The organism is Ruegeria sp. L12, assembly GCF_056531745.1.
Map to the genome: position 1 here is coordinate 169,259 of NZ_JBQFMH010000007.1, position 55,264 is coordinate 224,522.

At 61.3% G+C, this 55,264-nt stretch carries 60 protein-coding genes and 1 tRNA gene (2 of these 61 cut by a window edge); 27 read left to right on the plus strand and 34 right to left on the minus strand.

The genetic code is table 11. The annotated features are described in order from the left end of the window. Both ACR0K9_RS12985 and bcoG read right to left on the minus strand, forming a co-directional pair. A protein-coding gene (locus ACR0K9_RS12985) for a carnitine 3-dehydrogenase (RefSeq protein ID WP_480823763.1) crosses the window boundary here: on the minus strand, window positions 1-696 show its beginning. It extends 768 nt beyond the left edge of the window; 696 of the gene's 1,464 nt are visible here — the first part of the coding sequence; the start codon lies at window positions 694-696; its stop codon lies beyond the left edge, outside the window. 70 nt (window positions 697-766) lie between these two features. Beyond that, window positions 767-1,684 (minus strand): 3-dehydrocarnitine:acetyl-CoA trimethylamine transferase BcoG, encoded by a 918-nt coding sequence (gene bcoG / locus ACR0K9_RS12990; RefSeq protein ID WP_480532034.1) that lies wholly within the window; start codon window positions 1,682-1,684, stop codon window positions 767-769. 131 nt (window positions 1,685-1,815) lie between these two features. Between bcoG and ACR0K9_RS12995 the strand changes: the two genes are divergently transcribed. Beyond that, entirely contained in the window at window positions 1,816-2,802 is a 987-nt protein-coding gene (locus ACR0K9_RS12995; protein WP_480532032.1) for a GlxA family transcriptional regulator, read from the plus strand. A 76-nt stretch (window positions 2,803-2,878) separates the two neighbouring features. Here the strand turns inward: ACR0K9_RS12995 and ACR0K9_RS13000 are convergent, their stop codons facing one another. The 3 genes from ACR0K9_RS13000 to ACR0K9_RS13010 are packed head-to-tail and all read right to left on the minus strand — an operon-like array spanning window position 2,879 to window position 5,895. After that, window positions 2,879-3,925: an aldo/keto reductase gene (locus ACR0K9_RS13000; RefSeq protein ID WP_480823765.1), complete on the minus strand. Its 1,047-nt coding sequence runs from the start codon at window positions 3,923-3,925 to the stop codon at window positions 2,879-2,881. A 28-nt stretch (window positions 3,926-3,953) separates the two neighbouring features. Next, entirely contained in the window at window positions 3,954-4,412 is a 459-nt protein-coding gene (locus ACR0K9_RS13005; RefSeq protein ID WP_480823766.1) for a DNA polymerase III subunit chi, read from the minus strand. Window positions 4,413-4,416: 4 nt separating this feature from the next. Further along, the gene (locus ACR0K9_RS13010) at window positions 4,417-5,895 is read right to left on the minus strand and encodes a leucyl aminopeptidase (RefSeq protein ID WP_480823768.1); all 1,479 of its coding nucleotides are present in this window, start codon (window positions 5,893-5,895) and stop codon (window positions 4,417-4,419) included. Window positions 5,896-6,114: 219 nt separating this feature from the next. Here ACR0K9_RS13010 and lptG point away from each other — a divergent pair, with 219 nt between their 5' ends. From lptG to rsmA, 5 genes are all read left to right on the plus strand, one after another. Further along, entirely contained in the window at window positions 6,115-7,215 is a 1,101-nt protein-coding gene (gene lptG, locus ACR0K9_RS13015) for an LPS export ABC transporter permease LptG (RefSeq protein WP_480823770.1), read from the plus strand. Further along, a complete protein-coding gene (locus tag ACR0K9_RS13020; protein WP_480532022.1) occupies window positions 7,215-9,374 on the plus strand; it encodes an LPS-assembly protein LptD in 2,160 nt (719 codons plus the stop codon). Before lptG ends, ACR0K9_RS13020 begins: the two co-directional genes overlap by 1 nt. Further along, complete coding sequence (locus ACR0K9_RS13025) at window positions 9,365-10,609, plus strand: peptidylprolyl isomerase (RefSeq protein WP_480823772.1); 1,245 nt, start codon at window positions 9,365-9,367, stop codon at window positions 10,607-10,609. Before ACR0K9_RS13020 ends, ACR0K9_RS13025 begins: the two co-directional genes overlap by 10 nt. Continuing rightward, window positions 10,606-11,571, plus strand: a complete 966-nt coding sequence (pdxA, locus tag ACR0K9_RS13030; RefSeq protein WP_480823774.1) for a 4-hydroxythreonine-4-phosphate dehydrogenase PdxA — start codon at window positions 10,606-10,608, stop codon at window positions 11,569-11,571. Before ACR0K9_RS13025 ends, pdxA begins: the two co-directional genes overlap by 4 nt. Before the next feature lie 81 nt (window positions 11,572-11,652). Continuing rightward, window positions 11,653-12,495 (plus strand): 16S rRNA (adenine(1518)-N(6)/adenine(1519)-N(6))-dimethyltransferase RsmA, encoded by an 843-nt coding sequence (rsmA, locus tag ACR0K9_RS13035; protein ID WP_480823776.1) that lies wholly within the window; start codon window positions 11,653-11,655, stop codon window positions 12,493-12,495. 58 nt (window positions 12,496-12,553) lie between these two features. On the opposite strand, the gene ACR0K9_RS13040 is transcribed toward rsmA, so the two are convergent. From ACR0K9_RS13040 to prfA, 3 genes are all read right to left on the minus strand, one after another. Then, the gene (locus ACR0K9_RS13040) at window positions 12,554-13,126 is read right to left on the minus strand and encodes a DUF4167 domain-containing protein (protein ID WP_480532014.1); all 573 of its coding nucleotides are present in this window, start codon (window positions 13,124-13,126) and stop codon (window positions 12,554-12,556) included. 241 nt (window positions 13,127-13,367) lie between these two features. Next, window positions 13,368-14,213 carry a peptide chain release factor N(5)-glutamine methyltransferase gene (gene prmC, locus ACR0K9_RS13045; RefSeq protein ID WP_480823778.1) on the minus strand — a complete coding sequence of 282 codons (846 nt, stop codon included), beginning with the start codon at window positions 14,211-14,213 and terminating at the stop codon, window positions 13,368-13,370. Next, window positions 14,210-15,265, minus strand: a complete 1,056-nt coding sequence (gene prfA / locus ACR0K9_RS13050; protein ID WP_480532354.1) for a peptide chain release factor 1 — start codon at window positions 15,263-15,265, stop codon at window positions 14,210-14,212. The genes prmC and prfA overlap by 4 nt, the downstream gene beginning before the upstream one ends. A 62-nt stretch (window positions 15,266-15,327) precedes the next feature. Here prfA and ACR0K9_RS13055 point away from each other — a divergent pair, with 62 nt between their 5' ends. Then, the gene (locus tag ACR0K9_RS13055; protein WP_480823779.1) at window positions 15,328-15,630 is read left to right on the plus strand and encodes a hypothetical protein; all 303 of its coding nucleotides are present in this window, start codon (window positions 15,328-15,330) and stop codon (window positions 15,628-15,630) included. Here ACR0K9_RS13055 and ACR0K9_RS13060 read toward each other — a convergent pair. From ACR0K9_RS13060 to ACR0K9_RS13075, 4 genes are read right to left on the minus strand one after another with little or no spacing between them, the layout of a single operon-like run. Beyond that, entirely contained in the window at window positions 15,556-15,957 is a 402-nt protein-coding gene (locus tag ACR0K9_RS13060; protein ID WP_480823781.1) for a DUF1499 domain-containing protein, read from the minus strand. The genes ACR0K9_RS13055 and ACR0K9_RS13060 overlap by 75 nt on opposite strands. Before the next feature lie 55 nt (window positions 15,958-16,012). Then, the gene (gene speB / locus ACR0K9_RS13065; RefSeq protein ID WP_480823783.1) at window positions 16,013-16,960 is read right to left on the minus strand and encodes an agmatinase; all 948 of its coding nucleotides are present in this window, start codon (window positions 16,958-16,960) and stop codon (window positions 16,013-16,015) included. 59 nt (window positions 16,961-17,019) lie between these two features. After that, on the minus strand, window positions 17,020-17,988 hold the full coding sequence (speB, locus tag ACR0K9_RS13070) for an agmatinase (protein WP_480532004.1): 969 nt from the start codon (window positions 17,986-17,988) through the stop codon (window positions 17,020-17,022). 12 nt (window positions 17,989-18,000) lie between these two features. Beyond that, window positions 18,001-19,164 (minus strand): M20 aminoacylase family protein, encoded by a 1,164-nt coding sequence (locus ACR0K9_RS13075; protein WP_480823785.1) that lies wholly within the window; start codon window positions 19,162-19,164, stop codon window positions 18,001-18,003. 66 nt (window positions 19,165-19,230) lie between these two features. Here ACR0K9_RS13075 and mazG point away from each other — a divergent pair, with 66 nt between their 5' ends. From mazG to ACR0K9_RS13090, 3 genes are all read left to right on the plus strand, one after another. Next, entirely contained in the window at window positions 19,231-20,088 is an 858-nt protein-coding gene (gene mazG / locus ACR0K9_RS13080; RefSeq protein WP_480823864.1) for a nucleoside triphosphate pyrophosphohydrolase, read from the plus strand. Between the two features lie 66 nt (window positions 20,089-20,154). Further along, window positions 20,155-21,093, plus strand: coding sequence for a nucleoside hydrolase (locus ACR0K9_RS13085; protein ID WP_480823786.1), 939 nt, complete (start codon window positions 20,155-20,157; stop codon window positions 21,091-21,093). Continuing rightward, the gene (locus ACR0K9_RS13090) at window positions 21,090-21,539 is read left to right on the plus strand and encodes a GNAT family N-acetyltransferase (protein WP_480531998.1); all 450 of its coding nucleotides are present in this window, start codon (window positions 21,090-21,092) and stop codon (window positions 21,537-21,539) included. Before ACR0K9_RS13085 ends, ACR0K9_RS13090 begins: the two co-directional genes overlap by 4 nt. Here ACR0K9_RS13090 and ACR0K9_RS13095 read toward each other — a convergent pair. Both ACR0K9_RS13095 and ACR0K9_RS13100 read right to left on the minus strand, forming a co-directional pair. After that, on the minus strand, window positions 21,536-21,703 hold the full coding sequence (locus tag ACR0K9_RS13095; protein ID WP_480531996.1) for a hypothetical protein: 168 nt from the start codon (window positions 21,701-21,703) through the stop codon (window positions 21,536-21,538). The genes ACR0K9_RS13090 and ACR0K9_RS13095 overlap by 4 nt on opposite strands. Window positions 21,704-21,805: 102 nt before the next feature. Continuing rightward, a complete protein-coding gene (locus ACR0K9_RS13100) occupies window positions 21,806-22,123 on the minus strand; it encodes a hypothetical protein (protein ID WP_480823788.1) in 318 nt (105 codons plus the stop codon). A 190-nt stretch (window positions 22,124-22,313) separates the two neighbouring features. Between ACR0K9_RS13100 and ACR0K9_RS13105 the strand changes: the two genes are divergently transcribed. Further along, window positions 22,314-22,592, plus strand: coding sequence for a hypothetical protein (locus tag ACR0K9_RS13105; protein WP_480823790.1), 279 nt, complete (start codon window positions 22,314-22,316; stop codon window positions 22,590-22,592). A 50-nt stretch (window positions 22,593-22,642) separates the two neighbouring features. Here the strand turns inward: ACR0K9_RS13105 and eno are convergent, their stop codons facing one another. The 4 genes from eno to ACR0K9_RS13125 all read right to left on the minus strand — a co-directional run bounded on the left by eno (window position 22,643) and on the right by ACR0K9_RS13125 (window position 26,251). Continuing rightward, a complete protein-coding gene (gene eno, locus ACR0K9_RS13110) occupies window positions 22,643-23,917 on the minus strand; it encodes a phosphopyruvate hydratase (RefSeq protein WP_480823792.1) in 1,275 nt (424 codons plus the stop codon). Between the two features lie 137 nt (window positions 23,918-24,054). Further along, window positions 24,055-24,933, minus strand: coding sequence for a DMT family transporter (locus ACR0K9_RS13115; RefSeq protein ID WP_480823794.1), 879 nt, complete (start codon window positions 24,931-24,933; stop codon window positions 24,055-24,057). Window positions 24,934-25,067: 134 nt separating this feature from the next. Next, window positions 25,068-25,481: a Fur family transcriptional regulator gene (locus ACR0K9_RS13120; protein ID WP_480531986.1), complete on the minus strand. Its 414-nt coding sequence runs from the start codon at window positions 25,479-25,481 to the stop codon at window positions 25,068-25,070. 71 nt (window positions 25,482-25,552) lie between these two features. Next, on the minus strand, window positions 25,553-26,251 hold the full coding sequence (locus ACR0K9_RS13125; RefSeq protein ID WP_480823796.1) for an endonuclease/exonuclease/phosphatase family protein: 699 nt from the start codon (window positions 26,249-26,251) through the stop codon (window positions 25,553-25,555). 188 nt (window positions 26,252-26,439) lie between these two features. Between ACR0K9_RS13125 and ACR0K9_RS13130 the strand changes: the two genes are divergently transcribed. Beyond that, window positions 26,440-27,327: a DMT family transporter gene (locus tag ACR0K9_RS13130; RefSeq protein WP_480823798.1), complete on the plus strand. Its 888-nt coding sequence runs from the start codon at window positions 26,440-26,442 to the stop codon at window positions 27,325-27,327. 9 nt (window positions 27,328-27,336) lie between these two features. Here ACR0K9_RS13130 and ACR0K9_RS13135 read toward each other — a convergent pair whose 3' ends face one another. Further along, the gene (locus ACR0K9_RS13135) at window positions 27,337-28,755 is read right to left on the minus strand and encodes a protein adenylyltransferase SelO (RefSeq protein WP_480823800.1); all 1,419 of its coding nucleotides are present in this window, start codon (window positions 28,753-28,755) and stop codon (window positions 27,337-27,339) included. Between the two features lie 87 nt (window positions 28,756-28,842). On the opposite strand from ACR0K9_RS13135, the gene ACR0K9_RS13140 reads away from it, so the two are divergent. Beyond that, a complete protein-coding gene (locus ACR0K9_RS13140; RefSeq protein WP_480823802.1) occupies window positions 28,843-29,262 on the plus strand; it encodes a cupin domain-containing protein in 420 nt (139 codons plus the stop codon). Window positions 29,263-29,266: 4 nt separating this feature from the next. After that, window positions 29,267-30,157 (plus strand): fatty acid desaturase, encoded by an 891-nt coding sequence (locus ACR0K9_RS13145; protein ID WP_480823804.1) that lies wholly within the window; start codon window positions 29,267-29,269, stop codon window positions 30,155-30,157. Between the two features lie 63 nt (window positions 30,158-30,220). Here the strand turns inward: ACR0K9_RS13145 and ACR0K9_RS13150 are convergent, their stop codons facing one another. Next, window positions 30,221-31,348, minus strand: a complete 1,128-nt coding sequence (locus ACR0K9_RS13150; protein ID WP_480823806.1) for an anhydro-N-acetylmuramic acid kinase — start codon at window positions 31,346-31,348, stop codon at window positions 30,221-30,223. A gap of 247 nt (window positions 31,349-31,595) precedes the next feature. Between ACR0K9_RS13150 and tyrS the strand changes: the two genes are divergently transcribed. Then, window positions 31,596-32,846, plus strand: coding sequence for a tyrosine--tRNA ligase (gene tyrS / locus ACR0K9_RS13155; protein ID WP_480823808.1), 1,251 nt, complete (start codon window positions 31,596-31,598; stop codon window positions 32,844-32,846). A 95-nt stretch (window positions 32,847-32,941) separates the two neighbouring features. On the opposite strand, the gene ACR0K9_RS13160 is transcribed toward tyrS, so the two are convergent. Then, entirely contained in the window at window positions 32,942-33,727 is a 786-nt protein-coding gene (locus ACR0K9_RS13160) for a hypothetical protein (RefSeq protein WP_480823809.1), read from the minus strand. 169 nt (window positions 33,728-33,896) lie between these two features. Between ACR0K9_RS13160 and ACR0K9_RS13165 the strand changes: the two genes are divergently transcribed. After that, complete coding sequence (locus tag ACR0K9_RS13165) at window positions 33,897-34,652, plus strand: 3-hydroxyacyl-CoA dehydrogenase (protein ID WP_480823811.1); 756 nt, start codon at window positions 33,897-33,899, stop codon at window positions 34,650-34,652. 28 nt (window positions 34,653-34,680) lie between these two features. Continuing rightward, window positions 34,681-35,220 carry a sugar O-acetyltransferase gene (locus ACR0K9_RS13170; protein ID WP_480823813.1) on the plus strand — a complete coding sequence of 180 codons (540 nt, stop codon included), beginning with the start codon at window positions 34,681-34,683 and terminating at the stop codon, window positions 35,218-35,220. Window positions 35,221-35,286: 66 nt separating this feature from the next. Here the strand turns inward: ACR0K9_RS13170 and ACR0K9_RS13175 are convergent, their stop codons facing one another. From ACR0K9_RS13175 to ACR0K9_RS13185, 3 genes are all read right to left on the minus strand, one after another. Beyond that, complete coding sequence (locus tag ACR0K9_RS13175) at window positions 35,287-37,095, minus strand: ABC-F family ATP-binding cassette domain-containing protein (protein WP_480823815.1); 1,809 nt, start codon at window positions 37,093-37,095, stop codon at window positions 35,287-35,289. A 68-nt stretch (window positions 37,096-37,163) separates the two neighbouring features. Continuing rightward, a complete protein-coding gene (locus ACR0K9_RS13180; RefSeq protein WP_480823817.1) occupies window positions 37,164-37,898 on the minus strand; it encodes a GNAT family N-acetyltransferase in 735 nt (244 codons plus the stop codon). Between the two features lie 98 nt (window positions 37,899-37,996). Next, a complete protein-coding gene (locus ACR0K9_RS13185; protein WP_480531960.1) occupies window positions 37,997-38,473 on the minus strand; it encodes an outer membrane protein assembly factor BamE in 477 nt (158 codons plus the stop codon). 85 nt (window positions 38,474-38,558) lie between these two features. On the opposite strand from ACR0K9_RS13185, the gene ACR0K9_RS13190 reads away from it, so the two are divergent. The 8 genes from ACR0K9_RS13190 (at window position 38,559) to ACR0K9_RS13225 (ending at window position 43,882) form a co-directional block, all read left to right on the plus strand. Next, window positions 38,559-39,095: a YceD family protein gene (locus ACR0K9_RS13190; RefSeq protein ID WP_480823819.1), complete on the plus strand. Its 537-nt coding sequence runs from the start codon at window positions 38,559-38,561 to the stop codon at window positions 39,093-39,095. Between the two features lie 205 nt (window positions 39,096-39,300). Then, window positions 39,301-39,507, plus strand: coding sequence for a 50S ribosomal protein L32 (gene rpmF, locus ACR0K9_RS13195; RefSeq protein ID WP_008756996.1), 207 nt, complete (start codon window positions 39,301-39,303; stop codon window positions 39,505-39,507). 24 nt (window positions 39,508-39,531) lie between these two features. Then, a complete protein-coding gene (gene plsX, locus ACR0K9_RS13200) occupies window positions 39,532-40,617 on the plus strand; it encodes a phosphate acyltransferase PlsX (RefSeq protein ID WP_480531956.1) in 1,086 nt (361 codons plus the stop codon). A gap of 24 nt (window positions 40,618-40,641) precedes the next feature. Then, window positions 40,642-41,613 carry a beta-ketoacyl-ACP synthase III gene (locus ACR0K9_RS13205; RefSeq protein WP_480531954.1) on the plus strand — a complete coding sequence of 324 codons (972 nt, stop codon included), beginning with the start codon at window positions 40,642-40,644 and terminating at the stop codon, window positions 41,611-41,613. 96 nt (window positions 41,614-41,709) lie between these two features. After that, on the plus strand, window positions 41,710-42,012 hold the full coding sequence (ihfA, locus tag ACR0K9_RS13210) for an integration host factor subunit alpha (protein WP_008755922.1): 303 nt from the start codon (window positions 41,710-41,712) through the stop codon (window positions 42,010-42,012). Between the two features lie 18 nt (window positions 42,013-42,030). Continuing rightward, on the plus strand, window positions 42,031-42,603 hold the full coding sequence (locus ACR0K9_RS13215) for a MerR family transcriptional regulator (RefSeq protein WP_480823821.1): 573 nt from the start codon (window positions 42,031-42,033) through the stop codon (window positions 42,601-42,603). 61 nt (window positions 42,604-42,664) lie between these two features. Continuing rightward, window positions 42,665-42,741, plus strand: a tRNA-Pro gene (locus ACR0K9_RS13220). A gap of 61 nt (window positions 42,742-42,802) precedes the next feature. After that, window positions 42,803-43,882 carry a 2'-deoxycytidine 5'-triphosphate deaminase gene (locus tag ACR0K9_RS13225; RefSeq protein WP_480823823.1) on the plus strand — a complete coding sequence of 360 codons (1,080 nt, stop codon included), beginning with the start codon at window positions 42,803-42,805 and terminating at the stop codon, window positions 43,880-43,882. Between the two features lie 3 nt (window positions 43,883-43,885). On the opposite strand, the gene ACR0K9_RS13230 is transcribed toward ACR0K9_RS13225, so the two are convergent. The 6 genes from ACR0K9_RS13230 to argS all read right to left on the minus strand — a co-directional run bounded on the left by ACR0K9_RS13230 (window position 43,886) and on the right by argS (window position 49,499). Next, window positions 43,886-44,125, minus strand: coding sequence for a hypothetical protein (locus tag ACR0K9_RS13230; protein ID WP_480823825.1), 240 nt, complete (start codon window positions 44,123-44,125; stop codon window positions 43,886-43,888). A 65-nt stretch (window positions 44,126-44,190) separates the two neighbouring features. After that, on the minus strand, window positions 44,191-44,841 hold the full coding sequence (gene scpB / locus ACR0K9_RS13235) for an SMC-Scp complex subunit ScpB (RefSeq protein WP_480531946.1): 651 nt from the start codon (window positions 44,839-44,841) through the stop codon (window positions 44,191-44,193). Then, complete coding sequence (locus tag ACR0K9_RS13240) at window positions 44,834-45,628, minus strand: segregation and condensation protein A (RefSeq protein WP_480531944.1); 795 nt, start codon at window positions 45,626-45,628, stop codon at window positions 44,834-44,836. The genes scpB and ACR0K9_RS13240 overlap by 8 nt, the downstream gene beginning before the upstream one ends. Next, a complete protein-coding gene (gene nagZ, locus ACR0K9_RS13245; protein WP_480823827.1) occupies window positions 45,618-46,625 on the minus strand; it encodes a beta-N-acetylhexosaminidase in 1,008 nt (335 codons plus the stop codon). Before nagZ ends, ACR0K9_RS13240 begins: the two co-directional genes overlap by 11 nt. Further along, window positions 46,622-47,665, minus strand: a complete 1,044-nt coding sequence (locus ACR0K9_RS13250) for an SPOR domain-containing protein (RefSeq protein ID WP_480531940.1) — start codon at window positions 47,663-47,665, stop codon at window positions 46,622-46,624. Before ACR0K9_RS13250 ends, nagZ begins: the two co-directional genes overlap by 4 nt. A gap of 88 nt (window positions 47,666-47,753) precedes the next feature. Continuing rightward, the gene (argS, locus tag ACR0K9_RS13255) at window positions 47,754-49,499 is read right to left on the minus strand and encodes an arginine--tRNA ligase (RefSeq protein WP_480823829.1); all 1,746 of its coding nucleotides are present in this window, start codon (window positions 49,497-49,499) and stop codon (window positions 47,754-47,756) included. 133 nt (window positions 49,500-49,632) lie between these two features. On the opposite strand from argS, the gene ACR0K9_RS13260 reads away from it, so the two are divergent. Then, window positions 49,633-50,184 carry a putative pterin-binding protein gene (locus tag ACR0K9_RS13260; RefSeq protein WP_480823831.1) on the plus strand — a complete coding sequence of 184 codons (552 nt, stop codon included), beginning with the start codon at window positions 49,633-49,635 and terminating at the stop codon, window positions 50,182-50,184. On the opposite strand, the gene ACR0K9_RS13265 is transcribed toward ACR0K9_RS13260, so the two are convergent. Next, a complete protein-coding gene (locus ACR0K9_RS13265) occupies window positions 50,166-51,323 on the minus strand; it encodes a deoxyguanosinetriphosphate triphosphohydrolase (RefSeq protein ID WP_480823833.1) in 1,158 nt (385 codons plus the stop codon). The genes ACR0K9_RS13260 and ACR0K9_RS13265 overlap by 19 nt on opposite strands. Window positions 51,324-51,399: 76 nt before the next feature. Between ACR0K9_RS13265 and ACR0K9_RS13270 the strand changes: the two genes are divergently transcribed. Then, window positions 51,400-51,723 carry a HesB/IscA family protein gene (locus tag ACR0K9_RS13270; RefSeq protein WP_480531932.1) on the plus strand — a complete coding sequence of 108 codons (324 nt, stop codon included), beginning with the start codon at window positions 51,400-51,402 and terminating at the stop codon, window positions 51,721-51,723. Between the two features lie 436 nt (window positions 51,724-52,159). Here ACR0K9_RS13270 and ACR0K9_RS13275 read toward each other — a convergent pair whose 3' ends face one another. The 3 genes in view from ACR0K9_RS13275 to ACR0K9_RS13285 are tightly spaced (each overlapping or abutting the next) and all read right to left on the minus strand, a layout consistent with a single transcriptional unit that may run on beyond the window. Further along, entirely contained in the window at window positions 52,160-53,581 is a 1,422-nt protein-coding gene (locus tag ACR0K9_RS13275; protein ID WP_480823835.1) for an AMP-binding protein, read from the minus strand. Then, window positions 53,574-54,419 (minus strand): hypothetical protein, encoded by an 846-nt coding sequence (locus ACR0K9_RS13280; protein WP_480823837.1) that lies wholly within the window; start codon window positions 54,417-54,419, stop codon window positions 53,574-53,576. Before ACR0K9_RS13280 ends, ACR0K9_RS13275 begins: the two co-directional genes overlap by 8 nt. Beyond that, window positions 54,416-55,264, minus strand: the 3' portion of a protein-coding gene (locus ACR0K9_RS13285) for a hypothetical protein (RefSeq protein ID WP_480823838.1). It continues 483 nt past the right edge of the window; the window shows 849 of its 1,332 coding nt (coding positions 484-1,332); the start codon falls outside the window, past its right edge — the gene reads right to left on this strand; its stop codon occupies window positions 54,416-54,418. Before ACR0K9_RS13285 ends, ACR0K9_RS13280 begins: the two co-directional genes overlap by 4 nt.

Sequence of the window (55,264 nt, forward strand, 5' to 3'; positions counted from 1 at the left end):
GCGGTAGGTTTCGAACAGACCCATCTGCGCCCAGCGGATGCCAAAGCCCATGCGGATCGCCTCATCGATCTCTTCCGTCGTGGCGATACCGTCACTGACCAGCCACAACGCCTCGCGCCAGACCGCCTCAAGGAACCGGTCGGCGATATGGGCGTCGATCTCTTTTTTGATGTGAAGCGGGAAGAACCCGACCGAAGTCAGCAATTCCCTGGCCTGTTCGACCATCTCAGGAGGGTTCTTGTCGGTCGGCACCAGTTCGATCAGCGGCAACAGATAGACCGGATTGAACGGATGCGTCACCACGATCTGCTCGGGCCGCAACGCGCCTTCCTGCAGTTCCGACGGCTTGAACCCGCTGGTCGAGGACCCGATGATCGCCTCCGGCTCACACGCCGCCTGCAACCCTTTGTAAACCTTCAACTTCAGGTCCAGCCGTTCCGGCACGCTCTCCTGAATCCAGACGGCCCCCTGAACCGCGTCAGCCAAATCCTCATGAAAACTCAACGCCCCTTCGGGCGGCAAAGGCACATCACTCAACCCCGGCAGAGACCGTCGGGCATTGTCCAGAACCTCACCAATCTTGCGCTCGGCTTCGGGGTCCGGATCGAACACCCGTACATCCCAGCCATTCAGCAAGAACCGCGCGGCCCATCCGCCGCCGATAACTCCACCACCGATGATTGCCGCCGTTTTCATCCAGTCACGCCCCAAACTTCATCTTTTCAAAAATACTCCGGGGGTTTGGGGGCTGGCCCCCAACCCGCCCTTACTTCGCAACCGGCGCCCGCTTGACCAGCCCCAGCTTCTCACGCACTTCCTGCGGCCCGATCACCCGCGCGCCCATATTCTCGATGATGGTGCCCGCCCGTTCAACCAACTGCCAGTTCTCGGCCAGCACGCCCTTGTCCAGCCACAGATTGTCCTCCAGCCCGACCCGCACATTGCCGCCCGCCAGCACGGTCGCCGCCACATAGGCCATCTGGTTCCGCCCCAGCGAAAACGCACTGAAGGTCCAGTCATCCGGCACATTGTTCACCATCGCCATGAAGGTGTTCAGATCGTCGGGCGCGCCCCACGGCACGCCCATGCAGAGCTGAACCAGAGCGTTCGGCTCCAGAATCCCCTCCTTCACCAATTGCTTGGCAAACCACAGATGACCGGTATCGAAGGCCTCGATCTCGGGTTTGACGCCCATGTCGGTCATCATCTGCCCCATCGCCCGCAGCGCGCCGGGGGTGTTGGTCATCACGTAATCGGCTTCGGCAAAATTCATGGTGCCACAATCGAGCGTGCATATCTCGGGCAGACATTCCGCGATATGCGCCACCCGCTCGGACGCGCCAATCATGTCGGTCCCTGCTTCATTCACCGGGAACGGGCTCTCGACACCGCCAAACACGATGTCGCCCCCCATCCCTGCGGTCAGGTTCAGCACCACATCCACATCGGCGTCCCGAATACGGTCGGTGACTTCGCGATACAGATCCAGCCGACGGCTGGGCGCGCCGGTCTCGGGGTCGCGCACATGGCAATGCACCACCGCCGCACCGGCCTTGGCCGCAGCTATCGCGCTGTCAGCGATCTGCTGCGGCGAGCGCGGCACATGCGGGCTTCGATCCTGCGTCCCGCCTGACCCGGTGACGGCGCAGGTGATGAAGACTTCGCGGTTCATTTCCAGAGGCATGGTGTTTTCCCCAACTTATACCCGGTTTCGCCATGGGTTTTCCCCAGACTTCTCCCCGGATTCCGATTTGCGTCACGACAAACTCTGACGCAGCCTTGTGGAAACACTTGCCAGAATGCGAATCGAACTTGATGAAATCCGCAAAAAACATACTCCAGCCTGAACACCGCGCGCTGAAAACGGCGGTGCTGGTGCTGGACGAATGCAACACGCTCAGCTTCGCCGCAGCGGTCGATCCGATGCGCGCCGCCAATCGTCTGGCCGACCGCCCCGCGTTCGACTGGGATTATGTCACCGCCACCGCGGAACCGGCCATGCTGACCAGCGCCCTCAATGTACCCGGCATCCCGCTGGCGCGGCTGCAGGGCTGCGATCTGATGATTGTCGTGGCAGGCTTCCAGCTCGCGCGCCACGCCACCCCCAGCCTGTTGGCCGGTCTGCGCCGCATTGCCGGTACCGGCGCCACCATGGCCGGCATCGATGGCGGCCCCTGGCTGCTGGCCGAAGCCGGGCTTCTGGACGGTCACGCCGCCACCACCCATTGGGAGGATCTGGACAATTTCGCCGCCCGCTTCCCCGAGGTGACGGTCCGGCCCGACCGGTTCACCGTTTCCGATAACCGCCTGACCTCGGGCGGCGCAATGCCGGCGGTCGAGATGATGCTGCACATCATCGCTGCCCGCCACGGCGCAGGGTTCGCTGCCCGTGTCTCGGGCCTGTTCCTCTATGAAGGCGCGCCCGAGCCGTCGAAACCGCAAAGCCGCACCGGTATTCCGCACCGCCACACGGCGCTGACGGCCAAGGCCAACACGCTGATGGAATCGTCGCTGGATGACCCGCTGCCATTGGCCAATATCGCGGAAACACTGGGCACCAGCCCGCGCACCCTGCAACAGCAATTCCGCCTGCGCCTGAACACCACCCCGCAGGATCATTACCTGCAACTCAGACTGGCCGAGGCCCGACGTCTGGTCACCGACACCGACATGCCGCTGTTCGAGGTGGCACTGGCCACCGGCTTCGCTTCGCAATCCAGCTTCGCCCGCGCCTTCCGCACCGCCCACGGCCTCTCGGCCCGCGACCTCAGACAAGACCGCACGCAACCCACCCATCACTGACGGGATCCCAGCTTCATCTGGCGAAAAATATCCCGGGGGAGTCGCCTCGGGCGACGGGGGCAGAGCCCCCTCTGCCCTAGTAAGGCATCGGAAACGCCCGATGGGCCGCGCTGATCTCGGCCAGCACCTCGGGCGACAGCACCAGATCCTTGCCCGCCAGAATATGATCCAGCTGCGCGGTCGTCGTTGCCCCGAAAATCACCGATCCCATGAACGGGCGGCTCTGAGACCAGGCCAAGGCCATATGCACCGGGTCCAGCCCATGCCGCGCGGCGATCTCCAGATAGGCGGCAACCGCATCAAACGCCCTCGGCGAGGTGCGCCCGCCCATCTCCGGCACCAGAGACATCCGCGATCCTTCAGGCACCGCACCACCCTGATACTTGCCCGTCAGAAACCCCGCCGCCAGAGGTGAGAACGCCAAAAGGCCCACATCCTCGAACATGCACAGCTCGGCCAGATCAGTGTCGAACAGGCGGCACATCAGCGAATACTCGTTCTGAATCGACGCGACGCGCGGACCTCCGACCTCATCCGAGGCGCGCAGCCATTGCGCCGTGCCCCAGGCGCTTTCGTTCGACAAGCCAAAGGCGCGGATATTGCCCTTGTCGACCTGCGCCTGCAGCGCGATCAGACTTTCCTGCATCTCGGCCACGACCTCATCGCGGTTGTGACCCGAAGGTGCGTAATCCCAGTTCTGCCGGAACATATAGCTTCCGCGATTGGGCCAGTGAAACTGATAGAGGTCGATGCAATCCGTCCGCAGCCGCCGCAACGAGCCTTCGATGGCTTCCGGGATGGTCTCTTTCGAAATCGGCGCCCCGTTCCGCGCATGAACGAACCCCTCGCCCGAATGCTTGGTGGCCAATACATAATCTCCACGCCGGGACGGGTTGGCAGCGTTCCAGTTGCCCAGAATCTCTTCGGTGCGTCCCACAGTCTCTTTCGAGATCGGGTTCACCGGGTACATTTCCGCCGCATCGACAAAATTGATGCCGCCCGCAAGCGCCATATCCATCTGTCGATGCGCATCCGATTCCGAGGTCTGCGTGCCAAAGGTCATCGTACCCAGACACAGATCCGACACGACAATATCCGTGCGGCCCAAAGGCTTCATTTTCATCCGAAATCTCCTGAATAAATGCAGCCGATCAAGCCTCGGCCTTCTTCTCCCAACGTCCTGATTCCTCAGACCAATATTGCGCCGAACATCCCGCACCAGTCAGCGTCTTCCACTGGCCCCGTGCCTGTTGCACCGCCTCCGGATCGGTCCCGTCAAACAGGATACAAACCCGCTCCAGCGCCTGCACCTCGTCGGCCTCGACGGCAGCACCATCCACCGTCATGACGCAGGTCGCGCCGTTGACGGCATCCGGTCCGGTGGTCAGCAAAATGGGCTGTGCCGCATCATGCGGCCCACCGGCGCGGCCATGCGGCAGGAATCCCTCCTCGGACCCCAGCCACAATCTTTCATCCAGCCAGTCCATCCGCGCGGGATCAACACCCCGCACGGCAATCCGCCACCCGGCCTGCCGCGCCTTGTCCAGCAGCACAGGCAAAGTGTGCTCCAGCGGCTGACGGGTCAGGTGATAGAAATAGACGGCCCCCACGGGATCATTCTTCCGCGGTTTCGAAATTGTCCTGCACGAACCGGCTCAGCGCGCGCACGCCCCAGCCGGTGGCGCCTTTGGGCGCATAGGACGTCTCGGCCGAGACCGAGGCCACACCAGCGATATCCAGGTGGATCCACGGCGTCTCTTCCTTGACGAAGCGCTGCAGGAACTGCGCTGCGGTGATCGACCCTGCCGCTCGCCCGCCCACATTCTTCATATCGGCGATGCGCGATTTCAGCAGTTCGTCATATTTCGCACCCAGAGGCATCCGCCACGCGCCCTCATCCTCGGCCTTGGCCGATTTCAGGAAGGCATCGCAGAACGTGTCGTTGTTCGAGAACACCCCGGCATTCTCATGCCCCAGACCAACAACAATTGCCCCGGTCAGGGTGGCCAGATCGATCATGCCGACCGGATTGAACCGATCCTGCGCGTACCACATGACGTCGCACAGAACCAAACGGCCCTCGGCATCGGTGTTGATGATCTCGACCGTGTCGCCCTTCATCGACTTCACCACATCGCCCGGGCGGGTAGCGTTGCCGGATGGCATATTCTCGACCAGCCCGACCAGACCCACGACATTGGCCTTGGCCTTGCGCTTGGCCAGCGCCCGCATGGTGCCCGCGACCACACCGGCGCCGCCCATATCCATGGTCATGTCTTCCATACCGCCCGCAGGCTTCAACGAAATCCCCCCGGTGTCGAACACCACGCCCTTGCCGACCAGCGCCAGCGGCGCGTCGTCCTTGTCTCCGCCGTTCCAGTGCATCACCACCACTTTTGAGGGGCTTTCGGACCCCTGCCCGACGCTCAGCAGCGTGCGCATACCCAGCTCGGCCAGCTTGCCCTCGTCCAGAACCTCGACCTTCAGGCCCAGCGATTCCATCTCGGCCAGACGGTTGGCGAATTCGGTGGTGGTCAGGACATTCGCAGGTTCATTGGTCAGATCACGGGTCATGCGAACGCCATCGGCCACCGCATAAAGCGGCGCAAAGGCCGCCCCGGCCTCATCCGGTTTTGCATAGGCGATCACAATCGCGCCGGCGGGATCGGCCTCTTTGGTCTTGTGTACGTCGAAATCATAGGCCCGCAGCGCCATGCCCAAGGCCAGATCCTCGATGCGCAGCTGATTGCCCGCCATCACCAGAACCGGCTTGCCTGCGGCCAGCTTCGCCAGCTTGGCTCCGGCCTTGCGCGCCTCATCACTGTCGGGGCGGCGCGGCAGCACCAGCACGTCCAGCGCAATAGCCTCCATCCCCGCAGGCCATGCCATAGGGATTACATCACCGGTCTTGGCCTTTCCGAACCGTTCGCTCTCGACCAGGCGTACAACGGCTCCCTTGGTCAGGCGGTTGGCACGGCGGGCGGCGGGGTTCATCTTGCCATCATCGGGGATGATGATCGCAACGCGGCCCTTGGCGGTGGCCATGGCATCCAGATCAACAGCGGTAAAACGGACGGGGACCAGACTGCTCATATCATTCTCCTGAAAAATGCGTTGCCCAAGACCTAGCCCGCGCGGTCGCAGTTGACCAGATAGCAGTTTTCCCCGCCCGTCATTTGCATTATGGTCGCGCCAAAATAACGGCAGGCTCGGGGGAGAGTACGTGGCATCAATCGGCAGGCATAGGCTGTCGGGCATGGGTCCGGCGCGGTGTGCGAATCTCCAATGCCGGGATCGGGCGGAGATGCCTGCGTGATCCTAGACCGTTATTTTGCCCGGCGTTTCATCCAGAGCTTTCTGGTGATCGGCGGAATTTTTCTGACCCTGATGATCCTGATCGACCTGATCGAACAGGTGCGCCGCTTTGACGGGGTTGGCCTGTCCTTCGGACAGCTTTTGCGGCTGACCCTTCTGAACACACCTTCAGCCATCAGCGAGATGCTGCCCCTGCTGATGATCCTGGCCACAATCGCGCTGTTCGTTGGCCTTGCCCGCAGCTCGGAACTGGTGGTGACGCGCGCCACCGGTCGATCGGGCATCCGGGCGCTGCTGGCCCCGGTGATGCTGGCGCTGGTCATCGGCGCACTGGCGGTTGCACTGCTTAACCCCATCGCCGCGGCCACCTCCGAAGAATACCAGCGCCTGTCGGATGACTTTCGCAACAACGGCAGTTCCGCCCTGTCGATCAGCCGCGACGGGCTGTGGCTGCGGCAAGGTTCGGCCAGCGGGCAATCGGTCATCCATGCGCGCAGTACCGCCAATGGCGACAGATTCGCCCTGCGCAACGTGACGATCACGACCTTCTCACCCGATGGCAAACCGACCGAACAGATCGCAGCCCGGCGCGCCGAGTTGAAAAACGGACACTGGGCTTTGCAGGATGCCAAGGTCTGGACGCTCGAAGATGACCTCAACCCCGAAACCAACGCGGTCACCCATGAGGTGCTGAACCTGCCGACCACCCTGACTCGCGACCGTATTCTGGACACGCTGGGACAGCAGGATTCGGTCTCGGTCTACGACCTGCCGCAGTTAATTCGAGACCTGCAGGAGGCCGGATTCTCGACCAAACAATATGAGGTCTGGCTGCAGGTACAGTTGGCACGTCCGCTGTTTCTGGTCTCGATGGTGCTGATCGGCGCGGCCTTCACCATGCGCCATGTGCGCTTTGGCGGAACCGGTGTGGCGGTGCTGACTGCCGTGCTGCTGGGGTTTGGCATCTATTTCATCCGCAATTTTGCTCAGATTCTCGGGGAAAACGGGCAGTTGCCTATTCTGGTCGCCGCCTGGGCCCCACCTTGCGCCGGGATCATGCTGTCCCTTGGCCTTCTACTTCATGCGGAGGACGGCTGATGCGCGCACTTCTTCCCCTGCTGCTGTCCAGCGCTCTGATCCTGTCGCTGCCCGTTGCGACGACAGCCCAGACCGACGGCACGTCTGGTGCAACCGACGCTGCGGAACAGAACCAGCCTGCGCTGCTGGTGGCCGATCAGATCTTCATCACGCCGGATCGCAAACTGGTCGCCGAAGGCAATGTCGAGGCCTATCAGGGTGATATAAAGCTCAGCGCCCAAAGCGTAACCTATGACCGCGAAACCGGAGAGCTGACGCTGACCGGCCCGATCCGCATCGATCAGGGCGGGCAATCCACGCTGCTGGCCGATTCCGCAGAGCTGGACAGTGGCATTCAGAACGGATTGCTGACCGGCGCGCGGATGGTGTTCGACCAGCAGATACAAATCGCCTCGGTTCAGGCGACGCGGGCGGCGGGGCGGTATACGCAGTTCAGCAAGGTCGCCGCGACCTCGTGCCATGTCTGCGCCAACGGCAAACCGCCGCTCTGGCAAATCCGCGCCCGCAAGGTGACCCATGATCAGCTTGAGCGGCAACTGTATTTCGAAGGCGCCCAGTTCCGTGTACTGGACGTGCCGGTCTTCTATCTGCCCTATCTGCGCCTGCCCGATCCGACGCTTGAAAGGGCCACCGGCTTTCTCGTACCGTCAATCCGTACCACCTCGCAACTGGGGACCGGGGTGCAGGTTCCGTATTTCTTCAAGCTGGGCGATCACAAAGACCTGACAGTCACGCCATATGTGTCCTCCAAAACCCGCACCCTTGGCCTGCGCTACCGCCAAGCCTTCAAAAGGGGCCGTATTGAGCTGCGCGGGGCCTTCACCCGCGATGACATCCAGCCCAATCAGGACCGCGGCTATTTCTTCGCCGATGGCTATTTCAATCTGCGCAACAGCTACCGGCTGACTTTTGATATCAAGACCAGTTCGGACGACGCCTATCTGGCCGATTACGGCCTGCCTGATTTCGACCGGCTGCGCAGCGAGATCGCGCTGGAACGGATCAAACGCGACACCGCGTTCCGCACCAGTTTCATCCATTACAAAACCCTGCGCGACAGCGAAGAGCAGGACGAGATCCCCTCGCGCATCTTCGATATCGACTACCGCAAGCGTTACTTCCCCAAAGCCCTGGGCGGCGAGATCGCGCTGGCCTTCAACGGGCATACACATACCCGTACCAGCGATGCGGATATCATCGGCCGCGACGTGGCCCGCGCCACGGCCGATGCGGAATGGCTGCGCAGCTGGACGCTTCCTGCCGGGTTTCGCGCCGATGCGCGGCTGGGTGCGGCGGTCGATACGTTCAATATCCGCAACGACAGCGATTTTCCAAACGATGTCACCCGCATCACCCCGCGTGCTGCTTTGACACTGCGCTATCCGCTGCAACGGCGGGAACAAACCGGCGCGACCCAGATTCTGGAGCCCATCGTTCAGGTCGGATGGACCGACGTCTCGGACACCGATGTGCCCAATGACGAAAGCACCTTTCAGGAATTCGATCAGGGCAACCTTCTGTCCCTGTCGCGGTTCCCCGCCGTGGACCGCCGGGAAAATGGGACCACGGCTGTCGTCGGTGTGAACTGGGCCCGCTATGCAACCAACGGCTGGCGGGCGCTGGCCACGGTCGGTCAGGTCTTTCGCAGCGATGCTGATCCCGATTTCACCCTGACTTCAGGCCTGCAAGGCACCCAGTCGGACCTGCTGCTGGCCGGTCAACTGGACAACGGCAACGGCTTGACCCTTGCGGGTCGCGGTCTGCTGAACAGCGATTTCAGCTTTACCAAGGCCGAGCTGCGCGCCGCCTGGAGCAAAGGTCAGACATCGCTCAGCGCGGGATATGTCTGGCTTGAACCCGATCCGGCCGAACTCAATACAGATGAAATCTCTGAACTCAGGGTTGCAGGACGCTACCGGATCGACCAAAACTGGCGGACGCGCGCCAGCGCGCGGTATGATCTTGCGCAATCCGAACCACTCCGCCTGGGCTTCGGGCTGACCTACAGTAACGAATGTGTACAGGTTAACATGACCGTCAACAGGCGCTTTACATCGACATCAAGTATTGAGCCTTCGACAGAATTCGGCTTTACCGTAGCCCTCACAGGGTATTCCGTCAAAGGCGATGGGAAGAGTTTCAAGAAAAGATGCAGTTGATCTCAGGTTTCACCACAATTCTCCGTTCCGGCTGGCGCGCCGCATCCTTCGCCCTGATCCTTGGGGTCATGACTGCACCACAGGCTTTCAGTCAAAGCCCCTTCTCGCCCGCCATCCGCGTCAATCAGGACATCGTGACCTGGTACGAACTGCAGCAGCGCCAACAGTTTATGGAACTGCTCGGCATTCCAGGCAGCTCCGAAGAGGAAGTACGGCGCGCCCTGATCGACGACCGCCTGCGCAAACAGGCGATGCGCGACGCCGGAATTCAGGCCGCGCCCGAGGACGTTCAATCCGGAATCGACACGCTCGCCTCGCGCGGCAATTTCAGCGCTGAAGAATTCCTCCGGCTGCTCGGCGACGAGGGCATTTCACGCGAAACCGTGCGCGATTTCGTCGCCGATCAGCTGTCCTGGCGCGATTTTGTTGCTGCGCGCTACCTGTCCCAGGCCCGCCCCACCGAGGATGAGATCAACCGCGCACTCGGTCAGGGCGGCGGCGGTGGCCTACAGGTCCTGATGTCCGAGATCATCATCCCCGTCACCCCGCAAACACAGGCTCAGGCCGAAGCATTGGCCGAGGAAATCGCCCGCCTTCCGGACCAGGACAGCTTTTCGGCTGCCGCAACGCAATACTCTGCGGCTGCGACACGAGAAAATGGCGGTCGTCTCGACTGGCTGTCCCTCAACGATCTGCCGCCCGCTCTGCAACCGGTGATTCTGAGCCTGAAGAACGGTGATATCACCGATCCGTTGACCCTGCCCAACGCAGTCGCTCTGTTCCAGATGCGTGGGATACGCGAAGTTGCCGCCGGCGCGCCAAACTATTCCGAAATCGACTATGCCATCTACTACCTCGCTGGTGGCCGCAGCGCCGAAACCCTGGCAGAGGCGGCCAAGCTGAAGGAAGAGATCGATACCTGCGATGATCTCTACGGCCTCGCCAAGGAACAACCCACCGAGGTATTGGAACGCGTCACCGCCAAGCCTTCAGAAATTCCGCGCGACGTCGCGCTGGAACTGGCCAAGCTGGATCCGAACGAAGTCTCGACCACGCTGACCCGCAACAACGGCCAGACACTGATGTTCCTGATGCTGTGCAACCGCACCCGCGATCTGGGCGAGGACACCACCCGCGTCGACGTCGCCAACGCGCTGACGCAGCAGCGGCTGCAGGCTTTTGCCGACAGCCTTCTGGAACAACTCCGGGCAGACGCCGTTATCGTCGAGCAATGACAGGCCCGATCGCGCTCAGCTGCGGCGACCCTGCCGGTGTCGGCCCCGAGATCGCGGCCAAAGCCTGGGACGCGCTGCGCGACAGCTGTCCGTTCTTCTACATCGGCGATGCCGCGCACCTGCCCGACGGCACACCCGTTACCCGGATCGCCGACCCCGCCGAAGCTACCGCCGTCAGCGCATCGGCCCTGCCCGTGTTGCAGGTTGATTTCCCGGCCCCCAATCGTCCCGGTCACCCAGACCCGGCCAATGCGCCCTCGGTCATCGACTGCATCGAAAAAGGCGTCGCCTTGGTCCAGTCCGGCGCGGCCTGGGCCCTCTGCACTGCGCCGATCAACAAAAAGGCCCTGATCGATGGGGCGGGCTTCGCTTATCCGGGCCATACCGAGTTCCTTGCAGCCCTTGCAGGGCGCAAGCAAGTCGTCATGATGCTCGCCAGCGATCAGCTGAGGGTGGTTCCTGCCACGATCCACATCCCGCTGCGGCAAGTTCCCTCGGCACTCACCCCCGACCTGCTGCGTGACACCATCGAAATCACCGCCAACAGCCTGCGCACCCAATTCGGCCTGCCGCACCCCCGGATCGCCGTCGCGGGCCTCAATCCCCATGCGGGCGAAGGTGGCAAAATGGGCACCGAAGAGATGGATTGGATTGCGCCTCTTCTGGCCGATCTGAATGTCGAGAACACAACCATCACCGGCCCACACCCGGCCGACACGCTGTTTCACGCCGCAGCGCGCGCCAACTATGACGCGGCCATCTGCATGTATCACGATCAGGCCCTGATCCCGATCAAGACGCTGGATTTCGACAAGGGCGTCAACGTCACGCTGGGTCTGCCCTTCATCCGCACCTCGCCCGATCACGGCACCGCACTGGACATCGCAGGCAAAGGCATCGCCACCCCCACCAGCCTGATCCAGGCCCTGAAACTCGCCCAAACCATGGCGCAAACCCGCTAATGCTTCATCTGGCCATAAATATCCCCGCCGGAGGCAAGAAATCTCTGGCGCTCCGACCTCAACCCACGCAACGGTGAAGCCATGAGCGCCATCGACTCCCTTCCCCCCCTGCGTGAGGTCATTGCAACCCACCAGCTCTCGGCCCGCAAATCGCTGGGCCAGAACTTCTTGCTCGACCTCAACCTGACCGCCAAGATCGCACGCCAGGCCGGGGATCTGACCCAATGCGACGTGCTGGAGATCGGCCCCGGCCCCGGTGGCCTGACCCGAGGACTGCTGTCCGAAGGCGCACGCAAGGTCGTGGCGGTGGAAAAAGACACCCGCTGCATCGCCGCCCTGAACGACATCGCCGCCGCCTATCCGGGGCGGCTGGAAGTTATCAACGGCGATGCGCTGGAAATCGATCCGCTGGCGCATCTGACTCCGCCCATCCGCGTGGCCGCCAATCTGCCCTACAATGTCGGGACCGAGCTTCTGGTCCGCTGGCTCACCCCACCCCAATGGCCGCCCTTCTGGCAAAGCCTGACGCTGATGTTCCAGCGTGAAGTGGCCGAACGCATCGTCGCCCACCCCGGCAGCAAAGCCTATGGCCGCCTCGCCATCCTGGCCCAGTGGCGGGCCGAGGCGCGCATCGCCCTGTCGCTGCCGCCCGGAGCCTTCACACCGCCGCCCAAGGTCTCCAGCGCCGTGGTCCACCTGACCGCCCTGCCTGAACCGCGCTATCCGGCGGACGCCGCCACGCTGTCTCGTGTCGTGGCAGCTGCCTTCAACCAACGCCGCAAGATGCTGCGCGCTTCGCTGAAAGGCCTCGCACCAGATATCGAAGACCGTCTTCTAGCCGCTGGTATCCAGCCCACGGAACGCGCCGAACAGGTTCCGCTAGAAGCCTTCTGCGCGCTGGCCCGCGAAGTCCGAAAAAGCTGACACCAAGAAAAAAGCCCCGGGTCGAAACCTCGGGGCTTTGTCTCTTCTGAGACTGGCTTCACTCCGCCGCTTCAGGCGTATCACCATCAGCCTTGGGCGCAGCCTCTTCTGCCGGTGCAGGCTTCGGCTTACGCGCGCGCGGCTTGCGCGCAGGCTTCTCTTTCTTTTCCGGAGCCTCTGCGCCTTTGTTCTCGGGCGTCTCGACCAAACCGCTCTCGGGTGAAGGCTCGGGCTCACCGAAATCCATCACATCGGGCTGCGGCGCTTCTGCAGGATCGGCCTGGCGGGCCGCTTCACGTTCCTGACGCTCGGCGCGCTCGCGGTCACGCTCGGCCTGGCGTTCGCGGTTCTGGCGCTCCTGCTCTTCGCGGCGGGCTTCGATCTCGCGCTGCGCCTCGCTCAACATGCGCAGATAATGCTCGGCATGCTGTTGAAAGTTCTCGGCGGCCACGCGGTCATTGGACAGCTGCGCGTCGCGCGCCAGCTGGTTGTACTTGTCAATGATCTGTTGCGGCGTACCACGCACCTTGCCCTCGGGACCCGAGCTGTCAAAAACCCGGTTTACGACGTTGCCGCCGGAAGGACGATTGCGGTTGTTCTTGGCCCGCGAACGGGATTTGGAGGATCTCATCTTACTTTACGTCAGCCTTGTCAATTCTCTGTCGATCAACCCGTACCTTACGCTGCTCAGTGGCTTGTGCCGTAACGCGTCATCGACTTTTTTGGGCTTGGCGTCAGGGGCGCGCTGAAACAGCGTCAACCTCTCCGACTAATCCTGAGTAAACATGTCCTGCGCATTCAGACAAGGGCTTTGTCCGATATTTCGCAGCTTTTTTACATCAATCGGCGCATTTCAGCCTCAGATGCCCTGCCTATTGCGGCATTCTGGCGCCGACGACACGATCCCGACCGTCCAGATCAGGGATTATGCGCGTTTCCACCAACCCTGCCGCATCGAACAAAGCCGCGACATAATTGCCCTGCGTCGGCCCGATCTCGACCAGCAACCGCCCGCCCGGCATCAGAAAATCCGGCGCCGAGGCAGCAATCCGGCGATACGCGCCCAACCCGTCCCCTTCATCGGTCAGGGCCATACGCGGTTCATGTTCGCGCACTTCAGGCGACAGCCCGTCCATCTCCTCAACGGAAATATAGGGCGGATTCGAAACAATGAGGTCAAATTGCCCCTCAATGTTCTCAAACCAATCAGATTGCCGAATCTCCGCCCGTGCCTGCACCTGATGCTGCACCGCATTGGCGCTGGCCTGCAGGCAGGCAGATTCGCTTAGATCCACACCCAGCCCCGAGGCGCTGCTGCGCTCGGCCAGCAAAGTGATCAGGATACAGCCCGAGCCCACGCCCAGATCCAGCAGATGGTCAAACGGCTCGCTCAGCGCCGCCTCGATCAACGCCTCCGTCTCGGGACGCGGATCGAGCACATCGCGGCTGACCCGGAACCGGCGACCGTAGAATTCGCGCTCGCCCAGCAGATGCGACACCGGTACCCGAATGGCCCGCAACGAAATCAGCTGATCATAGCGCTCCGCGATATCGACGGGCAGTTCTTCGGGCGCGATCAGCGTCACCCGGCTGGCCTCGATCCGCGCAGCATGGGCCAGCAGCACTCGCGCGTCCCGCGCCGGATCGGGCACGCCGGCGGCCCGCAAACGCGCAGTGGCGGCCACCATGGCCTGCGCCGCTGTCAGCGCCGCAATCATTGCGCCATCTCAGCCAGCAGCCGGGCCTGATCATCGGCGGTCAGCGCGTCGATCACCTCATCCAGATCGCCCTGCATCACCTGATCCAGCTTATACAGCGTCAGGTTGATGCGGTGATCCGTCATGCGGCCCTGGGGGAAGTTATAAGTCCTGATCCGCTCCGACCGGTCGCCCGAGCCCACCTGACTGGCGCGATCGGCAGACCGCTCGCTGTCGATCCGCTGCCGTTCCAGATCGTAAAGCCGCGTTTTCAGCACCTGCATTGCAATTTCGCGGTTACGATGCTGGGATTTCTCGGAACTGGTCACCACGATGCCGCTGGGCAAGTGTGTGATCCGTACCGCCGAATCCGTCGTGTTGACGTGCTGCCCCCCTGCGCCCGAGCTGCGCATCGTATCGATCCGAATGTCGTTGGCGTCGATCTGGATGTCCACATCCTCAGCCTCGGGCAGCACCGCCACCGTCGCCGCCGAGGTATGAATCCGCCCACCGCTTTCGGTTTCGGGCACCCGCTGCACCCGATGCACGCCGGATTCGTACTTCATCCGCGCAAAGACGTTGTCGCCCTTGATATGGGCCACCACCTCTTTGATCCCGCCCAGATCCGAGGCCTGTTCCTCGATGATCTCGAACTGCCAGCCCCGCGCCTCAGCGTATCGCTGATACATCCGCAGCAGGTCTCCGGCAAACAAAGCCGCCTCATCCCCGCCGGTGCCGGGCCTGATCTCCAGCATCGCCGGGCGCGCATCGGCGGCGTCCTTGGGCAACAGCGCCAGTTGCAACGCATGCTCGGCCTCGGGGATACGGGCCTGCAGGTCGGGGATTTCCTCTTCGGCCAGCTCTTTCATGTCCGGATCGGCCAGCATCGCCTGCGCCTCGGTCAGATCAGCGGTCAGCTGCCGCCACGCCATGATCTGATCAACCACCGGCTTGAGGTCGGAATACTCTTTGGCCAAGGCCGCAATATCCCCGCCCGAGGCGCCATCGGCCATGGCCGCTTCGAGGTATTGGAATCGCTGGGTGATCTGTTCAAGGCGTTCTTCGGGGATCATCCGCGGGGTGTCTCTCATCCGTGGGCTTTGGTCAAGGCCCTGCCTTGTGCTAGGTTTGAGGTATGAGACGACTGATCCTGGCCCTAACCCTCTGTTCAAGCCCGGCAATGGCGGATTACACCGGCCCCGATGGCAAGGTCCGCGACTGCTATTGCACCGACAAATCCGGCACCCGCGTCGAGTTGGGAGAGATGATCTGCCTGCAGGTCGATGGCCGCATGTTCATGGCCCAATGCCAGATGTCGCTGAACGTGCCCATGTGGCGCGAGGTGCAGGAGGGGTGCTTGTCGTCAGGGTTGCAGCAAAGCCAGCCAACCGGCGACCCGGTCCCGATTGACGCCAAAATCCTTCCGGCCAAATCTTGAACGCGCGTAAATGCGCAGCGTATCGCCGTCCTGCTTTAAGGTCGTGTAGTCGGGAAAACCGAACACCATTGAACGGGTGACATAGGTTATCATTCCATCTTCGATAGAACCCGCCAGCACCGTGGTGCGCGGAACCGCGCGGGCTACCTGATCGAGTTGTTCCAGCCCGCTCGGAGCTGCCTCTACGATCCGGATTACGCCATTCCTAAGATCTCGGTCCACACCCTCGGGTGCTACATGCCAGCGCGTTGGGTCGGAGGGGGCCAGACGGATATAGGCCGCCATCGCAACGCCCAACGCAATCGCCAGCCACAGCACCATTTTCATCGGCCCTCCGATCCCTTTGCATATAACCTATCCGCTCCGGGCGTCGCGCTCATCCCTATCGCGACGTCACGCCGGGCAGAATACACAGCATCTCGAACAGCAGATTCGCCGCCGTCAGCGCCGTGTTGCCAGACGGATCATAGGGCGGAGACACCTCGACCAGATCGCAGCCCACCACGTTCATGCCCGCCAGCGCATGGATCAGTTGCAGCGCCTGCGACGTGGTCAGTCCCGCAATCTCGGGCGTGCCGGTGCCGGGCGCATAGGCCGGGTCGAGGCTGTCGATATCATAGGTGATGTATACGGGATGATCCTCGACCGTCTTGCGGATCAATGATCCGATCTCGGTCAGGTTCTGCTGCCACAGCTCCCAAGCGGGATACTGGCGAAAGCCCCAGCCCTGCGCCTCGGCGAAGTCGCTGGCCGCATAGCCCGAGCCGCGAATGCCGATCTGGAAGGTCTTGTCAGGAACGATCAGCCCTTCCTCATAGGCGCGGCGGAAGACGGTGCCGTGGGTTTCCTTCTCGCCGAACATCTCGTCATTGACGTCGGCATGGGCATCCACATGGACCAGAGCCACCGGACCATGCCTTGCCGCCATCGCCCGCAGGATCGGCAGGGTGATCGAGTGATCCCCGCCCATCGCCACCGGGGTCACGCCCTGCGCCAGAATGCTGTCATAGCTGTCCTTGATGATTTTCAGACTGTCGGCCAGCGAGAAAGTGTTGATCGCCAGATCCCCGATATCGGCGATCTGCAGATGGTCGAACGGCGCCGCTCCGTTGGCCATGTTATAGGGCCGGATCATCGCGCTTTCGCTGCGGATCTGCTTGGGGCCAAACCGCGTGCCCGACCGCCACGAGGTGCCGATATCCATCGGCACCCCCAAAACCGCCACATCCAGCCCCTCCAGCGAAGACGCCTGCGGCAAACGCATGAATGTATTCGGCCCCGAAAACCGCGCCAGATCATTGCCGCCAATCGGTTGGTTGTATTGGGTCATGTGATGTCTCCGATCCGGTGCCTCACCAAGCAGATACCGGGATTATGCCTAACCAAAGGTTAAGGCTTCACCAGCTTGTTCCACCCCAGCAAACAAATGATCTGCGTCGCCACATGCGCCCCTGCAATCGCCGTCGCGCCCGAGGTATCGTAGGGCGGAGACACCTCGACCACGTCGCCACCCTTGATGTTGATTCCGGCAATGTCGCGCAGGATGATCTGCGCCTGGATCGAGGTCAGACCACCCCAGACCGGCGTCCCCGTACCGGGCGCAAAGGCCGGGTCCAGACCGTCGATATCAAAGCTCAGGTAAACGGGGCTGTCGCCCAGAATGCCCTTGATCTTCTGCGCCACGGCGGCGGGGCCGGATTCGTAGACCTCGCGCGCGTCGATGATGTTGACGCCCAATGTGTCCTCGTTGGTGGTGCGAATGCCCACCTGAACCGAGCGTTTCGGATCGACCAGCCCTGATTTCACTGCCTTGTAGAACATCGTGCCGTGGTCCACGCGGGACATGTCGTCATCGGCCCAGGTATCCGTATGCGCATCGAATTGCAGCAGCGACATCGGCCCGTATTTCTCGGCATAGGCTTTCAGGATCGGAAAGCTGATATAGTGATCCCCGCCCAACGTGACCGAGGCCACATCCGCCGCCAGAATAGTTCGGATGTGGTCGGTCAGCGTGTCGGGAAAGGCCGGGATATTGGCATAGTCATAGGCCATATCCCCATAATCCACGATGGCCAGCTCGCTGAGCGCATCAAAAGGCCAGCCATAAGGCGCATCCGGCGATTGCAACGCGCTGGCCTCACGGATGGCGCGCGGCCCCAGACGGGTGCCGGGGCGGTTGGTCACCGCTTGATCGAAGGGCACCCCCGTCACCGCGATATCAACGCCCGCAAGGTCCTTGGTATAGAGCCGCCGCAGGAACGACGTAGCGCCGCCGAATGTGTTCTCATAGGACAGCCCCTTGAGATCGGGGTTGGTGAACGCCTCATCCACCTGGTTCTTTGCGTCTTCCAGTGCCATGTCTTTCCCCTGTCAGCGCAGCGGTTGCGCCGTTTCGACGAGACGCGCGAAAAAGGATGCGCCTACCGGTGAGATCTCGTCATTGAAGTTGTATTTCGGATGGTGCAGCCCGGCGCCCTCGCCCTGTCCAAGGAACAGGTAGGCACCCGGACGCGCCTGCAGCATGTACGAGAAATCCTCGGCCCCCATCTCGCGCCCCGCATTGGCCTTTACACGTTCCGCCCCCGACACATCCCGCGCCACTTCGGCTGCAAAGGCGGCCTTGTCGGCGTCATTGATGGTGGCAGGATAGCCCTCTTGATAGTCCAGCTTTGCCTCAACACCATATGATGCCGCCTGCCCCGCAACGATCTGCGCCATTCTCTCTTTGACCATCTTTTGCACCGCCGGATCAAAGGTGCGGACAGTGCCGTTCAGATAAGCCGTATCCGGGATGACATTATTGACCGACCCGGTGTGTATCTGCGTGACCGACACCACCAGATCGTCCAGCGCATAGTGATTGCGGCTGACGATGGTCTGTATCGCCTGCGCCATTCCGCAGGCTGCCATGACAGGGTCCTTGGTCTCATGCGGCATGGCCCCGTGGCCGCCGACACCCTGAATGTGGATCTCGAACGTGTCCACCGCGGCCATCAAAGGCCCCGGCGTGGTTTCAAACAGACCCTCGGGCCGACCCGGAGTGTTATGGATGCCGTAGACCTGAGAGATATCGAACCGCTCCATGATGCCCTCATCGACCATCACGCCCGCACCACCGCCCTCTTCCTCGGCGGGCTGAAAGATCAGCGCCACCCGGCCCGCGAAATTCCGCGTCTCAGCCAAATAACGCGCCGCACCCAACAGCATCGTTGTATGCCCGTCATGACCGCACGCATGCATCTTGCCGGGGTTCTGCGAGGCATACTCCACCCCCGTCTCCTCGGTGATCGGCAGCGCGTCCATGTCGGCGCGCAAACCGATGGTCGGGCCGCCCCCCTGCCCGTTGATGATCGCCACCATACCGGTCTTGGCGATCCCCTCGTGCAGCTCGTCCACCCCGAATTCGCGCAGACGCTCGGCCACAAAGGCGGCGGTCTCGAAGCACTCGAACTCCAACTCGGGGATCGTGTGCAGGTGCTGGCGCCATGCGGCCATATCGGCGGCGTAATCGGCAATTCGGTTGACGACGGGCATCTGGGGTGGACTCCTGATCGTGACTGCGGGATGGATGCATCTGACACCGGAACGAAAGGGTTCGCAATGGCCGAAAATCCTCTGATCCACGATGCGGACGCGGGTATCGAGCGCCTGCTGGAAATCATGCGCCGCCTGCGTGACCCGCAATCCGGCTGCCCGTGGGACATCGAACAGGATTTTTCGACGATTGCGCCCTATACGATCGAAGAGGCCTATGAGGTCGCCGACGCCATCGAACGGCAGGCTTATGACGAGTTGAAGGGAGAGCTGGGCGACCTGCTGTTCCAATCCGTCTTTCACGCGCAAATGGCTGAAGAAGCAGGGCATTTCACCTTTCAGGACGTAGTGCGCACCATGTCCGACAAGATGGTCGACCGCCATCCGCATGTGTTCGGCGACGAATCCCGCGACAAGTCCGCTGACCAACAGACACTCGACTGGGAAACCATCAAGGCCGCCGAACGCGCAGGCAAGGAACTGAAAGGCGCGCTCGACGGTGTTGCGGCCAACCTGCCCGCCCTGCTGCGCGCCCACAAACTGCAAAAACGCGCCGCGCGCGTCGGGTTCGACTGGCCCGATGCCAGCCATGTGCTGGCCAAGATCACCGAAGAGGCTGCCGAGTTGGAGGAAGCGCGCGACAGCATGGATGCCGATGCGCTAGAGGACGAATTCGGCGATCTGCTGTTCGTCATCGTCAACCTCGGCCGTCATCTGGGCATCGAGCCCGAGGCCGCTCTGCGCCGCACCAACGCCAAGTTCACCCGCCGTTTTGAGAAGGTCGAGGAACGCCTTGCCGAACGCGGAAAAACGCCCACGCAAAGCGATCTGGCCGAGATGGATGCGCTGTGGGACGAGGTGAAAATCGAGGAACACCGCGCCAACGGCAAACTCCCGCCGGTAGATGCCCCGGCGGACGTGTAAATCTGGTAGACAAGTGCCGCGACACTTGCGAGTGTCCGACCTTCACGCCCCCCCCCGGAGACCACCATGCCCCGCAAGATTATCATCGACACCGATCCCGGTCAGGACGACGCCGTTGCCATCCTGCTGGCACTTGCCAGCCCCGAAGAAATCGAGGTGCTGGGCATCACCGCCGTCGCCGGAAACGTGCCGCTGGAACTGACCGCCAAAAACGCCCGCATTGTCTGCGAACTGGCCGGTCACACGCATATTCCAGTCTATGCAGGCTGCGATCGTCCGCTGAACCGCGCGCTGGTGACCGCCGAACACGTGCATGGCAAAACCGGCCTCGACGGTCCCGACCTGCCCGATCCGCAAATGCCGCTAGCCGACGGTCACGCGGTCGATTTCATCATCGACACCTTGCGCGCGCATGAGCCCGGCACCGTGACGCTATGCCCGCTGGGGCCGCTGACCAACATCGCGACCGCCTTCCGCAAGGCCCCCGATATCATCGACCGGGTGCAGGAAATCGTCCTGATGGGCGGGGCGTATTTCGAGGTCGGAAACATCACGCCAGCGGCGGAATTCAACATTTTTGTCGACCCGGAAGCTGCTGATATCGTGTTTACTTCCGGCATTCATATCGTCGTTATGCCGCTGGACGTGACCCATGACGCGCTGGTTACCAAACAGCGCAACGACGCCTTCCGCGCGCTCAACAGCGAAGTCGGCCATGCGGTCGCCGAGATGACCGATTTCTTCGAACGTTTCGACATGGAAAAATACGGCTCGGAAGGCGCTCCGCTGCACGATCCCTGCGTCACCGCCTATCTGATCCGGCCCGAGCTGTTTAAGGGCCGACATATCAATGTCCAGATCGAAACCGGATCCGAGCTGACGCTTGGCATGACCGTCGCGGATTGGTGGCGCGTCACCAACCATGAACCCAACGCCATGTTCATGGGCGAGATCGACGCTGACGGTTTCTTCACCCTGCTCACAGAAAGACTGGCCCGCCTATGACCGCCGCACTCCGCCTCGCCCGCCCCGACGATCTGGATCGCCTGATGGCGCTGGTTGCGGCGTTTCATTCGGAATCCGGCATCGCGCAGGATGACGAGAAACGCCGCAACGCGCTGGCTCCCTTGCTGGACGGCATACCGCATGGGTGCGTGTATCTTGTCGGACCGGGCCGGGCGCCACTGGGCTATGTCATTCTGACCTTCGGCTGGTCGGTCGAGTTTGGCGGCATGGACGCCTTCGTCGATGAAATCTATATCCGCCCCGCCGTCCGCGGACGCGGCATCGCCACCGAAGTTCTGCACGATCTGCCCAAGGCACTGGCCGAGGCCGGGCTGACCGCGCTGCATCTCGAGGTCGACCGGACCAATGAGACCGCGCAGAAACTCTATCTGCGATCAGGCTTCAGAGCGCGCGACCGCTATATGTTGATGAGCAAAACGCTCTAGCGCGATTCCCCCCGGAAGATCACCGCCGGATTGTACATCTGTTGCACCGGATCATCCTGCGAGACCTCCATCCCCGTGATCGGATAGGTTCCCGGCTCGGTACATGCCGCAAGAGCCCCTGCGCAAAGTATTGAAATTACAAGAAAGACCTTCGAAGCAGACATCATGTCCCCCTTTCTGCAATACAGATAGGATACCGGAAGTCACGTTCCGGCAATAGGAACAAGTTCACACATATTGATTTTTATGTCGGCTTAGATCGCCCTTTACAGGCAGTTCTTCCGCTGCCCCCGCTCCAGTTTCTTGAACTGCTTTTGTACCCGCTTGGGCTGCGGCAACGCTTCCAACTGCTCGGTCACGTTCTCTCCGGTGAACCAGGATCGAAACAACAGCACCTTGATATCATCGTCCAGAACCGTGTCGGCGACGTTATAGGTGCACAGGCATTCCTCCATCGTGATCTGTCCGCTGGGATCGCCTTCCACCATCTTCTGGCACACCGCCTCGGGCGGAACCTGCGCCCACGCAAGCTGAGGCAGGATGAAAAGCGCGGCCGCGCCGGCAATGTGTTTGAATGCAACCATAAGAAAACCCTCTCCCTAATGTCCGGCGCAGCATGGCACACGGCGCTTGAATCGAACTTAGCACATGGGCCGCCACCCTACAGGGTGAGAAGATTAAGACAATTCCACCGATTCTTTCCCCGTGACGCCTCGCAGCCCGGTCGAATACGAGCACGCGAACAGAACCAACGTTTATTACAGGGAACGCGATATGGAACAGATTATCGGCCAACTGATCGGCGGCGCATTGGGCGGCACAGGCGGCGGTAAGGCCGTCAAGGGCTCTGACATGGGCAGTATTGGCAACGCTCTGGCAGGTGCCGTGGGCGGTGTCAGCGGCGGTCAGATGCTCAGCGGATTGCTGGGGGCCGGAGGGGCCGCCGGAGGTATGGATATCGGCGCATTGGCCGCGAACTTCGTCGGCGGTGGGGTCGCCGGCCTGGTGGTTCAGGTCGTTGTCGGCATGATCGTCAAGAAGATCAGAGGCTGACACCTTGCAATCACCAAAGCGAAACGGGGGCCAGACGGCCCCCGTTTCTTTTATTTCAGGATCGACGCGCCTGCGAATTCTGCAACCTCGCCCAGCGATTCCTCGATCCGGATCAGCTGGTTATACTTGGCCAACCGGTCCGACCTCGCGAGGCTGCCGGTCTTAATCTGACCGCAATTGGTTGCCACGGCCAGATCGGCAATGGTGGCATCCTCGGTCTCGCCTGAACGGTGCGACATCACGTTGGTATAACGCGCCCGGTGCGCCATATCGACGGCACGCAGCGTTTCGGTCAGCGATCCGATCTGGTTCACCTTCACCAGCATCGAGTTGGCACAGCCGCGCTCGATCCCTTCGGCCAGACGTGCGGGGTTGGTCACGAACAGGTCATCACCCACAAGCTGCACCTTGTCGCCAATGGCGTCGGTCAGCGCCTTCCAGCCGTCCCAGTCATCCTCGGACATGCCGTCCTCGATCGAGATGATCGGATAGTCATTGACCAGCGCTGCCAGATAAGCCGCATTTTCTTCGGATGACAGCGAGATGCCCTCACCCGCCAGAACGTATTTGCCGTCCTTGTAGTATTCGGTCGCCGCGCAATCCAACGCCAGGTGGATTTCCTCACCCGGTTTGTAGCCTGCTTTTTCGATGGATTTCAGGATGAAATCCAACGCCTCGCGGGTCGATGCGATATTCGGGGCAAAACCGCCCTCATCGCCGACACCGGTAGCCAGACTAGCAGCCGACAGCTCTTTCTTCAGCGTATGGAACACCTCGGAGCCCATGCGCACCGCCTCGCGGATATTCGCGGCCGAGGTCGGCATGATCATGAATTCCTGAATGTCGATCGGGTTGTCGGCGTGCTCACCGCCGTTGATGATGTTCATCATCGGCACCGGCAGAACCCGCGCCGAAGTGCCGCCAACATAGCGGTACAGTGGTTGCGTGGTGAAATCCGCCGCGGCCTTTGCAGCGGCCAGCGACACGCCCAGAATGGCGTTCGCGCCCAGACGACCCTTGTTCTCGGTCCCGTCCAGCTCGATCATCGCCTGGTCGATGGCCACCTGCTCGGTCGCATCAAAGCCCACCAGTTCCTCGGCAATCTCACCGTTCACGGCGGCCACGGCCTCCAGCACGCCCTTGCCCATGTAGCGGGCCTTGTCACCGTCGCGCTTCTCAACCGCCTCATAGGCGCCGGTCGACGCACCCGAGGGCACAGCGGCGCGGCCCATGGTGCCGTCTTCCAGAATCACGTCCACCTCAACCGTCGGGTTGCCCCGGCTGTCCAGGATTTCGCGTGCGTGGATGTCGATGATGGTACTCATGAGGCCCGTCCCTGTGGCTGCAATCAGTTGCACGCCTCATAACAGCAACCGGCGAAAAGTAAACCGGTCACGTTAACGCTAACACGTATATTTTCCTGCCTTTAGGGCTAACAGTTCGCTGTTTGCGCCAACAGTAATCAGGCCGCGACCACCGCACGCGCCAGACGGCGTTCGCGAATAAAGGTATACAAACCGGACCCGATGATCAGCGTTGCCCCCGCCATGGTCACCGCATCAGGGCGTTCCCCGAACATCAGCATCCCGGCAAGGATCGAAAAGACCAGACGGGTATAGCGGAATGGCATCAGGGCCGACGCTTCGCCCACCCGCATTGCCGTGACGATACCATAATAGCCCAGCACGCCAAAGCCGATTGCCCCCAGATAGGGGCCGATTTGGCTTGCCTGCACAGGCACATAGCTGTGCGCGGACACCACCATCATCACCACGCCGGTCAGCGCAATCGAGATATAGGCCTGCATCGCCACCACGGACGAGGCCACCCGTACATCCAGCTTGCGCGTGATCAGATCCCGCGCCGCAATGGCGAACACCGTGGCCACCACCAACAGCGTTTCCGGCTGGAACCCGTCCAGCCCGGGGCGAATGATCAACAGCACCCCGGCAAAGCCCACGCCGACCGCGCTCCACCGCCGCCAGCCGACCTTTTCGCCCAGAAACAGCGCCGCCCCCATGGTCACCGCAAGCGGCATGGCCTGAAACACGGCGGCCACTGTGGACAGGTCGATCAGCGACAGCGCAGTCACGAAAAACAGCGCACCGACCGCCTCGGTCCCTGCGCGCAGCAGCGGCAGCAGAGACCAGGCGGCAGGATCGAAGATACGCTTTCGCGTGACAACCGACATCCCGGCAAAGGCAAGGCCGCAAAAGACACCCAGAAACAGCATGATCTGACCGGTCGGTACGCTGACCGACAGGTATTTGATGAACATATCCTCAAGTGCAAATGCTGCCATCGAACCGACAAGCAGCAGAATGCCGTTTACGTTATTCATGCGCGTTTCCGTTGAACCGGGCCCAAAAAGGGGGACCTGACTGCACAAGAACCGCAAGCGGCGGCGCTTGGCAAGACGGAACCCGCCGCCTTTGATGAATTAACGTGCGGCGATCAATCGCGTTTGGTGATGGATCAGTCCTTGTCCAGCGGCACGCCGTACAGCTCCAGCCGGTGGCCTTTCAGCCGGTATCCCAGCTTGGCGGCGATCTTTTCCTGCAGCGCCTCGATCTCGGGATCGACAAATTCGATCACCTCGCCCGATTGCATGTCGATCAGGTGGTCATGGTGGTCGCGCTCGGCATCTTCATAGCGCGCCCGCCCGTCGCCGAATTCCAGCCGCTCCAGTATCCCGGCCTCTTCAAACAGCTTTACCGTGCGATAGACCGTGGCAATCGAGATACCCGCATCCTCGGCCGAGGCGCGGGCATACAGCTCCTCGACATCCGGGTGATCCTCGCTCTGCTGCAACACCTGCGCGATGGTCCGGCGCTGGCCGGTCATGCGCAGGCCCTTGGCCTCGCAACGGGCGATAATCGTATCGGACATGGTGACCCCCGGAACTGTTCGGACTTCTGTCTTAATATGTCCGCGCGCGCTGCGCCACCGACGATTTTACCTCAGGCCGCGCGGCGCAGATCGGCCCAGACTGGCAAATGGTCCGAGGCGATATGCGCAGGTCGCATGTCATGAACCCCGTGCAAAGTGGCCTCAAGCCCCTGGCCCAGCGCGATTCTGTCCAATGCGCCCAGCGGTTGCGCGGCGGGGTAACTGGGAAGCGGCGGCAGAAACCGCATGTCCGGGGCCAGATGATCCAGCACCGGCTGACGCGACCATTCGTTAAAATCCCCGGCCCAGACCGTGGGCATCTGCTCAAGATCAGAATCACATCGGCGGATATGGGTGATCTGCTGCCGGCGCGAGGCGGGAAACAATCCCAGATGCATCCCCATCACGCGCAGCGGGCCGATCTGCGTGTCGAACTCGACCCGCACGGCCCCGCGCGGCTCCAGCCCCGGCAGATCATGATGCCCGCTCTGGCGAACCTGAATGGCCTTCCCGCGCCAGATCACCGCGTTGCCATGCCAGCCCAGACTGCCCGCCCCGCCCAGATCGACGATCTGCCAACCGGCTTCGTCCAGCATGAAATGCGGCAGGGCAGCGGGGCGCGGCGGCAGGCGTTTGTCGGCCTCCTGCAGTACCACGATATCGGCCTGCATACTGTCGATGACCTGCATGATCCGCTGCGGCTGCCGACGGAAATCAAGCCCCACGCATTTCTGGATGTTATAGCTGGCAAGGCGCAGGGTCTGGGTCATGAGCTTCCGAAATCCATTTGCGCCTTAGATTGCCATGAAACCCGACAATCGCAAGCTGATGCTGCCGAAAACTGCCGGGCGTTTCCCGCATTAACACATCCCCGTCGCCAATTTGCGTAAAAAGCTTGCACTCGCCGCATACCGCTTTAATCCCTGATCGGCACGCGTAACAAAGGATCCGACCCCTCATGGTCTCTACCGAAGCCCCCGGGCACACCATGACCAAGGCAAGCATCGTCCTCGTGGTCGGAGGCATGATGTGGGGCCTCTACTGGATTCCCGTGCGGTTCTTTCTGGACATTGGCCTGACCGGACCTTGGCCGGGGATCGCGATGTACAGCGTTGCCCTGCTGTGCCTTGTTCCCCTGATCTGGCGTGAACGTCATCAGCTGGTCCTGCAATGGCGCGGCTTGCTGCTCAGCGGTATGTTCACCGGCGCGGCGTTCAGCCTCTATTCGATCAGCCTTGTCTATACCGACGTGGTGCGTTCAATCCTACTGTTCTACCTGACACCGATCTGGGGCACGCTGCTGGGCCTGCTCTTTCTCGGAGAACGCCTCAGCTGGCAGCGTTTCTCGGGACTTGTCTGCGGCATGGCAGGCTTGTTCATCGTTCTGGGTGATGGCGGCTTCATACCATGGCCAAGCAATGTCGGTGACTGGCTGTCTCTTGCTTCGGGGATTTGCTGGGCGCTGGGGACACTGGGCCTCTACCGGGCCACACAGGTCTCGATTTTTGGGCAGATCTTCGCCTTTATTCTGGGCGCCATAATCCTGTCCCTGTTCAGCCTGCTGTTTCTGCAAGCCCCCGTCCTGCCTGCCATCGCACCAGAGGACACGATCTGGGTCCTGCAATTGGTCCTGCTGTCCGCGTTCTACACTCTGCCGATGATCTTTATGACGATCTGGCCCGCCACCAAACTCTCTCCCGGTCGCGTCGGGTTGTTGCTGATGAGCGAGGTCGTCGTCGGCCTCGCATCCGCAGCCGCATTCGCGGGCGAGCCCTTCGGTCTGCGCGAATTGCTGGGTGCCGTGCTGATCGTCAGCGCCGCGGTGCTCGAGATTGTGCGAAGATAACCTTCTGGCTCACGTCCCGCAGAACGTTGCCTGCACCACCTCATTTTCGGCGGGCGGGCGTATCAGATCCGTGGCATCCGGCTGATCCTCATAGGGCTGCGACAGCACATCGTTCAGCCGCTGGAACGGGGCATAATCCCCCTGCACCGCCGCCTGAATCATCTGCTCGACCCGGTGATTGCGCGGGATAAAGGCCGGGTTCGTCGCCGTCATCACCTGTGCCGGGTCCCCTTCCCGCTGCAGCCGCGCCTGCCAGCCCTCGGCCCATTCATCAAACGCCGCCGGGTCAGTAAACTGATCCCGCGCGTTCTGACCGCCCAGCGCCCGGAACGTATTGGTGAAGTCGGCCCTGTTCTGCGCCATCCGCGTCAACAGGTCCGAGATCATCTCAAGGTCCCCATCCTCTGCCCGGGTCAGCCCGATCTTGGCCCGGAACCGCCGCCGCCATTCCGCCTGCATCAGATCGGGCATGGCATGGACGATCTCGGTCGCTTCCTCGACGGCGGCCTCTTTATCCTCATATTGTTGGATCAGAGCCGTCGCCAACTGCGCCAGATTCCACACCGATATGTCCGGCTGGTTGGAATAGGCATACCGCCCCATCCGATCAATCGAACTGTAAACCGTGTTCGGATGATAGCTGTCCATGAAGGCGCAAGGCCCATAATCGATGGTCTCTCCCGCGATCGAGCAATTATCCGTGTTCATCACCCCGTGAATGAAGCCAACGCTCATCCACTGCGCAATCAACCGCGCCTGCGCATCCCGCACGGCGCGCAGCAGGCCCATGGGGCCGTCGGCGTCAGGATAATGCCGCGCTATCGCATACTCCGTCAGCCGCTTCAGGCTGTCCAACTGTCCGCGCGCAGCAAAAACCTGAAACGTCCCCACCCGCAGATGGCTCTGCGCCACGCGGGTCAGCACCGCCCCGGGCATCGGCCCTTCGCGCAGCACGATCTCTCCGGTCTCGACCGCCGCCAGGGCTCGCGTGGTCGGAATGCCCAGCGCATGCATCGCCTCGGACACAGCATATTCCCGCAGTACCGGCCCCAGCCACGCCCGCCCGTCACCCCGTCGCGAAAACGGCGTCGGGCCAGACCCTTTCAACTGTATGTCGCGGCGGACACCATCCTCACCAACCGTCTCGCCCAACAGTACAGCGCGCCCGTCCCCAAGCTGGGGATTATAGGTGCCAAACTGATGCCCGGAATAAAGCTGCGCCAGCGGCTGTGCCCCGTCCGGCACCGTGTTGCCCGCAAAGGCCTCGGCCATCTCCGTCACCTCGCCGGGGGTAATCCTCAGCAGCTGCGCCAGATCGGCGTTGAAGGCAACCAGACGCGGCGCGCGCACCGGAACCGGCGCTTGCCGCGCATAGAACGTATTGGGCAGGCGAGCGTAGCTGTTGTCGAAGGGGATGGTCAGAGTCATATGGCAAACATATGGCCTGAGGGCACAATTGCCATAGCGGATCGCGCCCGCCCGTGCATAATCAGGCCGAACCCTCGAAGGACCGCCATGACCGCGCAAGACATCATCGATCACCTGGGCCTGCAACCCCACCCCGAGGGCGGCTGGTTCCGCGAAACCTGGCGCGCCGAAAATCAGGGCCGCGCCACCGGCACCTGCATCTATTTTCTGCTGGCTGAAGGAGAAAGCAGCCACTGGCACCGCGTCGACGCGACCGAAATCTGGCTCTACCACGCAGGCGCCCCGCTGATCCTGTCGATCAGTGCCACCGATGACGGCCCCGCTACCGAGCATCTACTGACCCCGGACCTGACCGAAGGCGCGCCACAACGGATCGTGCCGGAAAACCACTGGCAGGCTGCCCGCAGCACCGGCGACTACACGCTGGTCAGTTGCACCGTCTCCCCGGGGTTCGAGTTCGACGGCTTCACCCTCGCCGCCCCCGATTTCGACATTCCCAAAGCCTGACCGGATGGACCACCGCAGCCTCATAGCAACCCTGCCACCCGAGGTGAAAACCCAACTGCAACAACGCGCCAACAGCGCAGGCCTGATCCACCTCACCCTTTATCTTGCGGCCCTCGGTCTCACCTCAACCGGAATCCTGCTGCAAGTCCCGTTCTGGCCACTCCTGCTTCTGCCGCAGGGCATTCTGCTGGTCTTCCTCTTCACCCTCAGCCACGAATGCACCCACAAGACACCGTTCCGCACGGGCTGGATCAATGACGCGGTCGGTCACGCAATCTCAATCCCCATCGCGCTGCCGTTCACGTGGTTTCGCTATTTCCACCTGGCCCACCACAAATGGACCAACCATCCCGATAAAGACCCGGAACTCGCAGGCAAACCCCGCCCGGACAACTGGCCTGGCCTGCTGCTCTACCTCAGCGGAGCCCCCTACTGGTCCGGTATGGCAAACACACTGATCCAAAATGCCCGTGGCCAGATCGACGCCCCCTACCTGCCGCCCCGCCAACACCGCGCCATCAAGACCGAAGCGCGCCTGCTTCTCACCCTCTATGCACTCGCCGCGCTCAGCCTGTTCTTCACGCCCATGTTGTTCTGGCTCTGGCTCCTGCCCGTCCTGATTGGGCAGCCATTCTTACGGCTCTACCTGCTCGCCGAACACGGCCTCTGCCCTCCGGTGGCGAATATGCTGGAAAACTCCCGCACCACCTTCACCAACCGCCTGATCCGCTTCCTTGCCTGGAACATGCCCTATCACGCGGAACACCACGCCTTTCCAAACGTGCCCTTCCACCAACTGCCAGCCTTCCACGACTGGACCCAAGCCCACCTGAAATCCACCTCGAACGGCTACGCAGAGTTCACGAATACCTATACCCAAACCTTCAGACGCTAGATCCGCTGTTCATCTGGCCAAAAATATCCCGGGGGAGTCGCGCAGCGACGGGGGCAGAGCCCCCTACCCGCTCACCACAGCGCCCCGCGCCGGAGAGGACACAACCCCGCCTCCCACAAGCGCGCTTACCCCGGTCGTGCCGGGGCACGAGGTCGGCATCCCCCGCGCCACCCGCACGGCGAGATAGGCAAAAGCCTGCGCCTCCAGCATGTCACCATCCAGACCCACCGCCTCCACTGGTTCGACCGGACAATCCAGCGCCACACGCAGCATCTCCATCAGCACCGGATTCCGCCGCCCCCCGCCGGTGACCAACATCCGCGCGGGCGGTCTGGGACAATACTCCATGCCCTGCACCACTCCGGCCGCACACATGCCCGTCAACGTCGCCACCGCATCCGCGTCGCTCAACTCCTGCACCAGCCCGATCATCTCGGCGAAATCATTGCGGTCCAGCGATTTCGGCGGCATCCGGTTGAAAAACGGCTCGGCCAGAAACAGCTCCAGCGCGCCGGTTTCCACCGTCCCCCCGCGCGCCAAGGCACCGTCCCGATCCATCGGCAGCCCCAGCCGCGCCTGCATCAGATCATCGACCGGCGCATTCGCGGGGCCGGTATCAAATGCCAACAATGCCCCCGGCGCCTCCGGCCCGTCGAAAGACGGGTCCACATAGGTCAGGTTTCCCACTCCGCCGAGATTCAGAAAACACAAGGGTTCCGTGGCACCGATCCACTTGGCGCAGGCAAAATGAAAGAACGGTGCCAGCGGCGCGCCTTCGCCGCCCAAAGCCACATCATCGCTGCGGAAATCCCAGACCACCGGCAGGCCCAAAGCCTGCGACAGACCCACGCCATCGCCCACTTGCAAGGTCCCGCGCCCGCGTGGCTCATGCGCCAGAGTCTGACCATGAAAGCCGATCAGCTCCGCATCCTCGAAATCGGCCAAAGCCTCGGCATGGGCAAAGGTGACCAGTTCCCCGGCCGCCTCGACCTCGGGACCATGCCACTGGCCCAGCGCAGCGCGCAAGGTGGCGCGCTCTTCCTCGGAATAGGCCCGATACCGGCTATCGCCAAATCCGAAAATTCGATGCCCGTCGGTCTCGACCACCGCGGCATCCACCCCATCCAGCGAGGTTCCAGACATCGCCCCCAGCGCCCGGATCGGCCCTGTTTTCCCGTTGCTCCGGCTCACGCGTTTCTCCTGCTCATTCCCGCTCGCCTTTGGCCTGACCCATAGGGGGCCACTCAACCTGACAATGCACTGGCCTCAACCTGCCCGCATATCACCGAGGCTGACAAGATGCCTTTCCCCAGATCCCGCATTTTTCATCGGCCAGAGCGTCTTTCAGGGCACCCCAACTTTCCTGAAAACGCATCTTTTCCTTGCCCGCCCCGCCGCCTATACAGTGCCCCGCAACAGTAACCCAAAGGGCACGGATATGACCTACCACCCCAAATCGGATTTCATCGCCACGATGATCGAGCGCGGCTTTCTCGCCGACTGCACCGATTATCAGGGCCTTGACGACGCGCTGATCTCTGGGGTGCAGACGGCTTATATCGGCTATGATGCCACCGCGCAGTCGCTGCATGTGGGTCACCTGATGAACATCATGGTGCTGCGCTGGCTGCAAAAGACCGGGCACAAACCGATCACGCTGATGGGCGGTGGCACCACCAAGGTGGGCGACCCCTCGTTCCGGTCCGACGAACGCCCGCTGCTGGGCCCCGAACAGATCGACGCCAACATCGCGGGTATGAAGCAGGTCTTCGCCAAATACCTCAGCTATGACGACAGCGACACCGGCGCGCTGATGCTGAACAATGCCGAATGGCTGGACAGCTTGAACTACCTCGATTTCCTGCGCGATATCGGGCGGCATTTCTCGGTCAACCGGATGCTGTCATTCGAATCCGTCAAATCGCGTCTGGATCGCGAACAAAGCCTCAGCTTCCTTGAATTCAACTACATGATCCTGCAGGCCTATGACTTCCTCGAACTGAACCGCCGCTATGGCTGCGCGCTGCAGATGGGCGGCTCGGATCAGTGGGGCAACATCGTCAACGGCATCGACCTGACTCGCCGCGTGCTGGACAACGAAATCTTCGGCCTGACCACACCGCTGCTGACCACCAGCGATGGCCGCAAGATGGGCAAGTCGCAGGGCGGCGCGGTCTGGCTGAACGGAGACATGCTCTCGCCCTATGAGTTCTGGCAGTTCTGGCGCAACACCACTGACGCCGATGTGGGCCGGTTCCTGAAAATCTTCACCGAACTGCCGGTGGATGAGTGCGACCGCATGGGCGCGCTGGCCGGGTCCGAGATCAACGAAGCCAAAATCCGCCTCGCCAACGAAGTCACCACCCTGTTGCACGGCGCCGAAGCGGCAGCCACGGCCGAGGCCACGGCCCGCGAAGTGTTCGAAAAAGGCGGCGTGGGCGGAGACCTCCCGACCCTCACCCTCAGCGCGGATGAGTTGGGCGACGGCATGTCCATCGTGCAGCTGATCGTCAAATCCGGCCTCGCCAAATCCGGCAAAGAGGCCAAGCGCCTGATCGCCGAGAACGGCGCCAAGCTGGATGACGCGCCGCTGACCGATACTGGGCTGATGATCGACGCAGGCGCTCTGGCCTCTCCGATCAAGCTGAGCGCGGGGAAAAAGCGGCACGCGCTGGTGCAGCTGGGCTAGGACCCACCGCGGACAGAGATATGAAAAAACGGCCACCTCGCTGAGGTGGCCGTTTCTAATTGTACCCGGCTGATCATGTCGCCAGAGCATCAGGCTTACTTGCCTTTACCCTTGCCCTTGCCGGAGCCTTTACCCTTGGCGCCGGATTTCGAGCTCGATCTGGCGGCGTCAGCTCTGGCTCTGGCAGCATCGGCCTTGGACCGGGCATTCTCCCGTGCCGCATCTGCTCTGGCTCTGGCCTTTTCGGCCCGGGCTTGACCATTCGCTTGGGCGCCTTTTTTCCCGTCAGACTTCGCGCCTTTTCCGCCGTCTGGCTTTCCGCCTTTTTTGCCGTCCGGTTTTCCACCTTTCTTGCCATCAGGCTTGCCATCCGGCTTACCGTCGGGTTTTTCATCGGGTTTGCCACCGTCAGGCGCGCCGCCATCACCGGGATCGCCGGGATCACCGCCATCGGGCGCGCCGCCTCCGCCGGGGCCACCGGGATCGCCACCATCAGGTGCGCCACCACCGCCGTCACCACCGCCGCCGGGGTTGTCTGGCCCATTCGGGTCCGAATCGCGATCCTCGCCGCGCGGTGTCGCAGCGGCAATGCTCGCGGTCGGCAGATCCGTCAGCAGCCCCGCCAATCCCGGACATTGTGCGCCGGTCAAGCTCAGAACCGTGTCGAAATCCGATCGCCTTTGAAGCCGTTGCAGAAAACTCGGGGTCACCTGCGCGCAATCGCACAGCCCCGCATAATCTCCTGCATTCGCCAAAGCCCGTGCCGTGCGCCCGTCACAAACCTCGGGTGCGGCAGCCACGCTGCCCGCCATCATCACCCCCAGAACAGGGGCCGCAACCATCACGCCCAGTGAGCGCTTCGCATTCGTTAACAAAACCATATTGGTACCTCCTGACGATCAAACACGTCATGCGGACGGAATGTTCATTCACGAAACGGCGACACATCCGTGAACGCTCAATTCGAACCTTCGCACACTCAAAACAGTGGACAGACCGCATTGCTTGCAGTTATTGAACAATCGTTCATATCTTATAGAGGAACCGGCCATGCAGCTTTCCACCACCGCAGCAGTCATCACCGGCGGCGCATCGGGTCTGGGCGAGGCCACGGCCCGCCACTTTGCCGAACAGGGCGCGCAGGTCACCATCCTTGACCGCGACGCCGAACGTGGCCCGCAAGTCGCGGCCGAGATCGGCGGGCAATTCGTGCAGACCGACGTAACGGACGAATCCTCGGTCGCTGCGGCCATTGCCCATGCGAAGGACAAGATGGGCAAGATCACCGCCGCCGTGAACTGCGCCGGGATCGCCATCGGCGCCAAGACGGTGGGCAAAGACGGCCCCCACCCGCTGGACGCGTTCCAACGCACAATCGACATCAATCTGGTCGGCAGCTTCAACGTTTCGCGCCTCGCCGCAGCCGAAATGGCCAAGAACGACCCCGAACCCGACGGCGCGCGCGGCGTGATCATCAACACCGCCTCGATCGCCGCCTTTGACGGGCAAAAGGGCCAGGCGGCCTATGCGGCCTCCAAGGGTGGCGTGGTCGGGATGACCCTGCCGATGGCGCGCGATCTGGCCTCCTCCGGCATTCGCGTGATGGCCATCGCGCCGGGTATCTTCATGACGCCGATGCTGGCCGGTCTGCCGGATGAGGTGCAGCAGCAACTCGCCGCCGACGTCCCCAACCCGCCCCGCCTGGGCGACCCGCGCGAATACGGGCGGCTGGCCGGGTTCATCGTCGAGATGGGCTATCTGAACGGTGAGGTCATCCGCATCGACGGCGCCCTGCGGATGCGCTAACCCTGAGGGCATGAGCGAGCGGAAGAAAATGGCAGCGGGTGAATGGTACACCTGCCTCGACCCCGAACTGGAGCAGATGCGCCAGACCGCCCGCCGCGCCGTTCATGCCCACAACACCCGCCCACCGGATGAGCGTGGTGCCATGGCAGAAGAACTGACCGCACTGTTTGGTAAGGTTGGACGGGACTGCTTTATCGAAGCCCCCTTCCACTGCGCCTATGGCATCAACCTGTCACTGGGCGACCAGGTCTATTTTAATGCTGGCTGCACAATTCTGGACACAGCCCCCGTGCGGATCGGCACCAGAACCTTGCTGGGTCCCAAGGTCCAGATTTACTGCGCCGAACATGCCAAGGATCCGACCTGGCGCGCGCAGGGTCTTGAGATCGCCCATCCGGTGACCATCGGCGATAACGTCTGGATCGGGGGTGGAGCCATCATCCTGCCCGGCGTCACGATCGGCGACCGCGCCATCATCGGTGCGGGCAGTGTCGTGACCAAATCCGTGGCGCCAGATGAAACCGTTGTGGGCAACCCGGCCCGCCCGATCACGGGTAGCGACAGTTAACAAATCACTTATGGAAAAAGTTGTACAACACGGACAAACCACAGGTTTCAGGATGTACAACACGGACTATCCGGCCTCGGCCTTCTCCTCCAGCATCAGCCACTCTTCCTCGGCCGCCGACAGCTTTTCCTGCCGCTCGACCAGAGCTTCGGTTGCCTTCTGGAACTTCACCGGCTCACGCGTGAACAGCTGAGGGTCCGACATCAGCTCTTCAAGCTTGGCAATTTCGGCCTCAAGCCGCGCGATCTCAGCCGGTAACTTCTCAAGCCGGTGTTTTTCCGAGAAGGATAGCCCCGTTTTCGGCTTCGCCTCCTGCTTTACCTTCGGCTTTGTAGTCTTTGTTTTTTCTTCTTTTTTCTCGATTACGTCGCCGCGCTGCGCAATATAGTCGGACCAGCCACCGGCATAGACGGTTGCCCGCCCGTTGCCTTCCATGGCGATTGTCGTCGTGGCGACACGGTCCAGAAAATCCCGGTCGTGGCTGACCAGCAATACGGTGCCGTCATAGTCGTCCAGCAGTTCCTGAAGCAGGTCCAGCGTCTCGACATCCAGATCGTTTGTCGGTTCGTCCAGCACCAGCAGGTTCGACGATTTCGCCATCAGCTTGGCCAGCAATAATCGCGCTTTTTCCCCACCAGACAAGGACTTAACAGCCGCTCTTGCCTGCGCATCATCGAACAGAAATTCTTTCAGATAGCCCACCACATGCTTGGGTTGGCCACCCACCATCACCTGATCGGCCTTGCCGGAAACCCGCATTTCCGGGTCGCCGGTCAGGCTGTCCCACAAGCTCATCTCGGGGTCGAGCTGCGCGCGGGTCTGGTCGAACACCGCGATCTCAAGATTTGTACCCAGAGAGATGCTGCCCGCATCCGGCTCAACCTGACCCAGCAGCATTTTCAGCAGCGTCGTCTTGCCCACTCCATTGGGTCCGACAAAGGCCACACGATCCCCACGCTGCACCAGCAGGTCGAAATTCCGCACGATCTGCTGCGTGTCAAAAGCCTTGGCCACGCCCTTGGCTTCGATCACCTTTCGGCCTGATTTTTGTCCGGATTCCAACGTCATAGCCGCCGAACCCTGACGCTTGATCTGCGCCGCTTTCTCGGCCCGCAACGCCTGCAGGGCACGCACCCGGCCCTGATTGCGCTTACGTCGGGCGCTGATGCCCTCAACGGCCCAACGCGCCTCGGACTTGATCAGCCGGTTCAATTTGTGACGCTGCTGATCCTCTTCTTCCCAGACCTTGTCGCGCCAGCCCTCGAAGGCCGCAAAGCCCTGCTCCTGCCGCCGCACAACGCCGCGATCAATCCACAAAGTTGCTCGTGTCAGTGCGCGCAGAAACGCCCGGTCGTGCGAGATCAGAACATAGGCCGCACGCGTCGCGCCCAACTCACGCTCCAGCCAGGCAATCGCCTCGATATCCAGATGGTTGGTCGGCTCGTCCAGCAGCATCAGGTCCGGCGCTTCGGCCATCAGCTTGGCCAACGCCGCCCGCCGCCGCTCGCCGCCCGAGGCGGTCTCGACCGCGCGATCCGGGTCGAATTTCAGGCCCTCTCCAGCGCGTTCCACCTTGTACAGCTCACCGGGCTCCAACCCGCTGGAGGCGTAGTCGCCCAGCGTCGCGAACCCTTCCATTCCCGGGTCCTGTTCCATGTAACCCACGGATTTACCGGGCGGAATTACAATATCCCCCTGATCCGCCTCGACCAGCCCTGCCATCACTTTCATAAGGGTCGATTTTCCGGACCCGTTTCGACCCACCAGCGCCACGCGGTCTCCGGGTTGAACCACCAAATCAAGCTCGGAAAACACCGGATCGCCCCCGAAAGTCAGGGAAATGCCGGACATCTGCAACAAAGGAATTCTCGCCATGCCCGCCAGCTAAACCGGCCAGAGCAACGCGTCAACGCCCCTGCTTCACCTTTTCATAAATACTCATATCACCCGGCCACCGCCCGCAGCAGACATTTGCGGGCCGGGGGAATCGCGCCAATCTCGAGCCCGGTAAAGACGTGCAGCGTATTCATGTGCCTGTCGACAACCGCATGATCGCTGACCCAACCGCCCATCATCAGATAGGTCCGCAGCAAAGGCGGCATCCGCAGCATCGCCTGTTTCACATTCGGCCGCCTGCGCAGGCGTGCGGCAAAGCGGAACACATCCGGCGCCTTCACCCGGGGCAACCATCGCTTGGGTGCCAGATGGCGATGCTTAAGCATGGCAAACGCATCCAGATACTCGGCTGTTTCAATCCCCGCGAAAGAGGAACAGCCAAACAGCATCTCAATCCCGTTTTGATCCACATAGGTCGTCATCGCGCCCCATGCGACGCGCAGGATATCGGGATCGGTCCAATCGGGGTGGATGCAAAACCGGCCCATCTCGGTCATGGGGCCGGAAAATCCGTTCAGCGCGGACAGATCATAATACTGCGCCGAATAGCTGCGCCCTATCTCAGAGCCATCCTGCATCGTCAGCATCCGGAAACAGCAGACCAATTGGCCGCCTGCCCGCATATCCTCGATCAGGACATGCGCGCATTGGGTATCAAAGCCGTCGCAATCCGCCCCCGACGTTCTGAACGCCAGCGTCCGCAACGCCTGAGCTGCCGCCACGTCCTGCGTGGTCTGCGCCAGCCGGGCACGATAGCGGCCCTTGTTCAACATCTCAGCCATGGGCGCACCCTCCGCGGTTGCTGACCGGTTCGCTTCTGTCTGGTCCCTGGCACAGTATGTGTGACTGTCCCATGAACCATGCAAGAGCCCGGAACGGCTTAGTTGTTGACTCCCGGGATGTTGGCTGGGTTGAAGTTGCCGATATTGCCAAGCAGCTGACGCAGGAAGCCCTTATCCTGGATATTCGAGTCGGTCACGCGACGGTCCAGAACAATGACATAACCATCTTCCAGGCCGAACCGCTCGATATTTCGCACCACACCGCGCTGGTCAAAACTGATGGCCACCAACTCGCGCGAGACGACTTCGGGCCGTTTGGGGCCAAAAGTACGAACGCGCGAGGCGACGTAGTAATAGCCCGAATCCCGTACAACACCTGACGAACTGGGCGCACCAATCGTTTCTTCCACACTTTCGCGGGTATCTACGCCAACCTTGATCTTGGCCAGGTCTTCTGGCGGCGGCACATAGCCGTGATTCTTGAAGATCGGCGAACATGCGCCTGCGATTGCCAGACAGGCTGCAAAGACAAGCGTTCTCGACGCTGGTTTCAACCTGTTCACACCGTTCAACATGCGCACCCTCTTGCCTTGGCCCCTTGCGAGCCCTATCCGATTACATCAAACCGCAGCCCCGGTTCAACACAGGAAAACCTCACGAATGAGCAACCAGACATCTTTGCGCGTCGCTGACCTGCCGCAAAACGCTCCGACATCGTTTGAACTGCGCCCGACCGGCGAGGCGCTTGAGGCGATCAAACAGGAACTCGGTCTGCTGGGGCTGCGCAAGCTCAGCTTTGCAGGACAGCTGCACGCGCAGGGCAAGCGTGACTGGGCTCTATCCGGCAAACTTGGTGCGACAGTGATCCAACCCTGCGTCGTTACGCTGGACCCGGTGACCACGCGCATTGATGTCCCGGTGAATCGCGTCTTTCTGGCCGATTGGAGCGATCCGGACGAGCCCGAGTTCGAAATCCCCGAAGATGACGAAATCGAACCATTGGGTGACGAGATCGACCCGGCGCTGGTCATGGTCGAGGCGCTGGCGCTGGCCCTGCCCCAATACCCGCGCAAGGATGGGGCCGAACTGGGTCAGGCGGACTATACCGAGCCGGGCAAACAGGCGCTGACTGATGAGGATGTGAAACCCTTCGCCGGGTTGGCCGGGCTGCGCGATGCGCTGAAAAAAGACGAGTGACAGAGGGGTGAATTCCTGTCATAGCAGGCGGTCAGAAAAATCGCTTGAACATGACGAGAATCGCAGTATTTTCGCGCGCTCATTGGATTTTGGGTTGGACATTGCGGGGCAAGCCCCTTAAACGCGCGTCAAACCACGAGAAAACAAAGAACGTAACCCGGCTGGCGGCGAATCTGCTGGCCCTTATCAGACAAAGGTTGAGACCATGGCCGTCCAACAGAACAAAGTTTCCAAGTCGCGCCGCAACAATCGCCGCGCACATGACGCTCTGGTTGCTGCAAACCCGAACGAATGCCCGAACTGCGGTGAGCTGAAGCGCCCGCACCACGTCTGCGCGTCCTGCGGCCACTATGATGACCGTGAAGTCGTCGCTCAGGCCGACGAAATCGACCTGGACGAAGACGCAGCCTAAACCTGATTGGACGCAGGCCAAGGCATGACGGATCAGCCTACGCAGACCGGACGGATCATCATCTCGGTTGACGCTATGGGCGGAGATTCGGGGCCCGCCGTCGTTGTGGCGGGCATTGCCCAATCTGCGAACAAGAACCCCGATATCGGGTTCATCCTGCACGGGCAGGAACAGGAGCTGCGCAAGCTGGTTGCCAAACGGCGTGTCCTTGACGGGCGCGTCGTTTTTCGTGATTGCCCCGATGTGGTCACGATGGAGGACAAGCCCAGCCAGGTTGTCCGCAGCGGCAAGAACACCTCGATGTGGTCCGCGCTGGAGGCGGTGCGTCAGGGCGAAGCCCATGGCGCGGTTTCCTGCGGCAACACGGGTGCGTTGATGGCGATGTCGATGCTGCGGCTGCGCAAGCTGCCCGGCGTCAACCGCCCCGCCATCGCGATTCTGTGGCCTTCGCGCAATCCGCACGGATTCAACGTGATGCTGGACGTAGGTGCGGATGTACGCGCCGACGCCAAGGATCTGCTGCAATATGCGCTGATGGGCGCCTCGTATGCGCGCAACGGCATGGCGCTGAGCCGCCCCCGGATCGGATTGCTGAATGTCGGCACCGAAGAGCACAAGGGCCGCGCCGAGTTGAAAGAAGCACATGCGATGATCTCGGATTTTGCCGATCAGGCGAATTTTGAGTTCGTGGGCTTTGTCGAAGGCAGCGATATCCCCGGCGACAAGGCCGATGTGATCGTGACCGACGGGTTTACTGGCAATGTCGCGATCAAGACCGGTGAAGGCACCGCCAACCTGATTGGTGACTTGCTGCGCGAGGCGTTCAAATACTCGCCATTGTCGCGACTGGCCTCAATATTGGCGATCACTTCGTTGAACCGGCTGAAAAAGCGGATCGATCCGCGCCGCGTCAACGGGGGCGTCTTTCTGGGTCTGAACGGAACCGTGGTGAAATCCCATGGCGGAGCGGACGCAACCGGCGTTTCGGCCGCGATCAAGCTGGCCTTCACGCTGGCCGAATCCGGTTTTGCGGAAAAACTGGCAGCACGGGTTGCATCAACAGCCGCACTTGCACAAGATGCGGCGCATTCCGTGACTCAATCGGAATAATAACAAAAAAGGCAGTACCCCAGCATGGCAGGCCGCTCAGTTGTTGTAGGTGTCGGGCATTATTTACCGGAACGCGTTGTGCCAAACGCCGAGTTTGAACAAACGCTGGACACGACGGATGAATGGATTCGCACCCGCTCGGGGATCGAGCGGCGGCATTTCGCTGCCGAGGATGAGACCACATCAGATCTGGCCACAAAAGCGGCTGAGGCTGCACTGGCCGACGCGGGTCTGACGGCAGACGATATCGACGCGATTGTTCTGGCGACCTCGACCGCGGATCTGACCTTCCCTTCGGCGGCAACCATGGTGCAGGCCCGGTTGGGCATGACCAAAGGCTTTGCCTTTGACGTGCAGGCCGTCTGCGCCGGGTTCGTCTTTGCGCTCAGCAACGCCAACGCGCTGATCGTATCGGGTCAGGCCAAGCGCGTGCTGGTGATCGGGGCCGAGACATTCTCGCGAATCATGGACTGGACCGACCGGTCGACCTGCGTTCTGTTCGGCGACGGTGCCGGCGCTCTGGTGCTGGAACAGCAGGAAGGACAAGGCACGTCCGACGATCGCGGCATTCTCGCGACCGACCTGAATTCGGACGGGCGCTACAAGGACCTGCTCTATGTCGATGGCGGGGTTTCGACCCAATCGACCGGTCATCTGCGGATGCAGGGCAATCAGGTGTTCCGCCACGCGGTCGAGAAACTGGCCAAAACCGCCGAAGTTGCGCTGGAGCGTGCGGGTCTGAACAGCGATGATGTCGACTGGATCGTGCCGCATCAGGCCAATATCCGCATCATTCAGGGCACCGCCAAGAAAATGGGCCTGCCGATGGAGCGGGTGGTCGTGACCGTACAGGATCACGGCAACACCTCGGCGGCATCCATCCCGCTGGCCCTTTCGGTTGGCAAGCAGCAGGGGCAGATCAAGCAAGGCGATCTGATCGTGACCGAAGCCATTGGCGGCGGGTTGGCCTGGGGCGCGGTTGCATTGCGCTGGTAACCGGCGCAATCCGGCTTACAAAGCCGCTCGCAATTCATTGATATTGACAGCGAATTTCGCATCGCCATATGCTCTACCATCAACAGGGGAAATAGCATGGGCGATAAAACACTGACCCGAATGGATCTGAGCGAGGCCGTCTTCCGCGAGGTTGGCCTGTCACGCAATGAAAGCGCGCAACTGGTCGAAAGCGTACTGAACCACATGTCCGACGCGCTGGTGCGTGGCGAACAGGTGAAGATTTCGTCTTTCGGTACCTTCAGCGTTCGGGACAAAACCGCCCGCATCGGACGCAACCCCAAAACCGGCGAAGAGGTTCCGATTCAGCCCCGCCGCGTACTGACCTTCCGCCCATCGCATCTGATGAAAGATCGCGTTGCCGCAGGAAACCGTAAATAAGTTCAGGACATCTGTGTTATGAGTAAGTCCCCCGACGCATTTCGCACGATCAGTGAGGTTGCGGATTGGCTCGGAGTTCAGGCTCATGTGCTGCGCTTCTGGGAAAGCAAGTTCACGCAGGTCAAACCGGTCAAACGGGCCGGAGGGCGGCGGTACTACCGTCCCAATGACATGCGCCTGCTGGGTGGAATCAAGAAACTGCTGCACGAGGATGGCATCACCATCAAGGGTGTCCAACGTATCCTGCGCGAGCAAGGCGTCGCGCATGTGGCGTCCTTGTCCCCGGCGCTGGATGACGCCGAACCGGAACCCACCACTGACAGCACGGTTGTCCCCTTCACCGCGAAACCGGCCGAGCCCGCGGATCAGATCGACATGGATCTGGGCGAGCCGGTTCAGCCCGCCAAGCCCGAGGCTGTGGAACAACCACCGCAGCCGGACGCGCTTGATGAGGCTTCGCTGATGGGGGGTATCGCCTCGCTGGCGTGGAATCGGGCCGAGTATGACGACGAGTTGCTGCATCAGATCGCACCGATCGCCAAAGACCTGCGCAAGTGGCTGGATCGTGTCGAACACCGCACGGCGGGATAGCAAAAAAGGCGATGATTTCCTCTTGCCCCCGCCGGGAAAGTCTTTATGAACACCTCAACGTCGGGCTATGGCGCAGCCTGGTAGCGCGTCCGTCTGGGGGACGGAAGGTCGCAGGTTCGAGTCCTGCTAGCCCGACCAAATCACACCGACGTTTATGGCACATAGGCCAGATCCCGCTCTGGCAGCAGAGGGGATCGAGATGACAGGTGTATGCCCGAACCAGCAGCTTGAAGCGATGATCGCACGCGGCGAAATCACCGCAAGCCCGGAGGTCATTCCGGCGCAGGTACAGCCCGCCAGTCTTGATCTGCGTTTGGGTACAGTGGCTTACCGGGTGCGTGCCTCGTTTCTGGCAGGCGAAGGACGCTCGGTCGCGGACCGTTTGACCGAGTTCGAGATGCACCGCATCGACATCACCGACGGGGCCGTTCTGGAAAAAGGCTGCGTCTATCTGGTGCCGCTGATGGAATCGCTCGCCCTGCCCGATGATGTCAGCGCGGTGGCCAACGCCAAAAGCTCGACCGGGCGGCTGGACCTGCTGACCCGCACCATCACCGATGGCGGTACCGAGTTTGACCGGGTCCCCGCAGGTTATACCGGCCCGCTTTTTGCTGAAATCTGCCCGCGATCCTTCTCGGTTCTGGTCCGGCCCGGAATGCGGTTGAACCAGATCCGGTTCCGCAAGGGTCAGGCGGTGCTAAGCGACGCGGAGCTGACCACCCTGCATGCGCAGACACCACTGGTTGACGGACCCGCCGTCATTCAGGACGGTCTGGGCTTTTCGGTCGATCTGCAATTGCCCGATACCGATCTGGTGGGCTATCGCGCCAAGCCCCATACCGGGGTGATCGATCTGGACCGGATCGGCGAATATGATCCGCAGGAATATTGGGAAGAGGTGCGTACAAAGGACGGGCGCATCATCCTTGATCCCGGCGCATTCTACATCCTCGTCAGCCGCGAAGCGGTGCATATCCCGCCAATGTATGCCGCCGAAATGGCCCCCTATCTGGCCATGGTGGGTGAGTTCCGCGTGCATTACGCAGGCTTCTTCGATCCCGGCTTCGGTCATGCCGAGGCAGGCGGCGCGGGATCACGCGGTGTGCTGGAAGTGCGCTGCCACGAGGCGCCCTTCGTGCTGGAGCATGGACAGGTTGTCGGACGGCTGGTTTATGAGAAGATGGCCGAGATGCCGACGCAGCTATATGGTGCGGGCATTGCCTCGAACTATCAGGGTCAGGGGCTTAAACTGTCCAAACATTTCAAGCCCGTAAGCTGAGTTTTAGAACTTGATGAAACGCCGCATCTGACGTGTGACCTGCTTCATCTGATTGGCGCTCTGCTTCTGGCGCGCGGTGGTGTCACGCATCTGGCGGTCAGCCTCGGGGCTGTTTGGTGCCTGGGTCTCCCCTGGCTTGCGGCCTACCCGGCTTGCCAGATCGACCCCCTTGTCGATCCCATGGTTCACAAGTCGGCGCGTCACCTGACGTATGACCATGTCGATGATCCGATTGGCATTCATTGGCTCAACTCCGTTTCCTGCGCCCTACAATAGTGCCGTTCTGCGGCAACAAAAGGGCTGTTCGATCACTCTTCCTCGAACAACTCAGTCTGATCCTCATCCGCGTCTTCTTCCTGCCCCTCGCCCAACGGCACTGCGCCCGGAGGTGGGCGGTTTTCCAGCAACCCGGCTGCACGCAGCTCTTTCAGACCAGGCAGGTCGCGGGCATTTTCCAATCCGAAATGGTCCAGAAACTCGGGCGTCACAACAAATGTCACCGGCCGACCCGGCGTCATGCGGCGGCGGCCCAGCCGAATCCACTCCATCTCGAGCAGCTGATCGATGGTGCCGCGTGATACGGAAACGCCGCGAATCTCTTCGATCTCGGCCCGGGTACAGGGCTGGTGATAGGCGACGATGGCCAGCGTCTCGATTGCGGCGCGGCTCAGCTTGCGGGTCTCGACGGTTTCCTTTTGCATCAGGAACCCAAGATCGGGGGCGGTGCGAATGGCCCAGGCCTCACCCACACGGACCACGCGCACACCGCGCCCTTCATAGCGCTTCTGCAGCGATTCAACCGCCTGGGCCGCATTGCTGCCATGGGGCATCCGGGCCTCTAAATCGGCGATAGTCACAGGCTGCGCGCTGGCGAACAGCACCGCCTCGACCATGCGCTCCTGTTCCGCCAACGGGGGCGCTTCGAACAGGGTGCCGGTTTCTTCGGGGGCGTCAGTCACGGGTTTCGGTCCTCTTGCGCAGATGGATCGGGGCGAAGGTTTCGCTCTGCTTGATCTCCATATGTCCTTCTTTCACCAGTTCCAGCGAGGCCGCAAAGGTCGCTGCCGTGGCCGAGCGCCGCCGCACCGGGTCAGCATCCCAGCCGTCGGGCAGATAGGTCTCCATATCCGTCCATGTCCCCGCGAAACCGATCAGCGGACGCATCCGTTCCAGCGCCTGTTCCATCGTGAAGACGGCGTCGCGGTCCATGACGAAAGGGCGGAATTCGTCGCGGGTACGAATGCGCGCATAACCCTGCATCAGGTCCAGCAGCGTGGCGGAATAGGTCACGGTGCGAATGCGGGTGACATCCTCGCCCTGCCCGCGTTTGAAGAAGTCGCGCCCCAACTGGTCACGTGCCATCAACCGTGCGGCGGCGTCGCGCATGGCCTGCAGACGCTCAAGCTGGAACGCCAGATGCGCGGCCAGTTCCTCGCCCGAGGGTCCTTCGTCATCGGGGTCAGGCGGCAGCAGCAGGCGGGATTTGAGAAAGGCCAGCCACGCCGCCATCACCAGATAATCCGCAGCCAGTTCAATCCGCAGCTGCCGCGCCTTTTCGACAAAGGTCAGATACTGCTGCGCCAGCGCCAGAACCGAGATTTTACGCAGGTCCACCTTTTGCGTGCGCGACAGGGTCAGCAGCACGTCCAGCGGGCCTTCGAACCCGTCGACGTCAACGATCAGCGCTTCGGCCGCAAGCCGATCGGCAACCGAGACCGGGTCTTCGCTGAAAAGGTTATCCTGCATACACCTGCCCGCCCATTAGGGCAGATAGTTCCGCTTCGGCGGCTTGGATGTCAAGTTCCGCCGGGGGTTTGCGCATGGCCAGCGCGCGATCTGCGCGGGACTGTGCCGCCTGCGTCATCTGGCCTGCGGTTTCCAGCACGGCGCGACGCTCGTCATAGCTGCCATTGCAATGCAGGACGACATCGCAGCCCGCCTGCAGCGCTTGCCGCGAGCGTTCGGGCACAGTGCCGCTGAGCGCTTTCATGGTGATGTCATCGGTCATGATCAGCCCTTCAAAGCCGATCACATCGCGGATCACCTGCATCATCGGGGCGGAAATTGTGGCCGGGGTCGCGTCGATCTGTTCAAATACCAGATGGGCCGTCATTCCCATCGGCAGATCGTTCAGCGACCGGAATGGCGCAAAGTCCGTCCGGGTCAACTCGTCCAGAGGCAGCTCGACGCGCGGCAGGTCAAAATGGGTGTCCAGCGTCGCGCGGCCGTGGCCCGGCATGTGTTTCATCACCGGCAGGACGCCCCCATCCAGATGCGCCTGCGCCACGGCGCGCCCGATCTTACCGATCGTAACCGCATCATCGCCATAACAGCGGTTGCGCAGAAAGGCGTGGGTATCAGGCCGCGCCACATCCACCATCGGGGCGCAGTTGCTGTCGATGCCCAGCTCGAACAGCTCATGCGCAATCAGGCGATAGCGCAAGTACATAGCACGTTCGGCCTGATCGCCAGCTTTGGCCGTGTGATCCAGCGGAGGCAGCCATTCGCGCGCAATCGGGGCACGCAGACGCTGCACGCGCCCACCCTCCTGATCGACCGTGATGGGGCAATTGCGGCCCACCGCTTCGCGGAAATCGTCGCACAGGGCGCGTACCTGATCGGCGCTTTCGATATTGCGGGCAAACAGAATGAACCCGAACGGGTTCATCTCTTTGAACAAGGCTCTCTCATCCGGCGTCAGGCGCAGCCCTTCGGCATCGGTGATGACGGCGCCAAAGCTCACCGGACGGCGACCGGGATGCAATCGGCCCCCTGCGCCACCAGCGCGGCGCAGAACTGACGCGAGTCGCTCAGATCATCGAACCCCATGACGCGCAGCCGATAGAAGGTGCGACCGCCGCTTGAGGTTTTTTGGATAACGCGCTGTTTTCCGTTCATATATTCGCCAAACCGGCTATTCAAACGCGCCCATTCCGCTTGCGCCACATCGTTGCTTTCATAGGCCCCGAGCTGCGCCAGCCGCGTACCCTTGGTCAGGGTATCCGGATCAACATCCAGACCTACGGCGGCCTTCACGGCGGCATTGATCGCCGCCTCGGTGGCGCTGTTCGACGAAATCGAGCTGCGGGTTGCACGGGCCGGACGCACCAGCGGGCGCAGCGATCGGCGCACACCCGGCAAGGCCGCAATCTTCGGGTCGGGCAATTGAGCGGCCAGATCGGCGGGATCAATCGCAGGCTCATCCTCGGGCGTGACCAATGAGGCCAATTGAACGCCCTGCTCTTGCACCTGTTCGGTCTGGGTATCGGCGGCGAGGCCTTCGACCAGCGCGTTCACGACAGCCTGATCGGTGGTGGGTTCTTCGATCACCTGCACGGCATTGGTGGCCTCAAGCGCGGCCATGGGGGTGTCTTCATCGGTCAGCGACACAGGGCGCGGGGCCAGGATCAGCCGATCCGCCGGGGGTGCGGCGGTTCCGACAGCGGCCACAGTGTTCACTGCAAGGCCCTGATGATCCGCAGGTGTACCGCCCGGATTTTCAGGCTGGATGCGCATCGGCCCTTCGGCGGCGCGCACAACCGGCACTCCGCTGACGTCACGCATCACCAGCTTGTACCCCCAGACGCCGACGCCCGCGACCAGCGCCAGCGACGCGACCGCCCCCAGAACGTTGACAATACGGCCAAACCCGGCGCCCGCGCGCGGAACCGGTTCATAGTCGTACATCTCATCTGAATAGTCATACGCATTCTCAGGATGCGCTTGATTCGAGTAATCCATCTGCTCGGGGCTTGCCTGCCCCGAGTAATCGTAACGTGCCATATCCGCCTCACCGCCCGTTTCGCGCCTTAAAAAGATGGCGCGCGGGTCATTTCTTGCCTACCTCGTACCGGCGGTTCGGGCGATTTTGTTACCGCATCTCCTGCGCCGGGGTAACGCCAAGAATACCCAAGCCCGCTGAAATCACAACAGAAACAGCGCGGGCCAATGCGATTTTCGACTGGCTTGTGGCAACATCGCCATCCTGGATGAAACGCAACTGGGTTTCATCGTTGCCCTTATTCCACAATGCGTGGAAATCTCCTGCAAGTTCATACAGATAGAAGGCAACGCGATGCGGTTCGTTGGTGCGCGCTGCAATCTCGACCAGACGCGGCCATTCGGCCAGTTTCTTGGCCACGGCCAGTTCCGAGGCGTGGTCATTCTTGCTCAGATCAGCCCCGCTCAGCGCCGCATCGTCTGCCGCAATCCCGGCCTCGGCGGCGCGTCGCAGCACGCTCATCACGCGGGCATGGGCGTATTGCACGTAGAACACCGGGTTCTCGCGGCTCTGCTCCAGCACCTTGTCGAAATCGAAGTCCAGCGGCGCATCGTTCTTACGGGTCAGCATCACGAAACGGGTTACATCAGGGCCAACCTGATCGACCACATCGCGCAGGGTTACAAAATTCCCGGCCCGCTTGGACATCTTGAACGGCTCGCCATTCTTCCACAGCTTCACCAGTTGCGTCAGCTTGATATCCAGCGGTACCTTGCCGTCAGACAGTGCCGACACAGCCGCCTTCATCCGTTTGACATAACCGCCATGGTCCGCGCCAAACACATCGATCAGCGCGTCAAAGCCACGGGTCACCTTGTCGTAGTGATAGGCGATATCGGGGGCGAAATAGGTCCAGCTGCCGTCCGATTTCTTGACCGGACGGTCGACGTCATCTCCATGCTCGGTCGATTTGAATAGGGTCTGCTCGCGCGGTTCCCAATCTTCGGGCTTTTTGCCCTTTGGCGGCTCCAGCACGCCTTCGTAGATCAGACCTTTGTCGGTCAGCGACTGCAGTGCCGCCTCGATCCGGCCTGTGCCATAGAGCGATTTTTCCGAGAAGAACACATCCATCTCGACGCCCAGCGCCTTCAGATCGGCGCGGATCAGGTCCATCATCGCGTCGGTCGAGAATTCCCGAAGCTCTTCCAGCCAATCGCTTTCCGGTTTGTCGATCAGGCTGTCGCCGTATTTCTCTTTCAGCGCCTCGCCAATCGGGATCAGATAGTCGCCCGGATACAGCCCCTCGGCAATCTCGGGGCTCAGCCCGTTGGCTTCGCGGTAGCGCTCGTAGGCCGAGCGCGCCAGCACATCCACCTGCGCGCCGCCATCATTGATGTAATATTCGCGCGTTACATCATGACCGGAATAGGCCAGCAGACTGGCCAGCGCATCGCCAAACACAGCGCCGCGCGTATGTCCCACATGCAGCGGACCGGTCGGGTTGGCCGAGACATATTCCACGTTGACCTTCTGCCCCGCCCCCATGGTCGAGCGGCCATAGTCGGTGCCCTGCTCCAACACCGCCGCCAGAACGCCCTGCCAGACAGACGGCGCAAGGCGCAGGTTCAGGAACCCCGGCCCCGCGACCTCGGCACTGGTGATCCGGTCGTCCGCAGCCAGCTTTCCGGCCAGCACATCGGCAATATCGCGCGGCTTCATCTTCGCCGGTTTCGCCAGCACCATCGCCGCATTGGTCGCCATGTCGCCATGTGCCGCGTCGCGCGGTGGTTCGACCGCCACATTGTCAAAGCTCAACCCCTCGGGCAGCGCGCCTTCGGACTGCATCTGCGCCAGCGCGTCCAGTACCAGGGCGCGGATCTCGGAAAACAGGTTCATTTCGGATGTCCTTTTGCTTGCCGGGCGGTTTAACACGCATCACGGCAAGGTCAATGGACGCCTATAGTTTGCGCTTGGCTTGGCGCATATGCCGGGTAATCTCGGAACCGCCCCCACCAACACCGGAGATCACATGCGCCGTATCCTGCCCCTTGCCCTGCTTCTGTCCACCGCCCTGCCCGCCTGGGCCGAACTGCCCACCCCCGAAGGTCACGTCATCCTGACCCTGGGCGGAGCCGTCACCCAGACCAACCTTCCCGCGCGCGCCGAGAATGACGGCGGCCTGTTGGGTTACCTCGAAGTCACACATTCCGGTGCCGCAGGTTTCGATGCGACCATGCTGGACGGGCTGGAGCAGGTCGAGATCACCATCCCCTACGGCCCGCCGGAGAACCAGCGCGACTATGTTTTCTCGGGACCGCTGCTGTCCGAGGTGATGCAGATGGTCGGGGCCGAGGGCAAATCTGCCCTGCCCATGGCACTGGACGGCTATCAGGCCGAAATCCCATGGCAGAGCATCAACGCACACCAACCCATCGTGGCCACCCATGCGGATGGCGTGCCCATGGGCATTGGCGGCTATGGCCCCACGATGATCGTCTTCCCGCCAACCGATGATGCCGAACTGGCCCAGACGCAGGCCAGCCAACAGGTCTGGGCCATCGCCTATATCGCGATCGAATGATCCCCGGTCAGCCGGGCATGATCCTGCAGCGCAAACCTGTCGGTCATGCCCGCAATATAATCCGAGACGATCCGGGCCAGCGCCGTCTCGTCCGCCGCAGCCTCGATATCGCTGTGCCAATGACCGGGCATTTGTTTCGGGTCGTTCAGGTAGGTGGGAAACAGTTCCTCAACCACTTTGCTGACCTTGGCACGCACCTGCATCACGCTGGGTGCGCGGTACATGCGCGAAAACAGGAACGCCCGAATCTGCTTGAGCTGCGCCCATAAGTCATCCGAAAATTGAATGACCGGGTAACCCAGATACCTGATCTCCTCGACCGACTGCGCGCCAGAGGCAGCGATCAGCCCGCGCGACGTGTCGATCACGTCCGAGACCATCACGCCAAACACCCGCCTGAGCGCCTCATGTCGGCGGCGATAGGTGTCCAGACCCGGATATTTTGCATCCACCTCGGCAAAACAGGCGTCAATGATCGGAAGTTGCTGAATATCCGCGTCACTGAACAAACCGGCGCGCAACCCATCGAACAGGTCGTGATTATTGTACGCAATGTCATCCGAAAGCGCGGCCACCTGTGCCTCGGCGCTGGCATGGGTATGAAGTTCCAGATCAAAGCCCTGATTGCACTCGGCCAAAGCCCAGGGCAAATCACCAATGACGGGGCCATTGTGTTTGGCAATCCCTTCCAGACATTCCCAGGTCAGGTTACAGCCGTCGAACTCGGCATAGTGGCGTTCCAGCTTGGTGACGATGCGAATGGCCTGCGCGTTGTGATCAAACCCGCCATATGGCTGCATCAAAGCGTGCAGCGCATCCTCGCCCGTATGTCCGAACGGCGTGTGCCCCAGATCATGTGCCAGTGCCACCGCCTCAGTCAGTTCCGGATTCAGTCCCAGCGCGCCGGCAATGGTCCGCGCCACCTGCGCGACTTCGATGGAATGCGTCAGACGGGTGCGGTAACTGTCGCCCTCATGCTCGACAAACACCTGTGTCTTATGTTTGAGCCGCCGAAACGCGCTGGCGTGAATGATCCGGTCGCGATCACGCTGAAAGCATGACCGGAAGCTGCTTTCTTCCTCTGGTACAAGCCGCCCCCTTGCGCGGCCTGGATCCGAGGCAAAACCCGCTCTGTTCAAAGGTCTTGTCCTTGTCGCCTGTCTTCAGGTTTCATATATTGTACAGCGCTGAGGAAATAAACCTTTGGAGACCGGCATGAATCTGCCCCCAAAAGTCACAGATCGCGCCTTTGACCGACTGGCCGAGATCGGCGCAGCGGATCAGGGCCAGGCCCTGCGCGTCGCGGTAGAAGGCGGGGGATGTTCCGGTTTTCAATACGAAATCGCGCTGGACGAACCGAAAGAGGATGACCTTGTGCTGGAAGGCAAGGGCCAGAAGGTCATCGTTGACGCGATATCGCTGCCGTTTCTTGAAAATGCCGTGATCGACTTTACTCAGGAACTGATCGGTGCGCGGTTTGTGATCGAAAATCCGAACGCCACCTCCTCCTGCGGCTGCGGTACGTCGTTTTCGATGTAAGCTCGCGTGGGGGCTTTGCCCCCACACCCCCAGCATATTTTTAGCCAGATGAAGAGGGATTCGCTCTCTGACCAGCAAAGATCAGTATGGAACGTCACTGATATTTGCCTCAATCGGCTGTCAAAATCTCAACAAATGAAAGAACCGCGTCATTCAATTCTGACCCAAACATCAAGCATTTTTACCCCAGAACGATCAGCCTCTCATCCACACCGCGCAAAAAAACTTTGACGAGGCCAAACGGCCCTTGGATTTTCTCGCAGCTTAGATTGCCAGCTTGCAGCGGGAGAAATGGTCATTCATGTGGCGTGCAGCTATGTTGGCAGTCGCTCTTCACAAGTTGCAGGACTTTTCTACTGCTTAGCCAGCGGGCAAATACAAAACCGTGCTCGATTGCAGTTTCCCGTAAGAACACTGAAGGGAAAGATACTGTAGATCAATTACCCAAGAGGTGAGTGAGTTTTACTCGGTCAACTTTGGATCTGTGACGTTTGTCCATTGGGATTTTTTTCACGTGGGTCACTTTGATAGCGCCGAATTCCTGCGCTAGGCTATTCCAGTTTGATAACTGATCCTTGTCACCTTCAATACATAGAGTTGGCTTTCCGTTAAGGCTCATTAGGGCGCTGTTAGTCACGCTCGGCCATTGCCGGGCAGCTATTTCGATCGCGAACGGAAAGATGCGGCCGGTCGGGGTTGTCACCTCGCTCCTTAGTCTACCCCACAACCACAAACGGCCCTGCTCATCCAACCGGCCGACATCGCCTGTTCGATGCCAGATCGTGGTACCGTCTTTGATTTTGTTTTCTTTGGAGTGTGCGGGATCAAGATAGCCATCATTTACGTGATCTCCTGCCACCTGAACTTCGTCGTCCCGAATTCGGAGATCGATATGCGAAACTGGGTGTCCGACCAAAAGCCCCCTGCCCGCTGCCATATCACGATAATCAACGTCCGAGATGTCGCGCGCATCAAGATGCGCAATCGGTTCCGCCTCGGTGGAGCCGTAAACGCAGACCACATCCAGGCTGGACTGTTCGAGCAACCCTTGGATCAGGTCAGGAAAGACCGGGCCGCCGCCGGTAAAGACGGTGTGTAACTGGCCGGTATCTTTGCACTGCGCAAGTTTTTCACACAGGGACGGCGGGATCAAAAGCCGCGTGACCTGTTGTTTCGTTATCCAGCCCGCCAGTTGCTCGGGCGATAGACGATCCAGCTTGGTCATCTTCCAGTTTGGCAGAATCGTCCTGCGTCCGGCCGCTAGGTTGATCAGAGTGAAGACCGGAAACGCGACAAGATCCCGCTCGGCCATGGCACTATCCAGAAGCGGTGCGATGGCGTCATGCTGGGCCATCAGAAACGCGTGGCTGCGCGGGATGGCCTTGGCCTGACCAGTAGTTCCGGATGTAAAGGAAATAAGCGCCACATCATTGCCTTGAACATCCACAACACTCGGCTCGCCTTGCCCTTGGCCCGGTCGTAAAAGAGGCAACCCCAAAAGCTCTGGCACAACAAAGCTGAGCAACGCAAAGTAACCCGATGCGCAGAACGCCTTGGGCCGGGTTGTTCTTGCCGCGTGACGCAACCCCGCAAGACCCATCGCAGGCTCGGGCAGGACGACCGTTACCCCCAACGACCACAAGGCTGCGAGGCTGGCATAGAGATCCGCATTGACGGGCATTGCCAGCAGAACACGGTCGCCATGGCGAAGACCCTTGCGCTCCCACTTGCTGGCCAATTGCTGCGCGCGTCCGTGCAAGGCGCGGAATGTGACCTGGTGACCGGTGCCTTCTACAATGGCGATCCGGTCCGGGTGCCGCGCGACCGCATCGGCAAAATGGTCCAGCAGGTTAGCCATCCAGACGCAGCCCATACAGAGCATATCGCCGGAACACCGTGGCCCCTTCGACACTGCTGCGCTCAGCTGATTGATTATCATCGTGGATCAACGCGTGGATCGCCGTATCAAAGCCCAGTTCCAAGGCGGATTTATGGAAATGGCTGGCCAAGTGGCGTCCCGCACCCCGCTCCAGGCTGGCATAGGTTTTCAGGATCGCGGCTTTGGGTTTCGGACCTTCTGCATAGTTCGGGATGCCAAACAAAAATCCCGCCAATGAGCCATCTAGGCGGCGGGCTAAAAAGATCAGTTCGCGCTTCAACATCGGAACGACGGGCATGTACATCGCCAGGAAATCACGTTCAGAGATAGGTTTGTAGAACGCATTGCGCGCGAATGCCTCGACCGACAGGTGATAGACCTGCCGGAATAGGCCTTCGGGATTGGTTCCATCCCAAGGTTCGACCGTGAACGCACCGGTTGCGGTCAAAGACGACCTGGCCGTTTGCGCCAAGGCAACGCGCGCTGAAAAATAGCTGCTGATGGGTGCAAAACCTGCCGCCTTGAACACGTCGGGGTCATGTGGCTTGTTCGCCGGTTCCATCAAAAACGGGGCTGAACCGTCGCTTTCCGAGACAAACCGATAGCTGTGCCAGGTATCCCCGGACATTGGACCGATGATCCGGTCAATCCCCGCGCTGCGGACCCGTTCGACGGCCTGATGCACAGCGTGCAAACCGGCCTCTGGCATCTTGCATGAGAAGTCGCCGATGGTAGCCGCGGGCACACCATCCCATTCGGGGCCCTGCAGATATACGGACAGTTTGGCACCGTCGGTTCGAATGCTTTCTTTCGTCATGAAATAACCCCGTCAGCGATCCGGGCGCCAATGTCCCCGGCAACGGACCAGATGTAATAGGTAAGCGGCAGCAACAGCGCCAAGAGCGTAAGCCGCGAAACACGGTTCCTTTGAAAAACATCCGGGAGCGCCCAAGGCACAATCGCAGTCACTGCAAGTGTGACAAGTGACAACACCGTCAAAGGTTCAGCCCAGTTCGAATGGTCAGAGTTCAGCGAAACCGCCCAGATACGGACCAGAAACAGAACAGCGGCAGCAAGCGGTATCGCAACAGGTATGCCCTGCAACGCCATAGCCGACAGCCCCATGGCCAGTCCCATTGCACTAAGGCCGAAAAAGGATATCGCATCCCAGCCCGTTGCATTGCCCACCGCAAGCCAACCAAATCCCAAAATCCCCAGGGCGGCTACGATATCCAGATCAGGATACTTGCTGTCACACGGAGACGCGGTGCGCGCCCAGCCATGTGCAGCAAGAACCAGAATAGGCAGGACTGTATTCTGCATTTTTGCAGCTGCCAGCATTAGAAAAACCGCAACGACATAAACGCGGGTGGTATGTTTGCTAAGGCCCATCCGGGTTCCCACCACGCCAAAACTGACCAGCGCGGCAAAGAACAAAATGGCAAGCATAGCCAGTTCCGCCAACGAACTGTGATAGTGCGTTTTCAGAAAAATCAACAAGCCGAGCGGCAGGAACAGGCTGTCAAAGCCGCGCCAGCTTTGCGCCTCGACCAGGGTGCCGAAACCGGCAACCATCAGGCACAGCATCATGATGTTGGACGGTGGCAGCTTTGACAAAAACAGGAAACAGATGATCGCAACCAACAGCGTTACGACAAAAAA

Coding starts and splice junctions, on each gene's coding strand:
- bcoG (WP_480532034.1), bottom strand. CDS start 1,684: ATGCCTCTGGAAATGAACCGCGAAGTCTTCATCACCTGCGCCGTCACC.
- ACR0K9_RS12995 (WP_480532032.1), top strand. CDS start 1,816: ATGAAATCCGCAAAAAACATACTCCAGCCTGAACACCGCGCGCTGAAA.
- ACR0K9_RS13000 (WP_480823765.1), bottom strand. CDS start 3,925: ATGAAAATGAAGCCTTTGGGCCGCACGGATATTGTCGTGTCGGATCTG.
- ACR0K9_RS13010 (WP_480823768.1), bottom strand. CDS start 5,895: ATGAGCAGTCTGGTCCCCGTCCGTTTTACCGCTGTTGATCTGGATGCC.
- ACR0K9_RS13020 (WP_480532022.1), top strand. CDS start 7,215: ATGCGCGCACTTCTTCCCCTGCTGCTGTCCAGCGCTCTGATCCTGTCG.
- ACR0K9_RS13025 (WP_480823772.1), top strand. CDS start 9,365: ATGCAGTTGATCTCAGGTTTCACCACAATTCTCCGTTCCGGCTGGCGC.
- pdxA (WP_480823774.1), top strand. CDS start 10,606: ATGACAGGCCCGATCGCGCTCAGCTGCGGCGACCCTGCCGGTGTCGGC.
- rsmA (WP_480823776.1), top strand. CDS start 11,653: ATGAGCGCCATCGACTCCCTTCCCCCCCTGCGTGAGGTCATTGCAACC.
- ACR0K9_RS13040 (WP_480532014.1), bottom strand. CDS start 13,126: ATGAGATCCTCCAAATCCCGTTCGCGGGCCAAGAACAACCGCAATCGT.
- prmC (WP_480823778.1), bottom strand. CDS start 14,213: ATGATTGCGGCGCTGACAGCGGCGCAGGCCATGGTGGCCGCCACTGCG.
- prfA (WP_480532354.1), bottom strand. CDS start 15,265: ATGATCCCCGAAGAACGCCTTGAACAGATCACCCAGCGATTCCAATAC.
- ACR0K9_RS13055 (WP_480823779.1), top strand. CDS start 15,328: ATGAGACGACTGATCCTGGCCCTAACCCTCTGTTCAAGCCCGGCAATG.
- ACR0K9_RS13060 (WP_480823781.1), bottom strand. CDS start 15,957: ATGAAAATGGTGCTGTGGCTGGCGATTGCGTTGGGCGTTGCGATGGCG.
- speB (WP_480823783.1), bottom strand. CDS start 16,960: ATGACCCAATACAACCAACCGATTGGCGGCAATGATCTGGCGCGGTTT.
- speB (WP_480532004.1), bottom strand. CDS start 17,988: ATGGCACTGGAAGACGCAAAGAACCAGGTGGATGAGGCGTTCACCAAC.
- ACR0K9_RS13075 (WP_480823785.1), bottom strand. CDS start 19,164: ATGCCCGTCGTCAACCGAATTGCCGATTACGCCGCCGATATGGCCGCA.
- mazG (WP_480823864.1), top strand. CDS start 19,231: ATGGCCGAAAATCCTCTGATCCACGATGCGGACGCGGGTATCGAGCGC.
- ACR0K9_RS13085 (WP_480823786.1), top strand. CDS start 20,155: ATGCCCCGCAAGATTATCATCGACACCGATCCCGGTCAGGACGACGCC.
- ACR0K9_RS13090 (WP_480531998.1), top strand. CDS start 21,090: ATGACCGCCGCACTCCGCCTCGCCCGCCCCGACGATCTGGATCGCCTG.
- ACR0K9_RS13095 (WP_480531996.1), bottom strand. CDS start 21,703: ATGTCTGCTTCGAAGGTCTTTCTTGTAATTTCAATACTTTGCGCAGGG.
- ACR0K9_RS13100 (WP_480823788.1), bottom strand. CDS start 22,123: ATGGTTGCATTCAAACACATTGCCGGCGCGGCCGCGCTTTTCATCCTG.
- ACR0K9_RS13105 (WP_480823790.1), top strand. CDS start 22,314: ATGGAACAGATTATCGGCCAACTGATCGGCGGCGCATTGGGCGGCACA.
- eno (WP_480823792.1), bottom strand. CDS start 23,917: ATGAGTACCATCATCGACATCCACGCACGCGAAATCCTGGACAGCCGG.
- ACR0K9_RS13115 (WP_480823794.1), bottom strand. CDS start 24,933: ATGAATAACGTAAACGGCATTCTGCTGCTTGTCGGTTCGATGGCAGCA.
- ACR0K9_RS13120 (WP_480531986.1), bottom strand. CDS start 25,481: ATGTCCGATACGATTATCGCCCGTTGCGAGGCCAAGGGCCTGCGCATG.
- ACR0K9_RS13125 (WP_480823796.1), bottom strand. CDS start 26,251: ATGACCCAGACCCTGCGCCTTGCCAGCTATAACATCCAGAAATGCGTG.
- ACR0K9_RS13130 (WP_480823798.1), top strand. CDS start 26,440: ATGGTCTCTACCGAAGCCCCCGGGCACACCATGACCAAGGCAAGCATC.
- ACR0K9_RS13135 (WP_480823800.1), bottom strand. CDS start 28,755: ATGACTCTGACCATCCCCTTCGACAACAGCTACGCTCGCCTGCCCAAT.
- ACR0K9_RS13140 (WP_480823802.1), top strand. CDS start 28,843: ATGACCGCGCAAGACATCATCGATCACCTGGGCCTGCAACCCCACCCC.
- ACR0K9_RS13145 (WP_480823804.1), top strand. CDS start 29,267: ATGGACCACCGCAGCCTCATAGCAACCCTGCCACCCGAGGTGAAAACC.
- tyrS (WP_480823808.1), top strand. CDS start 31,596: ATGACCTACCACCCCAAATCGGATTTCATCGCCACGATGATCGAGCGC.
- ACR0K9_RS13160 (WP_480823809.1), bottom strand. CDS start 33,727: ATGGTTTTGTTAACGAATGCGAAGCGCTCACTGGGCGTGATGGTTGCG.
- ACR0K9_RS13165 (WP_480823811.1), top strand. CDS start 33,897: ATGCAGCTTTCCACCACCGCAGCAGTCATCACCGGCGGCGCATCGGGT.
- ACR0K9_RS13170 (WP_480823813.1), top strand. CDS start 34,681: ATGGCAGCGGGTGAATGGTACACCTGCCTCGACCCCGAACTGGAGCAG.
- ACR0K9_RS13175 (WP_480823815.1), bottom strand. CDS start 37,095: ATGGCGAGAATTCCTTTGTTGCAGATGTCCGGCATTTCCCTGACTTTC.
- ACR0K9_RS13180 (WP_480823817.1), bottom strand. CDS start 37,898: ATGGCTGAGATGTTGAACAAGGGCCGCTATCGTGCCCGGCTGGCGCAG.
- ACR0K9_RS13185 (WP_480531960.1), bottom strand. CDS start 38,473: ATGTTGAACGGTGTGAACAGGTTGAAACCAGCGTCGAGAACGCTTGTC.
- ACR0K9_RS13190 (WP_480823819.1), top strand. CDS start 38,559: ATGAGCAACCAGACATCTTTGCGCGTCGCTGACCTGCCGCAAAACGCT.
- rpmF (WP_008756996.1), top strand. CDS start 39,301: ATGGCCGTCCAACAGAACAAAGTTTCCAAGTCGCGCCGCAACAATCGC.
- plsX (WP_480531956.1), top strand. CDS start 39,532: ATGACGGATCAGCCTACGCAGACCGGACGGATCATCATCTCGGTTGAC.
- ACR0K9_RS13205 (WP_480531954.1), top strand. CDS start 40,642: ATGGCAGGCCGCTCAGTTGTTGTAGGTGTCGGGCATTATTTACCGGAA.
- ihfA (WP_008755922.1), top strand. CDS start 41,710: ATGGGCGATAAAACACTGACCCGAATGGATCTGAGCGAGGCCGTCTTC.
- ACR0K9_RS13215 (WP_480823821.1), top strand. CDS start 42,031: ATGAGTAAGTCCCCCGACGCATTTCGCACGATCAGTGAGGTTGCGGAT.
- ACR0K9_RS13225 (WP_480823823.1), top strand. CDS start 42,803: ATGACAGGTGTATGCCCGAACCAGCAGCTTGAAGCGATGATCGCACGC.
- ACR0K9_RS13230 (WP_480823825.1), bottom strand. CDS start 44,125: ATGAATGCCAATCGGATCATCGACATGGTCATACGTCAGGTGACGCGC.
- ACR0K9_RS13240 (WP_480531944.1), bottom strand. CDS start 45,628: ATGCAGGATAACCTTTTCAGCGAAGACCCGGTCTCGGTTGCCGATCGG.
- ACR0K9_RS13250 (WP_480531940.1), bottom strand. CDS start 47,665: ATGGCACGTTACGATTACTCGGGGCAGGCAAGCCCCGAGCAGATGGAT.
- argS (WP_480823829.1), bottom strand. CDS start 49,499: ATGAACCTGTTTTCCGAGATCCGCGCCCTGGTACTGGACGCGCTGGCG.
- ACR0K9_RS13260 (WP_480823831.1), top strand. CDS start 49,633: ATGCGCCGTATCCTGCCCCTTGCCCTGCTTCTGTCCACCGCCCTGCCC.
- ACR0K9_RS13270 (WP_480531932.1), top strand. CDS start 51,400: ATGAATCTGCCCCCAAAAGTCACAGATCGCGCCTTTGACCGACTGGCC.
- ACR0K9_RS13275 (WP_480823835.1), bottom strand. CDS start 53,581: ATGGCTAACCTGCTGGACCATTTTGCCGATGCGGTCGCGCGGCACCCG.
- ACR0K9_RS13280 (WP_480823837.1), bottom strand. CDS start 54,419: ATGACGAAAGAAAGCATTCGAACCGACGGTGCCAAACTGTCCGTATAT.